Origin of the sequence: Tenacibaculum holothuriorum, assembly GCF_002120225.1 — a bacterium.
Lineage (GTDB): Bacteria > Bacteroidota > Bacteroidia > Flavobacteriales > Flavobacteriaceae > Polaribacter > Polaribacter holothuriorum.
In genome coordinates, this window is the sequence record NZ_LAPZ01000018.1 from 1 (window position 1) to 55,516 (window position 55,516).

Below are 55,516 nucleotides of genomic sequence, written 5' to 3' on the forward strand. Positions count from 1 at the left end.
TGTGATACAGTAACTTCTGTAGTAGAGGTAACGGGGGCGCCAATAATTGCAACGGATGACTTAACCCCAATTAATTTGTCAAATGTAAATGGATTTACAGGAGGGGTTGCAGGAGATTTAACAGTGAATGATACATTAAATGGAATATTAGTTAATGATAGTGATATTATTATAAATGTAGTTGATGATGGAGGCTTAATTGGTGTTACAATAGATGCAGAAGGTAATTTGATTGTTCCAGCAAATACACAGGAAGGGGTTTATGTTATTCAGTATCAAATATGTGAGGTCTTAAATCCTGGTAATTGTGATACTGCAGAAGCAATTGTAATTGTAGAACCAGATAACGACGGAGATGGAATTGTAGATGCCTTAGATTTAGATGATGATAACGATGGAATTTTAGATGTTGATGAAGGAGATGGATCTGTTGATACTGACGGAGACGGAATTCCAGATAGTTTAGATTCTGATAGTGATAATGATGGAGTACCAGACGTAATAGAAGGAAATGATGATAACGGAGATGGAATTCCAGATGTACTTCCTTCTGGAAATGATACCGATGGAGATGGAATAGACGATTCTTATGATCCAGACAATGGAGGAGATCCAGTTGATATTCCTGATTCTGATGGAGATGGAATTCCAGATTATCAAGATACCGATGATGATAATGACGGAATTGATACCATGGATGAAGGTCCAGGAGATGGAGATCCAACAACAAATGATGCTTTAGATACAAATGGAAATGGTATTCCAGATTATTTAGATTCAGATACCAACCCTTGTGGAACTCCGTACAATATTTTAACTCCAGATGGAGATGGAGATAATGATGTATTCTATATTTCTTGTATTGACAGTCTGGAATATCAAAACAATTCAGTTGAAATATTTAATAGATGGGGTAATACTGTTTACAAAGCATCAGGCTATAATAATGAAGACGTTGCTTTTAGAGGTATTTCAAACGGAAGAGCGAATATAAATGTTGATGAAAAATTACCTTCAGGAACTTATTATTATGTCATTGATCTCGGAGACGGGTCTAAACCTAAAGTAGGATGGTTATATATTAACAGATAAAAAAATAATATGAAATTAAGATATATATATACAATAGTAGCATTGATATTTAGCGGATTAAATATCAATGCACAACAAGATCCACAGTATACACAATACATGTATAATACAATGAGTGTTAACCCTGCATATGCTGGTTCTAGTGGACATACCATAATAAATTTATTAGGAAGAACACAATGGGTTGGGGTTGATGGAGCTCCTGATACGCAGACCCTAAGTTATGATGCTCCGCTTGGTTATAGCGGAGTTGGATTAGGAGTAAACCTTACCAATGATAGAATTGGACCAGCAAGAGAGATTTTTTTAGATATTAATGCTTCTTATAGAGTAAGAACTAGTGATGAAGGGAATTTATCATTTGGATTGAAATTAGGTGGAAGACATTTAAATGTAGACTGGAGTAGAGGATTGATTCAAGATAGGGAAGATAAAAGGTTACGAGGGAATATCAATCGATTTTTACCAACTATTGGAGCGGGAATTTATTACTACACTGATAATTGGTATTTAGGAGGAGCAGTTCCTAATATCATAAGAACGGAGCATTATGATGATGCGAATAGTGGCGGAGATGTAGCAGAAGAAAGAATGCACTTTTTCTTTATAGGTGGATATGTCTTTGATTTAAATGAGAGTATCAAGTTTAAGCCTGCTTTTTTAACAAAAATTGTAAGTGGTGCTCCTTTATCACTAGATGTGTCTGCCAATTTTTTATTCAACCAAAAATTTACAGCAGGAGCAGCTTGGAGATGGGATGACTCCATTAGTGCTTTACTTGGGTTACAGGCTACCGAAAATTTACATATTGGGTTTGCTTATGATTTGACCACTTCAAATTATAGTAACTACAACTCAGGTACCTATGAATTAATGATAAAATGGGAGATATTCCGAGAGTTAGCAACTAAATCTCCAAGATTCTTTTAAAAAAAGTAAAAATGAGAAGAACAATACCACTACAAATATTGATATGTATACTATTTACAACAATTACGTTTGGGCAACGTAAGTATGCTGCAGATAGATATTTTAATGAATTTGCGTATAAAAAGTCAACGGAGTTGTATAAAGTAATTTATGAAAAAGGAGATGATTCCTATTTAGTATTGAGCAGACTAGGCGATTCACATTACTTTAACTTTGAGTTTGATTTAGCAGAGAAATACTATAACAAGCTTATGAATTCTTATATGTCTGTTGCTTCACCAAAGCATATTTTTCGATATTCACAAGTTTTAAAGACTAATGGAAAAGTAAAAGAATCAGACAAATGGTTGTTTAAATTAAAAAATATTGGAAATGATAGTAGAGCAGAAGCTTTGGAAAAAAATGAAGATTACTTTGTTGAATATTCTAACAAGCCAAAGACATACATAAATATTCATAATATTTCATCCAATACTAAATATTCCGATTTTGGAGGATTTCTTTATAAGAATGGTTTTTACTTCGCTTCGGCAAAACCGAAGTCAGAAAAAGACAAGAAGTTATATAGGTGGAATAGACAGCCATTTTTAAATATCTATAAAACAGAAAAGAAAGAAGTTAAGGAAAATAAAGTTTTAGAGGTTGAGGATGCTAACATGATCAATGAGTTGAGTTCAAAATATCATGAATCTAATTTAATTATTACAAAAGATGGAAAAAAAGCATATTTCACAAGAGATAATTTTGATGGGAAACGATTGCAAGGAGATAAAGACCGAGTTTCTCATCTTAAGATTTATTCCGTAGAAAGAATAGGAGATGTTTGGGGGAATATACAAGAATTACCATTTAATAGTAAAGATTATTCCTGCGGACATCCTGCTTTAAGTCCAGATGAAAGAACATTATATTTTGTATCTGATATGGCAAATGGTTATGGAGGAACAGATATTTATAAGGCTGATATTTTAGGAAATAATACTTTCGGAGAACCAGTGAATTTAGGTAAATCAATAAATACAGAGGGAAGAGAAATGTTTCCATTTATGGGGAATAACGGAACCTTGTTTTTTGCTTCTGATGGACATTTAGGATTAGGAGCTTTAGATATTTTTGAGTCAAAGAAAGAAAATAACAGGTTTACATCACCGGTAAATTTAGGAAGTCCTGTTAATGGTCCCTTTGATGATTTTGCATTTGTAATTAATGATGAGCATACATATGGTTTTTTCTCATCTAATAGAAAAGGAGGAGAAGGAGATGATGATATTTATAGTTTTACAATCTACAATTGTAAAGAAGATATAAAAGGAATTGTTTCAGATTCGAGAACTGGAGAACCAATTTCGGAAGTGTTGGTTCAATTAATGAATTCAAAAGGAGAACCTATAGAAGAACAAAGAACGAGGGGAGCGGGAGAATATTTGTTTAAAAAGATAGATTGTGAGAAAAACTTTGTAGTAGTAGTTTCAAAAGAAAATTACAGGAATGCAAAAAAGGATACAAAAACGTTGGATATAAATAAAGAAACAGTGGTTGAGAACATTCAATTAGAATCCTTGATAGTAGAAAATCAAATAGTAATCAATCCAATTTATTTTGATTTCGATTTGCATAATATTAGAGAAGATGCAGAATATGAATTGGAACATATTGTTTCGGTTTTAAATAACAATCCAGATTTAATTATCAAAATAGAATCTCATACAGATAGTAGGGGTACCAAAGAATACAATAAAACCTTATCCAGTAACAGAGCAAAATCTACCAGAGATTATATAATTTCTAGAGGAATTAATGCTGATAGAATTGAAAGTGCTATTGGTTATGGTGAAGATAAACTACTGAATGATTGCGATGATGCAAATCAAAGTAAATGTACTGAAGAAGAACATCAAAAAAATAGAAGATCTTATTTTTATATCGTAAAAAGAGGAGACAATATTAAAGTAACTAATCAAAAAAAGGAATAATTTTTAAAAAGCTATACATATTGTATAGCTTTTTTGTAAGTTAGTGGCAAGAATTAAATATAAAATTACCGTAGTGCACTTTTTATTAAAAACCACAACAAAAGGGTTCGAATATTGGAACACTTAATTGATATGTTTTTATTACCAGTTAATTACGGCTTAACAAAATAACCTCTACTTTTAATTGTAAAGTAGAGGTTATTTTAGATTTAAAATTTTGTTGCTACAAAAATTATTTGTGGTAGTTATCCTGTATTTTCTGGTTTCTATTGTGCTATACAAGACACTTTTATACTACAATTGTTAAATTCTTGATTATTGTTCTTTTTTTTCTAGCAAGTTGTATTTGTTGCTTATAGAGGTCTTTATTTGGAGTTTTACCTTGAATGATTTCCATAGGAGTATATCCATACAATTCGGTTAGATATCTGTGATGATTATAATATTCTATAAAACGCTGTAAATCGAGCAAATGTATTTGTTGATTTAAAGAATGTTTTCCGTGGAGAAACTCGGTTTTATAAATGCTATGCGTACTTTCAGCCATTGAATTAGAAAATGGAAATTCTTTTGTCCTAGCAGTAATTTTAGTAACAAGTGGAGGGGCTTTTATGCTATTAATCCAAGTTAGAAGTTTTCCTTTATTTTCAGAGCCTCTATCAGACAAAATACTAATAGGTTTAGTAGTGTTGAGTAAATCATACTTTGTAAAAGTCTCTTGAAAAAGGTTTTTAATAAACCTGCTTCCTGCTTTTCCATCTGTAGAAGCTACATGCAAAATAGCTTTAGAAAAATTATCTTTTACAAAGGCAACTTTTTGTATGCCATCTTCAATAGTAGTAACTTTGAATCGTTTTATCTTTTGATATCCTAAAGCAGCAGTATATTTGAAAAAGGTAGATTTTCCGCAGGAAATAAGATTGTTTTTAAGAGCGTAATAGTATAAAGTGGTTTTAGTTTTTCCAAAATGGATAGAGTCTTTAATTAATTGTTCAATAGTAATTATTTCTTGTATCGTTAGTTGATTGGGGTATTGTTTATAACATTTTTTTAAGGGGTTTAGGCTACAAATAATTTTTCTTTTTTCTTGATAATACCAATCTTTAGAAATCCCATAATATTTACAAGCAGTAGCTACTGATATTTTTGATAAAGAAGCCAAATGTTGCACAGAAGCAACAATTTTTGAAGTATGTAGTTTTAATAGTTTTTATTTTGTGAAAATTCTCCTAGCATGTGTAAATACCCTTTTCTAGTTTCGATAAAAAACGCATAGCTTTAAATAAAAACTTAGAAGCAAAAACATCTTTGATAGTATCAAACTGATTTTCACAAGTATGAACCCAATCACTTCCATAGTAATGCTCATGTGCAAACTGATTTCAATTATGTTTAGTGGTCTTGGGGATTTGAGTAATTTGTTGATTGTCAGGTATTCAGACAGCGTATAATACTATCATCAATGGATGATAATTTCGCTTATACATTTTTCATAACATTTAAAGGCTGGCGAAAATAAAATAATTTTTATACTTTTTATTAAAAATAATGTATGGAAATTTCTATATTGGGATGCAGTTAATTGTTTAATTTACCGTAAACGGTTTCGTAAACAGTTTACAATTTTTTACATAGAAAAAGCGTGAAAAAAAGGTGATTCTTCGAACTCATAACCCGAAGGTCACAGGTTCGAGTCCTGTTCCCGCTACTAAAAAAGCAACCATTTATGGTTGCTTTTTTGTTTTACAATTATCCGATTCCGTTAGTTAAGTTTAGTAATTTCTCAGGAAAGTTGTGAGTTTGCAAAATTTCGATAGCTTTTTTGCTTCGTCCTCCAGATTTACAATAAACAATTAAAGGTTTGTCCTTAGGAATAATATGTAGTTCGTTTTCTAATTTATCTAGTGGAATGTGAATACCACCAATACTTTTTAATTCTCGTTCCCACAAATCACGCACATCCAATAAATTAAACTCATTTGGATTTGAATTATATTCCTCAATATTAATTTCTTTAAAAGTATTATTGGGTAGTATTCCGCAGAAAAAATCATAGTTATTTTCTAAAGAAGTGATTTTAATATTACTTTTAGGAAATTTTAGAACTAATTGTTGCATAGAAAGTGCATTGTAGGTTAAAAGTTTACTAGATAGAACTTCTCCTAAATCACAGATAACTTTTATAGTTTCATTTGCCTGTAAAGAACCTATAATTCCTGGGAGTACACCTAAAACACCTATTTCAGAACAATTTGGAACTTCATTGGGTTTTGGAGGTGTTGGGTATAAACAACGGTACGTTGGTCCGTTTTGATAATTGAATACACTTACTTGTCCTTCAAACTTAAAAATAGCTCCGAAAACTAGTGGTTTATTAGTTAAAAAAGCAGCGTCATTAGTTAAATATCGAGTAGGGAAGTTGTCACTTCCGTCTACAATAATATCATATTGCTGAAATAAGTCTATAGCATTATCTTTTGATAAGCGTGTTTTATGAACTTCAAAAGTTACAAACGGATTTAACCCTGCTAATCTTTTAGCTGCGGTTTCAGCTTTAGATACTCCAATGTCATTGTAAGTATATAGAATTTGACGTTGTAGATTACTTTTGTCTACTACATCATCGTCTACAATTCCAATAGTTCCAACTCCAGCAGCAGTTAAGTATTGTAAAATAGGACAGCCTAATCCGCCAGCTCCAATAACCAAAACTTTAGCTGTTTTTAATTTTTGTTGCCCTTTTATACCTATTTCATTTAAAATTAAATGACGATCGTAATGCTGTTTTTCTTCAAGACTTAGCATAGTGTTTTTACTTACATTGTTTACTGTTGGAAATGCTCCCAATCCTTCCAAACTACTTCTAATCCTTGTCCTTTTAACATCTCGGCAACTTCTTCGGTACTACGTTCGTCAGAAATTTCAAACTGTTCTAAAGATTGCGGTTCTACTGCATAGCCTCCTGGATTTGTTTTAGATTCGGCACTAATTGAGGTGATACCCAAATTAACAATATTATTTCTAAATATTTCACTTTCGCGAGTAGAAATAGAAAGTTCTACATCTTCATCTAACAACCTAAAAGCACATATTAATTGTACCAAATCCGGGTCTGTCATTTCTACTTTTGGTTCTAATCCACCTGAATGTGGTCGCAACCTAGGAAAAGAAATAGAATACTTCGTTTTCCAATAATTTTTCTGTAGATACTTTAAGTGCAATGCTGTAAAAAAACTATCAGCTCTCCAATCTTCCAATCCAAATAAAGCTCCTAAACCTATTTTATGAATTCCTGCTTTCCCTAATCTATCTGGAGTATCTAATCGGTAATCGAAATTTGACTTTCTTCCTTTAGGGTGATGTTTTTTATACTCATCTCTATGGTAGGTTTCTTGGTATACCAAAACAGCATATAAACCATTATCTATTAATAACTCATACTCTTCTTGATCTAAAGGCTGAACCTCTATCGTAATATTAGAAAAATGCTTCCTAATTAAGTTAATAGCATTACTAATATAATCTACACCAACTGTTCTATTAGCTTCTCCTGTAACTAATAAAATATGATCATAACCCTTAGACTTAATATACTCAACCTCTTTTAAGATCTCTGCATCTGTAAGGGTTCTACGCGGAATTTTATTGGTTAAACTAAATCCGCAATAGGTACAAATGTTTAGGCATTCGTTACTCAAGTACATAGGAGAATACATCTGTATTGTATTTCCAAAACGCTTCTTAGTAAGTTGCCTACTCAACTGAGCCATATCTTCTAAATAAGGTCTGGCGGCTGGTGATATTAAAGCTTTAAAATCTTCTAAAGTTCTTTTATTAGATCGCAAAGCATTTAATACATCATTCTCTGTTTTAGAAAGAATACTCACTAAGGTATCATCCCAATTATACGTATCGAATATGTCTTGAAAAGTTTTATTCATTTTAGCTTAAAAAACTAGTTAACGGGCTACTTGCCTCGGCTTTTTTATGTACCACTGGAGCTAGTTTAGCTTCGTAAGCCATTCTACCAGCCTTAACTGCCATTTTAAAAGCTTTAGCCATTTCTACCGGATTTTGAGATACCGCAATAGCCGTGTTTACCAAAACAGCATCGGCTCCAATTTCCATAGCATGTGCCGCATGACTCGGGCTACCAATTCCAGCATCTACTACCACAGGAACATTACTCTGATCTATGATAATTTCTAAAAACTCTAAGGTTTTTAAACCTTTATTACTCCCAATAGGAGCTCCTAAAGGCATCACGCATTGAGTTCCTACTTCTTCTAAACGCTTGCACAAAACTGGATCTGCATGGATATACGGCATCACTACAAAACCTAGTTTTACTAATTCTTCTGCAGCTTTTAAAGTTTCTATGGGATCTGGTAATAAATATTTAGGGTCTGGATGAATTTCTAACTTTATCCAGTTAGTTTCTAATGCTTCTCTAGATAACTGAGCAGCAAAAACTGCCTCTTTTGCATCTCTAACTCCAGAAGTATTAGGCAATAAATTAATTCTTGGGTGATCTAAATGAGTTAATATATCATCTTGATCATCTTCAACATCAACTCTTTTTAAGGCCACTGTTACTAACTCACTCTCTGAAGCTAACAAGGCTTCATTCATTAATTTAGAAGAACTGAATTTGCCAGTTCCTGTAAATAATCTTGAGTTAAACTCTTTATCTGCTAATTGTAACATGTTACTTTTTATTTTCTTCTGGTTGCCAACGTTGTTCTTAAGTTGGCCCACCATTTATAATTTCTTTAAACTTAGATATGCTATTAAAGTTACGTGTGATCTCTCCTGAAACAGCAATACCATACACGCCTGTTATTAATATATCTAATACATCATTCTGAGTAATACCTCCTATTGCTATAACAGGAACATCTGTATTCAACTCTTCTAATATAGTTAAGTATCCTTTTTCTCCTAAAACCGGACTTAAGTTATCTTTGGTTTTAGTAAATCTGAAAGGTCCTAAACCAATATAATCTACTTTCTTATCAATTAAAACCTTACAATCATCAAGTGTATTAGCTGTTCCACCTATTACTTGCCAAGAATACAAATCTTTCCTAACCTTAGCAGGACAAGCATCAGTTTTACCTAAATGAACGCCATCTGCTTTTACTTCAATAGCAACTTTATAATGATCGTTGATAATTAATCTCGTTTGAAAATGAGCAGTAATTTCTATAGCCTTTTTTGCGGTTTCAAGAATCGTTTTATCATCTAGATTCTTTAATCGCAACTGAACCCATTCAGCACCAGATGCGCAAGCTCTCTGTATGTTCTCTAAATGTTCTTGCGGAGTTGCTCCTTGTGATATGTATTGTAACTTACTTATCATATTACTTTTTTGAATGATAACCCAATAAACCTTTATTAGAACTTAAAAACTTCTCTGTATATCTTTTTCCTCTATAGCATGCTTTTAACAATGGAAAACTCAAAGCTAAATAACTAGCAATAGCAGATGACAGCACACAACCGCTACCGTGTTTTTCTGAACAGTTAGGTAATTTCGGATTCAATGAATATTTCTTTCCATTTTTAGTGTACAATTCATCTTTACCTAGTTTATCTAAACGATGTCCACCTTTTAAAAACAAGTTGGTTTTCTTAGTTATATGTGTGATCGTTTCTTCTATATTCTTATCCGGATATAGCAATTCAATTTCTTTGTAATTAGGAGTTAGCAACTCTATTTTTCCCAACACATCATCTAAATCTGAGTTCGAATGAAACTGAAAATTAGAGCTCGATTTTAAAACCGGATCTAAAACAATTTTCGCTTTAGAATTATGACTTAAAACCGAGTCAATAATTGCATTTAAAACCTCAAAATTTTCTACTATTCCTATTTTAACAATATCAATCTGAAAGCGATTAAACAACACTTTTATTTGAGCAGTTATTTGTTCTATTGGCAACCAATAACAGTCTTGAAATGATTGATCATCTTGTACTGTATTAGCTGTACAAACCGATAATCCATAACATTTTAACACCTCAAATGTTTTTACGTCAGCAGTTAAACCCGCTCCGTTAGAAGGATCGAATCCTGCAATGGTTAGTATGTTAGGTCTTGCTTTCAATTGTAGCGTATTCCTCTTTTAATTCTTTAAAACTTTCAACTGGATTATCTGTATTCCATACTCCTCCTAAAACTCCAACTCCTTTAAATCCTAGTTCAATTGTTTTAGCTAAGGTTTTAGAATTGATTCCACCCATACCAATAATTAACTTATCGATATGATTAACATCAAAACCTCTTCCTTCATATCCTTGTTTAGATATTGAAGAAAAGACTGGACTTAGTAAATGATAATCGAATTCAAAATAACAATCTTCTAATTCTTCTGGTTCATGAAAAGAAGAGCTAATAGTTTTACCAAACATATTCAGGTCCTTAAAATAATTACCCGAATTATCTATATGGTCTCTTCTTTTTTGTTCCTGAAAATGTATACCTTTTAAGTCATATTCATTAATTAACTCATGATGATAATGTGTTACAATTCTATTGTGGTATTTAGTGTCTATAGCATCTAAATAATCACAATGTTCTTGGTATGATTTATTAGGCTTTCTAAAATGATAATATTCTAATCCTACCTCAAAAAGCTGATTCAGGATTAGAATTTCATTATCAATATCATTTTCTGGAGCTATAAGAACAATCATATTTTATAAATAAATCTCAGAACCTTTTTCTTTAAACTCTTCTGACTTTTCTTCCATTCCTTTAGCAAAAATCTCGTTGTTTTCGTCAATTTCATTCTCAGCCGCAAAATCACGAACTTCTTGTGATATTTTCATTGAACAGAATTTAGGTCCGCACATAGAGCAGAAGTGAGCAATTTTTGCTCCTTGAGCTGGTAAAGTCTCATCATGGAATTCTCTTGCTTTTTCTGGGTCTAAACCAAGATTAAATTGATCTTCCCATCTAAACTCAAACCTAGCTTTACTTAATGCATTATCTCTGTGTTGCGCTCCTGGATGCCCTTTAGCTAAATCGGCAGCGTGAGCAGCTAACTTGTATGTAACAACTCCTTCTCGCACATCATCACGGTTAGGTAAGCCTAAATGCTCTTTTGGAGTTACATAACATAAAACTGCACAACCGTACCAAGCTATCATAGCCGCACCAATACCAGAAGTAATATGATCGTAACCTGGAGCTATATCTGTAGTTAATGGCCCTAAGGTGTAGAAAGGTGCTTCATCACAAGCTTCTAATTGCTTGTCCATATTTTCTTTAATCATATGCATTGGCACGTGACCTGGACCTTCTATAAAGCATTGTACATCATGCTTACGAGCTAACTTTGTTAATTCTCCTAAAGTTTCTAATTCTGCAAACTGTGCCTCATCATTAGCATCTGCAATAGAACCTGGACGTAAACCATCTCCTAAAGAAAAAGCTACATCATATTGTTTTAATATTTCACAAATCTCTTCAAAGTGTGTGTATAAGAAATTTTCTTTATGATGTGCTAAACACCACTTAGCCATAATTGATCCTCCACGAGAAACAATTCCTGTTACACGTTTAGCCGTCATAGGCACATAGCGTAATAATACACCAGCATGAATAGTAAAGTAATCTACTCCTTGTTCAGCTTGTTCTATTAAAGTATCACGGAAAATCTCCCAAGTTAAATCTTCGGCAACTCCATTTACCTTTTCTAAAGCTTGGTAAATTGGAACGGTACCAATTGGAACCGGCGAATTACGGATAATCCACTCACGAGTTTCGTGGATATTTTTACCCGTAGATAAATCCATAATAGTATCTGCTCCCCAACGGCAAGCCCATACCGATTTTTCCACCTCTTCTTCTATAGATGAAGTAGTTGCTGAGTTACCAATATTAGCATTAATTTTCACCAAAAAGTTTCTACCTAAAATCATTGGTTCAGATTCTGGGTGATTTATATTATTAGGTATTACTGCACGTCCTCTAGCTACTTCTGACCTAACAAATTCTGGAGTGATTTTTTGAGGAATTGACGCTCCAAAATCTTCTCCTTTATGTTGTTTTACAATCTCAGTCATTTCATCTATTCGTTGATTTTCACGAATAGCAATGTATTCCATTTCTGGAGTAATAATTCCTTGTTTAGCATAATGTAACTGTGTTACATTTTTTCCTTCTTTAGCTCTTTTAGGTTTGTGCTTTAAATTGAAACGTAAATGATCTAGACTTTCATCATTTAAACGCTCATTACAATATTCTGAAGAAAACTCATTTAATTCTTCTACGTCATTTCTATCCTTAATCCATTGTTCACGAAGACGCTCAATACCATTATGAATATTTATTTCTTTATTTGGGTCTGTATATGGTCCAGAAGTATCATAAACAGTTACAGGCTCATTAGGAGTTAATTTACCTGTCATAGTATCTTTAGTATCACTTAGCGTGATTTCTCTCATAGCTACTTTTATCTCAGGATGAATTTCTCCCGATACATAAATCTTTTTCGAATTAGGAAAAGGATTTCTTGTAATTCCTTGTTTTGGTGCCGTGTCTTTTTTCTTCATAATTAACCTCCTTGAGTTGCTTTAATTATTAATATTGAATCTCCGTTTTGAAGTTTTTGTTTATTCCAGTTTGCTTTAGAAATAATTTGCTGATTTATGGCAATTGCAATTCCGTTAGAAGAAACTTGTATGTGATTAATAAAATCTTGTACAGAAGATTCGTTATTAAGTTGATATTGCTCTTGGTTTAGATTTACCGTAATCATTATTCAAATTATTATATAGTTTAGGTAAACCTTAAAAAGGTAAGAAATGAAAGTACACAGTAAGTTACTGAAACTTTTCCCTCCGTTGGTGTTAACCAAATCAGGTTCTAAGGATATTTCTCAAACTAATTTATAATTAGCTACTCCTAAAGTTTACGATGCGAATATACAATTTTTATGAGTTAATAGAGTTTTGAAATATTAAGATGTTAATTTTAATATTAATGAGGAATATTCAATACATGTTGTATATCTTTGTGGGTCTATTATAAATTTTATGAAAAATATTGCTAAACTACTTTTTGTGCTTTTTGTTTTTAATAAATCAATAGCACAGGAGACTTTACCGATTTATGCAGATTATTTATCTGATAATGTATATTTATTACATCCAGCTGCTGCTGGTATTGGTGAATGTGGTAAAATAAGATTAACAGCTCGTCAACAATGGTTTGGAGTTAAAGATGCTCCAAGTTTGCAAACAGCAAGTTTTCATGCTAAAGCAGGAGAGTATTCTAATGCAGGTTACGGGGTTGTTTTATATAATGATAAGAATGGTTATCATTCTCAAAAAGGAATTCAAGGTACATATGCTTACCATTTAAATATGGGGAATGAAAATTTATTCAATCAATTATCTTTTGGATTATCAATGTCAGTAGTGCAAAATGAAGTTGATCAAAGAAGATTTGTAAATGACCCAGCTGTATCACAAATTATTCAAAGTAATTTTTATTTTAATGCCGATTTTGGTATGGCTTATCATTATAAAGGTTTTTCGTCATACGCAACTGTTAAGAACTTATTCTTGTCTGCAAAGAATAATTTAGACTCTAATTTTGAATCATTGAACTTACGAAACTATATTATTGGAGCAGGGTACTTCTTTGGAGAAGAAAGAGTATTGCAGTTTGAACCTTCGTTTATGTTTCAGTTTAAAGAACAAACAGGAGAGAAGGTTGCAGATATTAATTTTAAGGTTTATAAGAAGATTAGAAACACTCAGTTTTGGGCGGCATTATCTTACAGAACTAGTTTTGATGGAAGTGTTTTTGGAGAAGCACAATATATAACTCCTATTGTAGGAGTTAACTTCAATAAGTTTATGGTTTCTTATACATATACAAAACAGACAGGTGATATTGTCTTCTCGAATGGAGATTTTCATCAGATATCATTAGGAATGGATATTCTTTGTAGAAAAAGAAGAGCTTCAGCTTGTCCTAATATTAACGGAAGTTTTTAAAAATCCTTTTCAATAATAGTAGCGGAAGGATAATCTGTTAAAAAAGAAGCAAGTATTTGTTTGTTTGTATTAGTATAAAACGAATAAGTACTTGTTTTTTTTACGTCTTTATTTATTGTATTGTTAGTAAGTAAAATGTTTTTTGTTTGTCTAGCAACAGCTTCTCCAGAATCAATAATAGTTATTTTATTGTCTGTAATTTTCTTTATTGAATTAGCTAAATAAGGATAATGTGTACAGCCTAAAACAATACAGTCTACATTAGCTTGCAGCATAGGGTTAATATACTTTTTTAGAAGCTGATTCATTTCGGTTGAATCTATTTTTCCTTGTTCAATTAGTTCAACCAGCCCTTCACCAACTTGTTCTAGAATTGTAATTTTATTATCTAAAGTTGAAGATGTTTTTTCAAATAATTCACTGTTAAGAGTTCCTTTGGTAGCAAGAATGCCGATAGTATTTGTTTGGGTTTTTAAAGCGGCAGGTTTTATTGCAGGCTCTATACCAATAAAAGGTATATTGTAATTTTCTCTTAAATATTTAATAGCGTTTGTAGTTGCGGTGTTACAAGCTACCACAATAATTTTACAACCTTTTTCTATAAGAAACTCTGTATTTTTTATTGACAAGTTGATTATGTCTTGTTTACTTTTTTGGCCATAAGGAGCATTCTTACTATCAGCTAGATAAATAGTGTCTTCATTTGGAAGTAATGAAACTATTTCTTTCCAAATAGATGTTCCGCCGATACCAGAATCAAAAATACCTATGGGTTGTTGTATGTGTAGCATGTAAGGCAAAAATAAAAAGTCCTGCTGATATCAGCAGGACTTTTTATAAATTTTATATTTCTAAGATTAGAATCCTAATTTAGCTTTTACAGCATTAAAGATATCTTCTCCTTTATCGTAAACGATTAAACCTTTTCCTGGAGATGCATCTAATACGTAGATAAATCCTTTTTCAGCAGCTACAGCCTTAATAGCATCTTCAGCTTTCTTTAAGATTGGTAACGTTTTTTCTTGATACTTCTTTTGCATGTCTTGTGCAGCAGTTTGTCTCGCTTGCTCTATTCTTTGTCTATCTTGTTGTACTTCGATAGCTCTCTTTTGATTAACTTCTTGAGTTTGAGTTTTTCCTTCTGCTTCGTATTTTTTTACTTTAGCTTCAAACTTTTTAAACATAGCTTCAATTTCATCTTGATATGTTTTGTTTAGCTTTTCTAAGTCTGTTTTCATAGCTTTAGTTGCAGGCATAGCAGCTAATAATTTATCAGTATTAATATGTGCTATTTTTTGTGCATTGGCAACACCACCTAATCCTATCGTAAAAATTGCAACTAATAATAACGTTTTAAACTGTTTCATCTTTGTTGTTTTAATTTTAATTTATTTTTTATTCTTGATTTTTCTGTTCTTGTTCTTTCTTTTTTTCTTCTTCTTTAGCTTTTTTTAAAGCTTCTTTTTTCTCTTTTAAAAGTCTTCTTTTTTCAGCAATAGCTTTAGCTTTAGCTTGTCTTTTTTCTTCGATAGCTTTAATTTTTGCAGCTCTATCATCAGCTTTTTTCTTCTTTAAAGCTTCTCTTTTAGCAATTCTTTCTTTCTCTTTGTTACTTAAACCACTGTTTTTTAGTAATTCTTTCTTAGCAGCAATTTTATCCTTTTTTGCTTGTCTTTTTTGATCGATATTAATCATTTTGACAATAAGGTCGCTAATATCGTGTTTTTTATTTGAATATAGCATAACTAATTCGCTTGATTTGTCGAAAACGAAATCATACTTTTTTCGAGATGCTATAGATTGTACAGCACTATATACTTGGTCTTGTACGGGCTTAATTAATTGCTTTCTTAATTGGTACATGTCTCCGTTTGGACCAAAGTATAAAGATTCTAATCTGCGTAAAGATTCTTGTTTAATTTGAATGTCTTCTTCACGTTCGTCGATTAAATCTTTAGTAAGAATAGCTTTTTCATTAGCTAAATCGGTTTTTAAAACTTCAATTTTACGAGCCTCAGTATCGAGATTTTTTTTCCATTTTTGAACCTTAGCGTCTAAAGCATTTTGAGCTTGAATATATTCTGGAATGTTTTGTAGAATATATTCCATATCAATGTATGCAATACGTTGGCTTTTTTGAGCCTTACTAATAGTAACAGTAAGTAAAAGAACGACTAGTAAAATGTTTTTTTTCATCTTGTATAATGTGTTTAGAAAAAACCGTGCCAAAAAACCAGACACATTACAAATGTATGGTTTTAAAACTGTCTTCCAATTATAAAATGTGTTTGCCAACCAGATTTTGTTGGGTTAAGAGATTGATCTCCTGGTAATGGGTCAAACCCATGAGCAAAATCAATACCTAATAAACCAAATGCAGGCATAAATATACGAATACCTAATCCAGCTGAACGCTTTAAGTTAAACGGGTTATATTCACTAAAATTGTCATAAGAATTACCTGCTTCTAAAAATCCTAAAGTATAAATAGATGCTGAAGGCTTATCAGTAATAGAATAACGTAATTCTAATTGGAATTTGTTGTAAATAGATCCACCATCAATAGATGATAAACGGTTGTTTTCATACCCTCTTAAACCTATTACTTCACGACCGTCTAACTGTCCTTGAGCAATTCCATCACCACCAACGAAGAATCTTTCTACAGGGGTTAATCCTAATTCGTTATTATATGATCCTAAATATCCAACTTCAAAATTAGACATTAAGACAAGTTTATTTGCCAATTGAGTATACCATTTACCTTTAGCCGATAGTTTATAGTATTCTAACCATTTATATTTATCTGCTAAATAATCATTTCTTTGCTCATTTGTAGGATTATCTGGTTCGTCAAAACTTTTACCGTTTAATAAAGAATATGGTAAGGTAGCTTTAGCTCTAATAGTAAACTCTGAACCATAAGTTGGGAATATTAAACTAGGTCCTGCTGAGTTTCTACTCAAAGCAACTGTATAAGCTAGATTATTTAGATTTCCTTTACTTAATATGTCGTTAGAAGATCCAACTCTATATTGGTAATCTTGTAATTCGATTCTTTGATAACTAATGTTTTGGGATAACGTGAAATAATCATCAGGCCATTTTAAACGCTTTCCTAAACCTATAGATGCTCCAATAATACTTAAGCTTTGATCTCTATCTACAGTATTTGTCTGGAAGTTAAAACGATATTGATTTGAAAAATATAGTGAAGCCGATAAAGATTGTGGAGTTTTACCACCTAACCATGGTTCTGTAAACGAAAAACTATAGGTGCTATAAGTTCTTGCAGATTGTAAACGTAAAGATAGTTTTTGACCATCTCCCATTGGTAAAGGCTTGTAAGCTTCTTTGTTAAAAATGTTTCTAATAGAGAAGTTGTTAAAAGAAAGTCCTAATGTACCAATGAATGATCCACCACCGTAACCACCTTGTAATTCTATTTGACTACCTCCTTTTTCTACAACAGAAAAATCAATATCAGCTGTTTTGTCTTGGTAGTTTGGTTTTACATCTGGAGTTACATTAGCATCAAAAAAACCTAATTGACCAATTTCACGAATAGAACGAATAATGTTTTGACGACTAAATAAATCTCCTGGTTTTACACGTAATTCTCTATATATTACATGATCGTTTGTTTTGTCATTACCAGTTACAGTAACTTTTTTAATAGTAGCTGGTTCGTCTTCTCTAATTCTAATTTCAACAGTAATAGAGTCGTTTTTAACTCTAGTTTCTACTGCATTAATTTGAGAAAATAAATAGCCATTATTGTGGTATAAAGTCTGAATATCTTGAGAAGTTGGTGTTCCATCTCCAGAAACACGTTCTTTTAAAACTTTGCCATTGTATATATCCCCTTTATCTATTTTTAAAAAACTGTGTAGAAATTCATCAGTATATTTTTTATTTCCAACAAATTTTATTTCTGCAAAACGATACTGATTACCTTCTTCTAATTCGATTTCAAGATTAATTGTATTGTCATCATTCCAAGTTAATTTATCTGAAATTATTCGAGCATCTCTATACCCTAATTCGCTATATCTCTCTAAAATACTTTCTAAATCTTCTTTATAATCGTCTTGAATATATTTAGATGATTTCCAAAAACGACCAAAGAACTTTCTTTTAGTATTAGACATTAATCCTCTTAACTTTCCGTTAGATAAGGCTTTGTTTCCTTTGAAGTTGATGTTTTTAATTTTAATACGCTTACCTTTATCAATAAAGATATTCATATTAACGGTATTAATATCTGAAGTGTCTTTTTGAGTATTTAAAGTAACTTTAGCTTTTAAGAAACCTTTGTCAGTATATTTTTTCTTAATAAAGTTACGAGTGGTAACAATTAAATTGTCTGTTACCATTTTACCTTTCTTAAGTTCAGTTTCTTTCTTTAAGTCTTTAGCTTTAGATTTACTAACACCTTTTATAGTTACATCGGTAAGTTGTGGTAATTCTATAACATCAAACAATAGGTAAACAGTGTTGCCGTCTATTTTAGATAAATAAACATCTACTTGACTAAATTGTTTGCTTTCGTATAGTTTCTTTATTGCACTAGTCAGTTTGTCTCCAGGTAATTTAATTAATTGCCCGTTGACCAAACCCGTATAAACTCTTACAGTTTGTTCGCTAAACTTACGTAAACCAGTTACAGTAATTCCTCCTAAAATGTATTCTTTCCCCTTTTCGTACGAAATTTTACCATTAACTGCCGTACTATCTTTTGGAGTTGTGCTTTGTGCTTGTGTATTAATTGCGAATATAAATGCAGTAATTAATACGATTAAATATGAAAACTTATTCATTTTCTGTAACCTGTTCACTTGTTTTTCCAAATCTTCTTTCCCTATTTTGGTAATTAATAATTGCTTCAAAAAGATGTTCTCTTCTAAAGTCTGGCCATAATACTTCTGTAAAGTATAATTCGGCATATGCCATTTGCCAAAGCAAGAAATTACTAATTCTTTGTTCGCCGCTTGTACGTATCATTAAATCAACGTCGGGCAAATTAAACGTATATAAATGATTATTTATAATTTTCTCGTTAATTTTTTCAATATCTAATTCATTATTAACAACTTTTTTAGATATGTTTTTAATAGCATTAACAATTTCTTCACGTGCTCCATAGCTTAAAGCAAAGGTTAATGTTATTGTTGTGTTGTCTTTAGTAGCATCGATTACTTCAGCTAAAACTTTTTGTGCTTTTTTTGGAAGCTGTTCAGTATTACCAATGCTGTTGATTTTGATTCCGTTTTCTTGAAACCCAGGAAGTTCTTTTTTTAAAGAAGATACTAAAAGACTCATTAAAGCATCTACTTCTAACTTTGGACGATTCCAATTTTCAGTAGAAAAAGCATAAAGTGTTATGAATTTTGCTCCTATATCAGACGCTCCTGCAACTGCTTCTCTTACTGCGGTTAATGCGTTTTTATGACCAAATACACGCTGCATTCCTTTACCTTTTGCCCAACGACCATTACCATCCATAATAATAGCTATGTGGTTAGGTACGTTTTGTAAATTAATGCCTTGTAATAATTCTCCCATTTATTTTTAATCTGTTAATCCATTATAACATGGCGGTCTTCCAAAGGTATAAACAATTGATAAACCTGTGAAAAAATACCAGTCATTTCCATTTCCTACATTATTTATAATAGGGATTTTTGTAGTTGTATAATCTAAATCGTCTACAAAAGTAATTCGAGCAGATGATTCTAAAGCAAAAGCTAAATTATCATCTAAACGCCCCTTAATACCGATTCCTAAAGGAATAGCAAACGAAAACCTATTTGCTAGCTCTATAGAATTAGGCGATATGAAACGAACAGGACTTTTGTAATTTATAGCAGCAAATTGCGCTAGTATATATGGTGTAAAAGTCGTCCTGTAATCACTTATATTATATTCGTAAAAATTGAATTCTACTCCAGCAGCAAATTCATGAATTGTATTAGTAAAACGTCTAACTATATTGTTAGGAGTTTGTCTAAAAGGATTTTCTGCATTTCTATTGTCACCTGAAATAGGTAGGTAATTATAATTTCCTCTAAGAGCAATTCTTGGATTTAGGTTGTATTTATAAACAATTCCTCCAGCAAATTTGTTAGGGTATATGTAATTGGTTCGACCAATGTCACCGACATAATTAGAGCCGCCTAAAAAAACTCCAATCTCGTGAGATTGAGCCTTAGCTAGCGTTAAACTACCAATTAGTGATATGAATACAAAAAATGCTCTCATTGTTAAAATAGCGTGCAAATATAGGGATTTGAATTTGCTTTAAAAAGTTAATAATCTGTCTTTTTGATTAACTGATTTTTTAAAGAAATATTGTAGTGTTATGCTACATAGATTCATTCCTAGTATCTTCTCCCCATAATAGTTTTCCGCGTAGTGTTTTTAGGTAAGATTGATTTTTTAATAAAACACTTTTAATGGTAAATGACGCTTTTTCTATTTTAATTTTAGTCTTTTGAGTAGCTGTAGTAATTCTTGAATCTAACGAAATTAAATAATCTTTTTCTCTTGCACTTACTTCAAGTTCTATGGTAGTTTCGTCAGGAATAACCATAGGTCTTGCATTTAAATTGTGAGGAGCTATCGGAGTAATTACAAAACTTTTTGAATTTGGTAAAACTACAGGTCCTTCACAACTTAAAGAATATCCTGTAGATCCTGTTGGAGTTGCAATAATTAATCCGTCTGCCCAGTAATTGGTAAGGTATTCACCATTTAAATACGTTTTAACACCAATCATAGAAGTAGTGTTTCTTCTAGCAATGGTAATTTCATTTAAAGCAAAATTGAGTTCAGAAAATTCTTCGGTAGAAGGAGTTGTTGTAATTTGTAGTAAAGATCGTTCTTGAATTGTATATTCTTTATTTAAAACAGCGTTTACAGCTTCTTTAATTTGATCTTTTTGTACAGTAGCTAAAAAACCTAAACGTCCAGTGTTAATTCCTATTACAGGAATGTCTAAATTTCTAATAAAAGTAACAGCACGTAAAATAGTACCATCTCCACCTATAGTAAACATTACATCAATTTCAGAAGAAAGATCGTTAAAATGAGAAAATGTATCATAAGTCTTAGAAAGCGAATTGTTTTCAAGTAAAAGGTTGTAAAATTCCTTTTCAAATAAAACTTCAATAGTGTTTTCTTCTAAAATTTCGAGTAAGATATTTATTTCTTTCTCAGCGGTAATTGTATAGGATTGACCGTAAATGGCTACTTTTTTCACGTTTAATTGTTTTTGTTGGTAAAGGTAGGTTACATGTCTAAATACTTACGTAAGTATTCGGCTCTTTCTTTTAACTCTTCTAAATAAGAATCGTCTTCGTGTTGTGTAATTACATTGTAGTTGTACCTTCTAAAAGTTTGGATAATCTCGTTGGCTTCTTCAGTAGTAACTTTTAATGTAAGTTGAACAGTATCCATACTTTCAGAAGAAATGTAAGCACCTAATAAACGAGCGTTGTTAGCTTCTACAATTTGAGAAACTTCACTCATAGAATATTCTGTTTTATTCTTTTCAACGATAAACGTTTCACTTTCGTTATGTAAAAAAGGACTATCGGCAAAAGCATCTAAAATATCTCCCAATTCATAATAACCAATATAATTCATCTCTTTGTTTAAAACAGGAATTAGGTTACAGTCATTATCAGCAAATAAGGTGATTAAATCTAGTAATGTGGCTTTTTCGTTGGTGTAAAAATGATCTAGTAAATAAGAATATTCTCTAAGTTCTCTATTTTTATTTTCAATAGTTTGAATATCACTTTCTGGTAAACATCCAATTAGTTTTCCGTTTTCAACAACAGGAATGTGTGTAATTGGTAAATCTTTACATACTTTTTGAGCACACTTTACAGTGTGGTCTAAAGTAAGTTCTTTAATTTCATTAAGTATATAATCGTTGATATTCATTACTACGAATATAGTTTAAAATGTTGGAATGCGTTACCTTTGCAGTCTAATTTTACATAGATGACAAAATTAAGTGTAAATATTAATAAAATAGCCACATTACGAAATTCAAGAGGAGGTAATGTGCCAAATTTATTGCAAGTAGCGCAAGATATACAGGAGTTTGGAGCTGAAGGAATAACGATTCATCCAAGACCCGATGAGCGTCATATTCGTTACCAAGATGCATATGATTTAAAACCAATTGTTACTACGGAATATAATATTGAAGGAAACCCGATTGATAAATTTATGCAATTGGTGTTAGATGTAAAACCAACTCAGGTAACCTTGGTTCCAGATAGTGTAGATCAGTTAACGTCTAATGCAGGTTGGGATACTATTAAACACCAATCGTATTTACAAGAAGTAATTGCTGAGTTTAAAAATGCAGGAATTAGAACGTCAATTTTTATTGATACCGATTTAAAGTTGATTGAAGCTGCTGCAAAAACAGGAGCAGATAGAATTGAATTATATACTGAAGAATTTGCTACACAATTTGAAAAAGGAAATAAAGAAGCTGTAAAAGTGTATGCAGATGCTGCGGTATTGGCACATGAATTAGGGTTAGGAATTAATGCTGGACATGATTTAAGTTTAGATAATATCAAGTTTTTTAAGCAAAGCATTCCGAATTTAGCAGAGGTGTCTATTGGGCATGCATTAATTTCTGAAAGTATTTATCTAGGACTTCAGAATGTTGTAAATATGTATTTAGATAGATTGAAATAATCATGCAAATTTTACATTCAAGAATTATAGGAGAAGGGCAGCCTTTGTTAATCCTTCACGGATATTTTGGTATGGGAGATAATTGGAAAACTCATGCTAATAAATTTGCTGAAGACGGGTTTGAAGTACATTTAATAGATCAACGAAACCATGGTCGTAGTTTTCATTCCGATGAGTTTGATTATGAGTTAATGGTTGAAGATTTGCATAATTATATAGAGCATCATAATCTTGAAAAAGTAATTCTTCTAGGACATTCTATGGGTGGTAAAACCGTAATGCTTTTTGCTACAGAGTATGAAGATTTAGTAGAAAAGTTAATAGTTGCCGATATTTCTCCGAGAATGTATCCGCCACATCATAACGAAATTTTAGCAGCGTTAAATTCTGTAGATTTTTCAGTGCAAAACTCAAGAAAGTTAGTTGATGAAAAATTAGCTGAATTAATTCCAGAAATAGGAGTGAGAGGTTTCTTGACTAAAAGTTTATACTGGAAAGAAAAAGGAATGTTAGCCTATCGATTTAACTTAAAATCATTAACTGAAAATAATAACGAAGTAGGTGTAGCATTGCCATCATTTACAATTTACGAAGGAGAGACGTTGTTTTTAAGAGGAGCAAATTCTGGATATATAACTAAAGAAGATGACTCGTTAATTTTAGCGCATTTTCCAAAAGCAGAAATAAAAACAATAACCAACGCAGGGCATTGGCTACATGCAGAAAATCCTAAAGATTTTTATAGAGAAGTTGTTGAGTTTTTAAAGAGATAGTTGTTTTTTAATCTCATTAAAAAGCCTTTTAGTTTCTTTTGCATTTTCTAGATTTAATATAACCTTTTTTGCATTTTTTGCAGAGATTATTAAGTAAGGAGGGTTTCCTGAATTGATTAAAAGATGAGATTCTCCAAAGTACTTAAGGTCAAAATATCCTTTTTTAACATTTCCAGAATTGAATCCGTTGGTTTTTGTTATGATTTCTGGAATTGTATCTGATAGTTGAATGTTTTCAATGTTAGAAATAGGTAACTCTAAACCATACATTCCAAAGATTATCACTTTGTTATCAGAAATTTTTACTTTCGATTGAGAGTTTCCATACATAAGTATACCAGCAACCAGAAGCATAACTATTATAAAAATAATAAATCTTAATCTTTTATTCATTTTTTTGCTTAAATTACTGTTTTTATCTTGTAAGATAAGAATAAAATCTGCCAAAATTTCCTGTTTTTCAATTTGGTATGGTTATCGCTCTTTCAAAATAAAATTATTTCAAAATGAAAATATTCTTAAAACTCTTATTAACGGCAGTTGCAGTAGTTATTTTGGCAAACATTTTACCAGGTATTGTAGTTAATAATTATGTAACAGCAGTAATAGTTGCAGTTGTAATCTCGTTACTAAATATGTTTGTTCGTCCGTTGTTGGTGTTTTTTACACTACCAGCAACTATAGTAACTCTAGGGTTGTTTCTATTTGTAATAAATGCGATTATAATTTTATTGGCTGGTAAACTGGTTGCAGGTTTTGTAGTTAGCGGATTTTTCTCAGCACTACTTTTCAGTGTGTTACTGTCAATATTTAGATCGTTATTATTCAGTTTGTTAAAAGAAGAAAAGTCAAAATAATTTATTACGGTGTTAAAAAAAGCTCAATATCTGAAAACGAATTAGTTAAACCTTTTGTCGGATAAATAAAAAATAGTAATTTTGCACCCGATTTTTTAAGCATATAATTAAAGATGAATATTACTAAAGAAAGTATAGATGCATTAAATGCAGTTGTAAAAGTTGATATAGTTGCAGACGATTATAAAGACAAAGTAACTAAAGTATTAAACGACTACCGTAAAACAGCTAACATTCCTGGTTTTAGAAAAGGTAATGTACCGATGGGAATGGTAAAAAAGCAATACGGTAAAGCAGTAATGATTGATGAAGTTAATAAACTTTTACAAGAATCATTAAACAAGTTTTTAGTAGAAGAAAAGTTAGATATCTTAGGAAATCCATTACCTAAAGCGCAAGACGATTTTAATTGGGATGCTGAAACTTTTTCTTTTGAATTCGAATTAGGATTAGCTCCTGAGTTCGACGTAAACTTAAAATCTAAGAAAAAAGTAAAGCAATACAACATCGTTGCTACAGATGAATTGATCGAAAAAGAAGTAGAAAACATTCAAACTCGTTACGGTAAAATGAGTTCTTTAGAAGAAGCTACAGAGCATTCTAATGTAACTGGTACTTTCGTAAACGAAGAAAAGGGAATTAATAAAAAATCTACTTTCTTAGTAAACGATTTAAAAGGAAAGAAAAACGAAAAGAAAGTAATCGGAGCTAAAGCTGGAGATGTTATCGAATTAGATACTAAAAAATTATTCGAAGACGATCATAAATTACAAACTGTTTTAGGTGTTTCTCACGATGAGGCACACGATTTAGATGTTAAAGTAACTTTAACTGTAGAGGAAATTACTAAAACAGAACCAGCAGAATTAGATCAAGAATTATTCGATAAGTTATTTGCTGATGGAAGTGTAAAAACTGTTACTGATTTAAAAGGAAAAATTAAAGAAGACGCAGAAAAGCAATTCCAACAACAAGCAGATCAACAATTATTAAACGCTGTAACTGAGCATTTAGTTGAAGAAACTAAATTTGACTTACCAAAAGAGTTTTTACAAAAGTGGTTACAAACTGCAGGAGAAAAACAATTAACAGAAGAAGAAGCAGTTGCTGAGTACGAAAAGTCTGAAAAAGGATTACGTTATCAATTAATCGAAGGAAAGATTATGAAAGATAACGATATCAAAATCGATTATGCTGAGTTAGTAGACTATGCAAAAGGATTTATCCGTTCGCAAATGGCTCAATTTGGTAATATGAATCCAGAAGAAAAAGAATTAGAAGATATCGCTGGTAGAGTATTATCTAATCAAGACGAAGCACGTCGTTTACAAGAACAATTAGTAGCTCAAAAATTATTAGCTTTCTATAAAGAAAACTTAAAGTTTGATGCTAAAGAAGTTTCTTACGAAGACTTTATCAAAGAAGTTTACAACGTAGAAAAATAATCGTTTACGATTTAACAAATATTTAAAACCTGAGTGTAAAGCTCAGGTTTTTTTAGCCCTTTACATCAACAAAATAGTTCTTATATTTACATCTTTATAAACTTAAAACATTTTTTAAATGGATTACGGGAAAGAATTTGAAAAGTACGCTACTAAACATCACGGAATTAGCAGTACTTACTATAATAAAATCACAAGTAGTTTAACACCATATATCATGGAAGAGCGTCAGTTAAACATCACGCAAATGGATGTTTTCTCACGTTTAATGATGGATCGTATTATTTTCTTAGGAACAGGAATTAACGATCAGGTAGCAAATGTAATTCAAGCGCAATTATTGTTCTTAGAAAGTGTAGATGCTACAAAAGATATTTCAATCTACATCAATTCTCCAGGTGGTGGCGTATATGCAGGTTTAGGTATTTATGATACTATGCAGTTTATTAAACCAGATGTAGCAACAATTTGTACAGGTATGGCGGCTTCTATGGGAGCAGTATTAATGTGTGCTGGTGAAAAAGGAAAGCGTTCTGCATTGCCTCACTCACGTATTATGATTCACCAACCATTAGGTGGAGCTCAAGGACAAGCATCAGATATGGAAATTACTGTTAAAGAAATAGGAAAGTTAAAGAAAGAACTTTACAATATTATTTCTCATCATTCTGGGCAACCATTCGATAAAGTTCACAATGATTCAGACCGTGATTATTGGATGAAAGCTGAAGAAGCTAAAGAATACGGAATGATTGATGAAATTTTAACTAGAAAATAAAAACACTTGTCATTGCGAGCATAGCGAAGCAATCTCTTGATAAAAAATCGCTCCTCTTTTAAGCAATGACTTTAGCAAAAAGCAAACATAATGTCGAAAGAAGAAAACTTACAGTGTTCGTTTTGTGGGCGTAAAAAACCTGAGACTGATTTATTAATCGCTGGTTTAGATGCACATATTTGCGATAAATGTATCGAACAAGCTCACGGAATTGTAGAAGAAGAAATAGCTGAAGCTAAAACAAGTAGTTTGTCTAACGACTTAACATTAAAAAAGCCAACAGAAATCAAAGCTTTTTTAGATGAATACATTATTGGGCAAAATCAAACCAAAAAAGCAATGTCTGTTGCGGTATACAATCACTATAAAAGATTGTTGCAAACTACAAATGATGATGAAGTAGAGATTGAAAAATCGAACATTGTATTGGTAGGAGAAACAGGTACAGGTAAAACATTAGTGGCTCGTACCATTGCTAAAATGTTAAATGTACCATTCTCTATTGTAGATGCTACTGTATTAACACAAGCAGGGTACGTTGGTGAAGATGTAGAAAGCATCTTAAGTAGATTATTACAAGCTGCTGATTACGATGTAGAGAAAGCAGAAAGAGGTATAGTTTTTATTGATGAAATAGATAAAATTGCTCGTAAAGGAGATAATCCTTCTATTACAAGGGATGTTTCTGGGGAAGGAGTTCAACAAGCTTTATTAAAATTATTAGAAGGAGCTGTAGTAAATGTAGCGCCTAAAGGAGGAAGAAAACACCCTGAGCAAAAGTTTATCGAAGTAAATACAAAAGATATTTTATTCATTGCCGGAGGAGCTTTTTCTGGAATTGATAGAATTATTAGTAAGCGTTTAAACATGCAAGCAGTAGGGTATAGTGCATCGATAGATGAAGATAAGATTGATGAAGATAACTTGCTACAGTATATTATTCCATCTGATTTAAAATCGTTTGGATTAATTCCTGAAATTATTGGTCGTTTACCAGTGTTGAGTTATATGAATCCGTTAGATGCTAAAACATTAAGAGCTATTTTAACTGAGCCTAAAAACTCAATCATTAAACAATATACAAAGTTGTTTGGAATGGACGGAGTTGAGTTTACAATGACTGAAGAAGCTTTAGAGTATGTTGTAGACAAAGCAGTAGAGTATAAGTTAGGTGCTCGTGGATTACGTTCGTTATGTGAAGCAATTTTAACAGATGCAATGTTTGAGTTGCCAAGTTCTGATGTAAAAGAGTTTGTAGTAACAAAAGAATATGCAGAAGCTAAACTTACCAAAACAGCGTTAAACAAGTTAAAAGCTGCATCTTAAGTAAGGATTAATAGATAATAAAAAAGCTCAACTGAATAAGTTGAGCTTTTTTATTTGAAAAAGAAACCTCTTATAAAAGAGATTTAACTTTACTGTTTTTACGAATCCAATCGCTAAGTTGCGTAGATGTAATATTATATTTTTTCTGTAGTTGCGTTTTTATATCGCTTAAATGGTTTGCGTTTAAAACTAAATTCTCATATTCTTTAACTACAGATTGCTTAAACTTATCATAATAACTAGCAGCGTCTTCACTAGTTTGTGTCCTAGCTTTAAGGGTAGGAGTTCCTAGTTCAGAAATCCATTGTGTAAACTCGGTAGGTTTAATATTGTATTTTTTTATAATCTCTTGCTTTTTACTTTGCAGATAAGCTGAATTTAATACTGCTTTTTCATATTCGTCGACAGCTAATTTTTTAAACTTATTATAAAAAATAACTGAGTTTTTCTGAGGTGACCCGAAATTATTCGAAGTATTGCTAGCTCTTTTAAAGCTTGCGTATTTGTTAATCCACTCATTTAAGTCATTCGGATTCAACTTGTATTTTTGTTGAATAATATCTTTCTTGTTTTTTAAATGATTTGGAGCTAACACTAATTTATCATACTCGTTTGCTACCGAAAGTTGAAACTTTTCAAAATAGTTAGAAGTAGATTCTTGAGGCTGTGTATTGTTTACCACCGAAGTAGTCGTTGTAGGTTGAGGTGTGTTCTTAACTACTGTAGTAGTTATAGTTTTTGTTTCCTCAACAACAGGTACTAAATTTTCATTATCAGTATATACCGTAGCAGCATCTTTATACCAAGCATCTTTATTTTTAGTGTAAGATTGCGGGTTTACAATAATTTTAGCTAAACGATTACCACTTGCATCTAAATTTTCAAGAACAGAACATCCTTTAAGATTTAATGAAGTAAGTTGATTGTTGTTACAATACAAATCTCTTAAAGCAGTTTTTTCTCCTAATTTTAAGGAAGTTAGTTTGTTGTAATCGCAATTTAAAGCTCTTAAATCGGGGCTGTTACTAACATCAATACTTTCTAGTTTATTGTCGCTACAGTTTAAAAAAGTAAGTTTAAAACTACGAGAAAGATTCATCTTACTAATCTCATTACCACTACAATCTAATCTTGTTAGGTTAGGAAAGTATTCAATACCCGATAAATCTTTAATTTTTGAATGTACGTTAGGTAATTTTTTGTTAGTTAATGGTTCACTAATATTAAGGTTTACAACATATTCTGCATCTGTTACCAAAATATTTCCATTCAATCCATTAGTGTCTATTTTTAAATCGATAAGAGCTTCTTCAAGCCCAATATCTGGAATTCTAATTGTACCTTGTGCATAAGAATTTAAACTCAAACCAACAGCAATTCCAAAATATATAAGTGTTCTCATTTATAAGGGATAATTTGTGTCAAATTTATATATTTATATCTTCTTATCAAATTATTTAAAATAAGGACGTCAAATAACTAAAATTATACGCTTAATAGTATATTTGCGCCCAATTTTTTACCATAAATGATTACACAACAAACCATAGATAAAGTTTTTGAAACCGCTAGAGTAGAGGAGGTAATTGGTGAGTTTGTTCAGTTAAAAAAAGCAGGAAGTAATTTTAAAGGATTAAGTCCGTTTGTAGATGAAAAATCACCTTCATTTATGGTATCTCCTGTAAAACAAATTTGGAAAGATTTTAGTACAGGAAAAGGAGGGAATGCTATTTCATTTTTAATGGAACATGAGCATTATTCATATCCAGAAGCAATTCGTTGGTTGGCAAAAAAATACAATATTGAAATAGAGGAAACTAAACAGACTGACGAACAAAAAAAGCAAATGAATGAAAGAGAAAGTATGTTTTTGGTGTCTAAGTTTGCCAAAGAATATTTTCACGATGTTTTATTAAATACACAGCAAGGTAGAGCTATTGGGTTGTCATATTTTAAAGAAAGAGGTTTTCGGGAAGATATTATTGAAAAGTTCGATTTAGGATATTGTAAAGATGAATGGGATAATTTTACCAAGGCTGCTTTGGCTAAAGGGTACGACTTAAAATACTTAAAATCTACAGGATTAACAATTGTAAAAGAAGGAGGGGCTACAGTAAAAAAGTTCGATCGTTTTAAAGGTAGAGTAATGTTTCCAATCCATTCTATGTCGGGTAGAATCTTAGGGTTTGGAGGACGAATTTTAACCAACGATAAAAAAGCTGCAAAATATTTAAACTCACCTGAAAGTGATATCTATCACAAAAGTAAAATCTTATATGGTTTATATCAAGCTAAAAAGGAAATAGCAAAACAAGATAATTGTTATTTGGTAGAAGGATATACAGACGTTATTTCGTTTCATCAATCTGGAATTGAAAATGTTGTAGCCTCATCAGGTACAGCCTTAACGCCAGATCAAATTCGTTTGGTAAACCGTTTAACAAAAAATATAACTGTACTTTTTGATGGAGATGCAGCTGGTGTAAGAGCTTCTCTTAGAGGTATTGATTTAATTCTTGAGCAAGGAATGAATGTAAAGGTGGTAGCTTTCCCAGAAGGTGAAGACCCTGATAGTTTTGCAAAAGCACATTCAACTGCCGAATTAAAGGAATACTTGTCTGAAAAGTCTCAAGACTTTATAGAGTTTAAGGTGTCGCTATTAATGCAAGAAGCGAGCAATGATCCTGTAAAAAAAGCAGGGTTAATTCGTGATATTGTTACTAGTATTTCTAAAATTCCAGATGGCATTCAACGAGAAGTTTATGTACAAGAGTGTGCAAGAATTATGGATATTTCTGAGCAAGTTCTTTTTAGTGAATTGGCTCAGTTATTAAGTAAAAGTGCTAGAAATACTTCGATAAGTACTCGCAAATCTTCAGAAGTAAAAGAGCAGCAAGATCAAAGAGGAATGGCGTTGATTAAAAATGAACGTCAAACTACTCCAAAAATTGATACATTATTTATTCTAGAAAAAGAGATAATTAGAATTCTATTGCTCTATGGAAACAAAGAGATTGATTTTGTAGATTGGATTGAAGTTGAAGATGAAAAAGGTAGACCAAAGTTAGAAAAAGAAGAATACACGAGCTTGATAGCCAATGAAATGTATTTGAATCTTCAAGAAGATGAAATTGAGTTTACCAATGAAGTTTTTAAGAAAATTTATTTTCAATTAATTCATCAGTTAAATCAATTAGAAAAAATTTCAATAGATCAATTAATTAATAATACCGATCCAGAAATTTCAAGTATGGTAACTACCATTTTAATGGACGAAGAGAAATATACGTTAAGTGATTGGGGACGTAAAGAGGTTACAGTTACAGAGACCGTTAAGATTTTACCTAAGTTAGTTACCGATGCAATTTTAAACCTACGTAGAGTTTTAATTGAGCTAAAAATTAAAGGGATTTTAGAAGGGATTAAAACCGAAAATGTAGTTCCAGATTTAGAGGAAATAAACAACTACACAGCGCTTAAAAAACGCATTTTTGAAAAACTAAATAGAGTCGTTTAATGTTAGGAAATGGTAAATTTTACCATATTTTAAGATATAATTAAGATTTTTTTGTAAATTCGGTATCGAAAAGAACAAAGAAATAAATAATAAAATGGCTAAATTACTCAACATATTAGAGTTGGTAAAACTATTGATTCTACTACCATTTCAAATATCTAATGGACAAAAAAAACGCGCTTACCAAAAGATTAAACGCGTTATGATTTCTGCAAATTTACTTTAAGTTTTTAGGTATTTCACATACAGGAATAGGAACCATTTTGTGCTGATTAATTCGGTTTAATCTGCTATATATTTTAAATACTTCTTGTTGACGATCTTTAAAATCATCAACAGTTTTTCCTGCGTCTTGCATTTTCATAGCCCATTCTAATTCATCATAAGAAGCACCTATTTGATCTTCATCGGTTCTGCTATCACCAAATAAACCATCTGTAGGTTGTGCTTTTTGAATAGATTCAGGAACTTCTAAATACTCACCTAAAGCATATACTTCTGATTTTACTAAGTCTGCAATAGGACTTAAATCAACACCGCCATCACCGTATTTTGTAAAGAACCCCACACCAAAATCTTCTACTTTATTACCAGTTCCAGCAACTAATAAACCTTTTAGCCCTGCAAAATAGTATAAAGTTGTCATGCGCAAACGAGCTCTTGTGTTAGCCAAAGCTAAATCAACTTTAGGAGAAGACCCAACTTCAGGTACAACAGTTTTAAAATCTTCAAACGTGCTAGTAAGATTTACTTCAGCTTCACTCACATTGTCAAAACGTTCTCTTAATTGTTTAATATGCTCGTTAGCTCTGTTAACTTGACTTTGAGCTTGATGAATTGGTAATTCTACACATAAAGTTGGTAAACCAGTTTTTGCACATAAAGTTGAAGTAACTGCTGAGTCTATTCCTCCAGAAATTCCTACAACAAAACCATTAACTTTTGCATTTTCGGCATACTCTTTCAACCATTTAATAATATGTTCTGCAACTTTTGGTGTATTCATTTTAAACTATTTTAATAATTTTGACGTTCTTAATTTTTCATGCTAATATACTAAAGAATATGCGAAGTCTTTTATGTGGAGTTTTGGTGTTACTTACATTGTTTTCTTGTAAAAAGAAGGAAAAAAACAAGGTTGATGTTTCTAATATTTCAATAGAAACTAAAGTAGCTCGTTTTGAAGTTGATTTTTATTCTGGTACAGAAAAAACGCTTCCATCTATCAAGAAGAAATATCCTATAATGTTTCCTCATAATATTGATAGTGTTTGGGTGCGAAAAATGAAGGATAAAGATGAGCAACAATTATTTGCAGAAACTCAGAAAATCTATAAAGATTTTACAGATGTTGAAAAGCAACTAGAAGAACTTTTTCAACATGTTACATATTATAATCCGAATTTTAAAACTCCAGTTGTTATTACCACATTATCGAACGTAGATTATAATAATAGATTGATTTACAATGGTGAATATATGGTGATTTCGTTAGATGTTTATTTGGGTGAAGATCATGAGTTTTATGGAACCTTTCCAAAATATATAAAAATCAATAATACTAAAGATCATATTATTGTTGATGCTGCGAATGCTATTATATCAAAACAAATTACTCCTTCGGTAGGAAGAACTTTTTTATCAAAAATGGTTGAAGCGGGAAAGAAAATGTATTTACTAGATGTGTATTTACCAAATATATCTGACAAAGAAAAAATGGGTTACTCAACTGAAAAATATAATTGGGTTTTAAATAATGAAGATGGAGTTTGGCGTTATTTTATAGAAAATAATTTATTGTATAGTACCGATTCTAAATTGAACAAGCGCTTTTTAGATTTGGCACCATTTTCTAAGTTTTATTTAGAAAGTGATAATGAAACTCCAGGGCAAGTTGGTGTGTATATTGGTTGGCAAATTGTACGTGCTTATATGCAAAATAATGATGTATCTTTGCAGCAATTAATGAAGGCTAATGCCGAAGAAATATTTAAAAAATCTAAATACAAACCTAAAAGATAATGGCTGTAGTACATACATCAGAAATAAAATTTAAAGTTGGATTAGACGAAAATAGAGTGCCTGAGCAAATTTCATGGAATGCAGAGGATGGAGGGATAAGTAATGAGCCTTCTAAAGCAATTATGTTATCTGTTTGGGATCATAAGCAAAAAGATACATTACGTATGGATTTATGGACGAAAGACATGCCTGTAGATGAAATGAAGCAATTTTTTCATCAAACTTTAGTATCTATGGCGAATACTTTTGAACGTGCTACTGATGATCAAAAAATGAGTGCCACAATGCGCGATTTTTGCGATTATTTTGCTGAAAAATTAGAGCTAGTAAAAAAGTAATTATCAACTTGATAATAGAATTAAAAAGCCTGCTTTTAGCAGGCTTTTTTTATAGGGTAGTTGTATGATTATTTATCTTATTAATAATATACTTGTAATCTTCTGGTTTGTTTACAAAATCTAATTCAGAAACATCAATAATTAAAATGTTGAGGTTTTGCTGAGTTTTTATAAAGTTGCTATAACCATCGTGTATTTTCTGTAAGTAACTCGCTTCAATATTTTGTTCGTACTCACGACCTCGTTTTTTGATGTTTTGTAATAATCTATCGGTATTTTGGTATAGATATACATACAAATCGGGTTTTGTGATTTCTTTGTACATTAAATCAAACATCTTACGATATAATTTATACTCGTCGTTTTGTAAAGTGACTTGAGCAAAAATTAATGATTTAAAAATATAATAATCAGAAACGATAAAGTTTTTAAATAAGTCGAATTGAGCTAAATCGTCAGATAATTGCTGATAACGGTCTGCTAAAAAACTCATTTCAAGAGGAAAGGCATAACGTTCGTTGTCGTTGTAAAATTTTGGTAAAAACGGATTGTCAGCAAAACGTTCTAATACGATTTTTGCATTAAAATCGTCAGACATCATATTGGCTAATGATGTTTTACCAGCACCAATATTTCCTTCAATAGCGATGTAATTATATTTTTCAGAAATAGGGATTGGTCTTTTTAAAGGCTCTTCAATTTTTATTATTACTGAAGTATCACTACAGTTTTCTAAACAAATAAATAGATGCTTTTTTTCTATTGGATGAATCGTGTTACGAGCAATATCTACCAAAGGAACTAAAGCAAACTTACGTTCTAACATTCGAGGATGCGGAACAATAAGGTTTTTAGAAAATATGATTTCATCATCAAATAACAGAATGTCAATATCTATAATTCTATCTGAATAACCTTCTTGATTTTTTCTTTCCCTACCTAATTCTTTTTCAATAGAAAGTAAAGTTTTAATTAAAGTTTCTGGATTTAAGTATGTAGAAACTTTAATACATGTGTTGTAAAAATCTTCACTGTTAAATCCCCAAGAAGCAGTTTTGTAGATAGGGGCAATTTTTTGAACAGCCCCAACTTGTTGAGCAATTAAATTAATAGCGTCTTGTAAGTTTTGTTGCTTGTTACCTTGATTGGTACCTAAAGAAAGATATGTAATGCGTTGAATTTTCATATTTCGAGAATGCAAAGAAAAGTAAATATCAAAGACATTTTAAGTGAAACCGAAAATTATTTTCAACATTTTTAAAATTTTAGGTAGGGTAAATTAAAAATAAGCTGTTTTATAAGTAGAGATTTTTCATAAATAAGGTTTGTAAGTCGTTTCGTGGGGAATTAGACTTACAATTAGGAAGGAAAAAAGGCAACCAATTTGGTTGCCTTTTTAATGAATATTATGTAAGAAATAGAATTAAGACTCTTTCTTTTCGTGTCTTGGTTTTCTATTTTCTCTTCCTTTATTATTGTCATTGTTTCTTGGTTTAGAAACATAACCTTCTGGTTTTGGTAATAATGCTTTTCTAGAAACTTTTTCTTTACGAGTTCTAGGGTCTACTCCAAAGTATTTTACATCAATAATATCGCCTAAGTTTACAACATCAGTAACGTTATTTGTGCGTTCCCAAGCTAATTCACTAACGTGTAATAATACTTCGTTACCAGGAGCTTCAGTATATTCTACAACAGCACCAAAATCTAAGATTTTAATTACTTTCGTTTCGTAAACACTTCCTTTTTCTGGTTTAAAAGTAAGTGCTTGTATTCTTGCTAAAACTTTATCGATTCCTTCTTGACTCGTACCTAAAATTTCAACAATACCTTCTTCAGTAGCTTCATCTTCATTAATTACAATAGTAGTTTCTGTTTCTTTTTGTAATTCTTGAATATGCTTACCGCCTGGTCCAATCATAGCTCCAATATATTCTCCTGCAATACGTACAGTAACCATTTTAGGTGCGTGTGCTTTCACGTCAGTATTTGGAGTTTCAATTGTGTCTGTTAATTTTTCTAAGATGTGTAAACGACCGTCACGAGCTTGCTTTAATGCATTTACTAAGATTTCATAAGATAATCCTTTAATTTTAATATCCATTTGACAAGCTGTAATTCCATCTGCTGTACCAGTAACCTTAAAGTCCATATCACCTAAGTGATCTTCATCTCCTAAGATGTCTGATAATACTGCGTAACGCTCACCGTCAGAAATTAATCCCATAGCGATACCAGATACTGGTTTTTTCATTTGAACTCCAGCATCCATTAATGCCATAGTACCAGAACATACAGTTGCCATAGAAGAAGAACCGTTAGATTCTAATACCTCAGAAACTACACGAACAGTATATGGACAATCGTCAGGAATCATTCCTTTTAATGCTCTTTGAGCTAAGTTTCCGTGACCAATCTCACGACGAGAAGTACCTCTTAATGGGCGAGCTTCACCAGTTGAGAATGGAGGGAAGTTATAGTGTAAGTAAAAACGTTCTTCGTCTTGAATTGTTGGAGAGTCAATCATGTTAGCATCTCTAGAAGTACCTAAAGTAACTGTAGCTAATGCTTGAGTTTCCCCTCTTGTAAAGATAGAAGAACCGTGAGTACGTGGTAAATAGTCTACCTCACACCAAATAGGTCTAATATCTGTAGTTTTACGTCCGTCTAAGCGTAAACCTTCGTTCAATGTTAAATCTCTTACTGCAGCTTTGTGAGTTTTTCCGAAGTATTTTCCTACTAAATCTCCATATTCTTCTAACTCTTCTTCAGTAAACATTGCAATAACTTCCTCTTTTACTTCAGAAAAAGCTAAACCTCTTTCTTGTTTAGAAGTTCCTTTTTTAGCAATGTCATAACATTTTTGATATGCTGCATCGTGAATTTTTTGAGATAACTCTTCGTTAGTTTCTGCTACTTCATATTCACGAGTTTCTTTCTTACCGAAAGCTTCAGCTAAAGCAACTTGTGCATCACACTGAGCTTTAATAGCTTCATGAGCAACTTTAATTGCATCTGCCATTTCTTCTTCAGAAACTTCATCCATTTCACCTTCTACCATAGCTACGAAATCATTAGAAGCTCCAACCATAAGGTCCATATCTGCTTCTGCTAATTGCTTGTAACTTGGGTTTACGATGAATTCACCATTTACTCTTGCTACTCTTACTTCTGATATTGGTGCTTCAAAAGGAATGTCTGATAATTGAATTGCTGCTGATGCTGCTAAACCTGCTAAGGCATCTGGCATAACTTCTGGGTCGTGAGACATTAATTGAATCATAACCTGAGTTTCTGCGTGATAGTCTTTTGGGAATAATGGACGCAATACACGGTCTACTAAACGCATGGTTAAGATTTCTTCGTTAGAAGGACGTGCTTCACGCTTCATAAATCCGCCTGGGTAACGACCCGCAGCAGCGAATTTTTCTCTATAATCTACCGTTAAAGGTAAAAAGTCAATACCTGGGTTTGCTGTTCTTGCCGATACTACTGTAGCAAGTAACATAGTGTCTCCCATTTTTACAACAACTGAACCGTCTGCTTGTTTCGCTAATTTTCCAGTTTCTAATGTGATGGTTCTTCCATCTCCCAAATCAATAGTTTGGGTAAATACTTGTGGAATCATACAATGTTTTTTCTAAAATTTTTAATTCGTTTTTTGAGTTGTTGTTGTTTGTTGTTGTTCCAATGGAATGCCAAAATATGACGGATGTTACTTTTGACTATTCACTTAGTGAATTTTTCGGAGTCTAAACTACGAAATTTTTATAAAAAAAAAGAGGCAAGTTAATACCTGCCTCTAATTTGTAAGGATTATTTTCTAATTCCTAATTCTTTAATAATCGCACGATATCTTGTAATATCTTTTTTCTTTAAGTAATCTAATAAGCTTCTACGCTTACCTACCATCTTTACTAATGAACGCTCAGTGTTATAATCTTTACGATTGTTTTTTAAGTGCTCAGTTAAGTGGTTAATTCTAAAAGTGAATAACGCGATTTGTCCTTCTGCAGTACCAGTATCGTTTGTTCCTTTACCGTGTTTTGCAAAAATTTCTTCTTTAATTGCTTTAGTTAAATACATGCCAATATTATTTAAATGATTATTATGTATATCAATGATTTTTTCATTGAAGTTGCAAATGTACGATTATTTTTTTGAATAACTGATTGCTAGTTGATGTTCTTTTTATAAAGAAAAAGCCTGCAAAAATGCAGGCTTTCAATATTATGCTCTTACAGGCTGATTTTGGATTAAATCGATATATAAATTAACCTGTTTTTTTAAATCTTTTCTTTCGTAGATTCCATCTAAGAAACCGTGTTCTAATAAGAATTCTGAACGTTGGAAACCATCTGGTAAATCTTTACCTGTGGTGTCTTTTACAACACGAGGACCAGCAAAAGCAATTAATGCATTAGGCTCTGCAATGTTAATGTCTCCTAACATAGCAAAAGACGCTGTTGTACCACCCGTAGTAGGATCGGTACATAACGAAATGTAAGGTATTTTAGCATCTGCTAATTGTGCTAATTTAGCAGACGTTTTTGCTAACTGCATTAAAGATAATGATGCTTCCATCATACGAGCTCCTCCTGATTTAGAGATCATTAAGAAAGGAATCTTGTTTTTAATTGAATAGTCAATTGCACGTGCAATTTTTTCTCCAACTACACTTCCCATTGATCCTCCAATGAAAGCAAAATCCATAGAAGCAATCACTAAATCTTTTCCGTTAGATTTTCCTACAGCAGTTCTAACAGCATCTTTTAATCCTGTTTTTTTCTGAACCGCTTTTAATCTATCTGGGTATTTCTTAGTGTCCTCAAATTTTAAAGGGTCTTTAGATTGCATTTTAGCATTTAACTCTTCAAATTTATTGTCATCAAAGAATAACTCAAAGTATTCGTTACTTCCTATACGAACGTGATAACCATCTTCTGGACTTACGTATAAATTCTTCTTTAATTCGTCGGTATCAATTATTTTTCCGCTTGGAGTTTTATACCACAAGCCTTTTGGAGTGTCTTTCTTTTCTTCTGTAGGGGTTTGAATCCCTTTGTCTTTACGTTTAAACCAAGCCATAGTTTAGTTTATATTTTGTTGTTTGTATTTATAGGGCTCTAATACTTTAACAAGTAGAGAGAATACAAATGTAAAAGTTTTTTGGGAACTTTACTTTTTTGTAACATAAAAAAGCATCTAGAATTTTCTAGATGCTTTTAAAATAGTATAAAACTTAGAGTTATAATGTGTTTACATTGTTTAAGTCTTCGAAAGCTTTCTTTAAACGAGTTTTAAATGTTGTTTCTCCTTCGCGTAACCATTTACGTGGGTCGTAATGTTTTTTGTTAGGAACATCGTCTCCTTCTGGATTACCAATTTGACTCGCTAAATACTCTTTTTTTGCAGCCATATAATCACGAATTCCTTCTGTAAAAGCGTATTGTAAGTCAGTGTCAATATTCATTTTAATAACTCCGTAATCAATAGCTTCACGAATTTCTTCTAAAGTAGAACCTGAACCTCCGTGGAATACAAAATCAATTGTATTGTGAGGTACATTATATTTTTCAGAAATAAATTCTTGAGAGTTCTTTAAAATTTTTGGAGTTAACTTAACGTTTCCTGGTTTGTATACACCATGAACATTACCAAAAGCAGCCGCAATAGTAAATTGAGGTGAAACTTTCATTAATTCTTCATATGCATAAGCAACTTCTTCTGGTTGTGTGTATAGTTTAGAAACATCTACATCAGAATTATCTACACCATCTTCTTCACCTCCAGTAATACCTAATTCAATTTCTAAAGTCATACCCATTTTACTCATACGAGCTAAATATTCTTTACAAATTTCGATGTTTTCTTCAAGTGGCTCTTCACTTAAATCAATCATGTGTGAACTGTAAAGAGGTTTACCAGTTTCAGCAAAGTGCTTTTCACTTGCATCTAACAATCCGTCAATCCAAGGTAATAATTTTTTAGCAGCGTGATCTGTGTGTAAAATTACAGGAACTCCGTAAGCTTCTGCCATTAAATGAATATGTTTAGCTCCTGCTACAGCACCAGCAATTGCTGATTTTTGATCTTCGTTAGAAAGCCCTTTACCAGCATTAAACTGAGCTCCACCGTTTGAAAATTGAATAATTACAGGTGAATTTAATTCTTTAGCAGTTTCTAATACTGTATTTATAGTGTTTGATCCAACAACATTTACTGCTGGTAAAGCAAATTTCTTTTCTTTAGCCAGCTTAAAAATTTGTTGTACTTCTTTTCCTGTTGCAACACCAGCCTTAATATTATGAGCCATTTTATTAGTTTTTAGTTGTATTATACGGACTCAAAAATAAGTAATTTTCTATTGATAGAAATAAAAAATAGCGATAACGTTTTAGCTGAAGTAAATCTTAAAACGGATAGTTAATACCAATATTAAAGACTGCATTATTGAATCCGAAATTTTGAAACCATTTGTTGCCCGTTAAGTAAGGTTCGTGTACTTTAAACCCAACATCTAATCTTGCGATTAAAAAAGTAAAGTCGTATCGAATTCCAAAACCGGTACCAACTGCCATGTTTAATAGGGATTTGAAGTCTTTTAGCTTAGCAGAGTCATTTAATATTCTCGAATTGGAAATATCCCAAATATTACCAGCATCCATAAAAATAGCACTCTTTAAATTTCCGATTACATTGAAACGATACTCAAAGCTAGTTAAGAATTTAAAACTTCCGATATTATATTCTAAACCAGGAGGTGTAGCACCTGGACCTAAATCGTAAGTTCTCCATGCTCTAATGTCGTTTGAACCTCCTGCGAAGTAACTTCTTGAGAAAGGAATTTCTGAATTATCGTAAGGAAAAATAGCACCAACAAAAGTTCTATGTGCTAATACATTGTTATCGCCTAAATCCCAATACTTTTTATATTCAATGTCTGTTTTAAAATATTGAGCAATAGGGATTTTAAAAACTGTTTTCTCTCCAACACTATTAACTTGATTTGAAAGAAGTCCCATAATATTACCAGAATTTGCAACTCGAATTCTGAAATATGAAAAGCTAGCATCTTTAGTGTTTTCTTGATTGTTATAAGTAAACATGTATGCGATTTCTGGAATTAAGAAATCGGATGTTATAATTTGATATCTATTAGTAATGTTTAATAATTCAGCAACCTCGTCTCTATTTAAAGCCGTAGAGTTATTAAAAATTTGACCAGCATAATTTGTTATTGCATCGAAATTACCAATAGTATTTTGAGGAGGAGTAACGTTTGGTATTGCTTTTTCTCCTAAATTAACTAGTTTGGTGTATTCAGAGTTGTATACATTAAAATAATTATCAATATTTAAATTTCTAACATATTGAGTGTTGAAAATATCTAACTGTATTGTTTTTTTCTTATTGAATTGCCATTTATAATTTAAACCAGCTGTAATGTTTTGTTTATCTAAACCAATATTTCGTTGAATGTTAATACCAGTGAAAAATTTTGTTTTTGGAAACATACTTTTAGGAACCAGTTTGCTAAGTCCGAAAGGAGCAACAAAGCGGGGTATTTCTAAAGACATGTCTGTTCCAATTTCCCAACCAGGTCCGTTATTAGAGTTAAAATAAGAACCAGATGCCGATATTTTGAAAAGTTCAGCTCCTTTAAAAGCATTTCTGTTTGTTAGCGAGAACTTTGCAGATACATCAAAATTACGAATGTTAGAACGAGATAGTTCAGTTTCAAAACCTAAGGTGTATTTTTCTGTAGGCGTTAAAAAAATATTTGCTTCTAGTTCATCATTACCTAATTCATTAAATCTAATAGAGGTAGATTTAAAGTTCTTTAAGCTTCTAAAATGAATTCTTGTTAATGCTCTTAACGAGTCACTATAAATAGTATTTGGTTTTATAAATACAGATTGGTTTAAATACTTAGGATTGTATTTTAGCTTTTTATGAGCATAAAAGTTAACACCATTATAAGCTTGATGTGCATTATAAGGTTCGTCTTTTTTTGAATAACTATAGTCTGTGTATACATTTATTTTCTTTATTTTTTGAATCTTGTAGGGAATGTTAATGTATTCACCATTATTCTCAACTAATCTGTCAGATATTATAAAATCTACATTAGATTTATAAACAGCTGTATCTATTTCATCGAAAACGATACTACTGTTTTTATCAAAATGGTAAATTCCATTATTTCTAAAAAGCTTGGTAATTCTTTCAGCTTCATTAATAAAATTAATGTCTTTGTATTGATCTCCGTTTTTTAAGAAGCTTTTTTGTTTGTTAGCATTATATATAGAATCTAAAACAGGAGACTGTATTTTCAAGAAAATAGAGTCTAGAAACAAAGGTTTCCCTTTTTCAATATAATAAGAAACAGATCCTTTTTTAGTGCCAACAGTATCTCTTTTAGATGTTATTTTAGCTTTAAAATAGCCTTCGTTTTGAAAGTAAGTTTTTAGATTCCTTTCTGTTTTTTTAATCTTTTTATCGTCAATAATAACTGGAGCTTGTCCGCTAGTTAAATACCAATTATTTAATCCAATAAAAGAATTTGCAACCGAAATACTTTGTTTTTCTGAAAAAGTGTTCTTGAAAAAACGATATAAACCTGGGTGGTTTTTATCCCATTCTGCTGGAGTTTTTGATCCATTTGGGTTACCGAGATTGTAAAAGTAAAGAGATAAAGGTAAGCCTAAGGCTCTTGCATTTGGGCGTTGCATCATTAACTCAGAAATATCTTTGTTAGAAGATTTAGCGCTATCTACATAAATATTATTCTTTGTAAGTAACTGCTGATTTTTCTTTACGTGTTTTATTGTGCTACATGCACTAATCAACAGTAATAATAAGAAATAGATAGAAAGTTTTTTCATTAACTTTACGCCTGCTTTAAAAATCAAAAATACTATTTTTTAGCTTTTTTGAATTGTTAAATATATTTTAATGAGTTTATCTAAAAATACTATAAAACTAATAACAAGTTTACGTCAAAAAAAGTATAGACAAAAACATAACTTATTTGTGGCTGAAGGAGTAAAAGTGGTTAACGAATTACTTTCTTCATCGCTTAAGATATTCAAAATTTATACCACAAGTATTGATGTTTTACAAAAAAGTAATAATGTTGAATTAATTACTGAAGATGAACTTAAAAAAGTAAGCAATTTAAAAGCACCAAATAAAGTGCTAGGAATTTTTGAAATTCCATCTGAAAAAGAAATTGACACAAACAATTTTATTGTTGCTTTAGATGAAGTAAATGATCCTGGTAATTTAGGAACCATTATTAGATTATGTGATTGGTTTGGTGTAAAACAATTAGTTTGCTCTAAAAATACTGTTGATTGTTACAACCCGAAAGTAATACAATCTACAATGGGTTCGTTAACGAGAGTTAATATTGTTTATACAGATTTGATTTCTTTTTTAGGAAAAAATAATTTACCAACCTATACAGCTGATATGGACGGTGAAAATGTATATAGTTCTAAGCTACCTGAAAAAGCGGTTTTAGTAATGGGTAACGAAGCCAACGGAATATCTGAAGAGGTTAATAATGTTGTACAACAAAAATTAACTATTCCTCGTTTTGGAAATATTCAGCAAACTGAAAGTTTAAATGTAGCTACCGCTACCGCTATTTTATTAAGTGAATTTAAGAGAGGATTAAAATAATCCGTTGATTTGAGAGTCTATACGATCAATAATATATCCTAAATCTTCTTGGTTTTCAACAAAATCTAAATTATCAACATCAATAATTAATAATTTTCCTTTGGTGTATTTGCTAATCCACGCTTCGTAACGTTCGTTTAATCTGCTTAAATAATCGATACTAATAGAGTTTTCGTAATCTCTTCCTCTTTTGTGAATTTGACCCACTAAAGTAGAAATATCTGCACGTAAATAAATTAATAAATCTGGTGGAGTAACCAAGTTTTCCATTAATTCAAATAAAGAAGCGTAGTTGCTATAATCTCTATTGGTCATTAATCCCATTGCATGAAGGTTTGGAGCAAAAATATGAGCATCTTCATAAATGGTTCTGTCTTGAATAATTTTCTTTCCAGATTTACGTAACTCTAATACTTGACGGAAACGACTGTTTAAGAAATACACCTGTAAATTAAAAGACCAGCGTTCCATTTCTCCATAGAAATCATCTAAGTATGGGTTTTCATCTACCGATTCGAAATGAGGTTCCCAATTATAATGTTTTGCTAATAATTTAGTTAAGGTTGTCTTTCCAGCTCCAATGTTTCCAGCAATAGCTACGTGCATAGTTCTTCTTGTAAAATTGATTTTTTGTTTTCGAAGGTCTCTTTTTAAGAGTTGGTAAAATTACATAAAAAATAGAACTAGAAAAGATTTTAACAAATCAATTTATAACCATAACCACGAACGTTTATAATTTGTACGTTTTCATCTTTTTTTAGTTTTTTTCTGAGTTTAGAGATAAAAACATCCATACTACGCGCGTTAAAAAAATCGTCATGTCCCCACAATTTCTTTAAAATAAAGGTTCTGTCTAAGATTTCGTTTTTCTTTTGAGTTAAATGTAAAAGTAATTCAGCTTCTTTATGAGTTAGTAAAGCTGAATCTTCATTAATAGACAAAGTTTGTTTGGTATGATTAAAAGTATAGTTTCCTATTGATATATTTTCTACGTCGGTTTTTAATTCAACTCTGTTTAAAAGTGCATGAATTCTAACGATTAATTCTTCCATAGAAAAAGGTTTTTTTAAATAATCGTTTCCGCCATGTTCAAAACCCTCAACAACATCTTTGGTTTGAGATTTTGCTGTTAAAAATATGATAGGGATATGTTTGTTTTCTTGCCTAATTTCTTTTGCTAATGTAAATCCGTCTTTTTTAGGCATCATTACATCAAGTACTAAAACTGTTGGATTCTTATCTTGATAAAACTCATAAGCTTGCTCGCCATCAATAGCATGAAATACTTCAAAGTTTCGTGTTTCTAAACTTTCTTTTACAATTTGCCCTAAGCTAGGTTCATCTTCGGCTAATAAAATTTTTATCGATTTACTCATTACTTAAAACAATTTTAAAAACAGTATTGTTAGGTTTTGAGGTTAGGTGTATACTTCCGTTATGTTTTTCTATAATTTTTTTGGTGTAGTACAATCCAATACCAAAACCTTTTACATCGTGAGTGTTTCCTTTTGGAACTCTGTAAAACTTATCAAATATTTTTTCTTGCTGATTTTTGTCAATTCCCATACCATTATCAGCAATACTAATTTCTATGGAATTTAAAACTTTACTTATGTGAATTTCAATAGAATCTCCACCATATTTTATAGCGTTGTCTATTAAGTTTGAAATTGCATTTTCAAAATGGAAAACATCAATTTCTGAAATAATTTCTGTTACGTTTGAAGTAAATTTCAATTCTTTTTCTGTTGTTGTGAACTGATGTTTTTGAGTTAAGGTTTTTATCAATTCAACAATGTTAGATTTCTCTTTTTTTAAGAGGAGCTTTTCACTGTCTAACGTTGCAGTTTCTAAGAGTTTTTCAACCATTAAATGTAGTTTTTCTATTTGCATAGAAGAAATAGAAATATATTTTTTGGTTTTAATTTTATCGTCAATTGCATTAAAACTATTAATGGCTTCTAAAGCTGTAGAAACAGTAGTGATTGGAGTTTTAAATTCATGAGTAATATTACTGATTAAATCATTTTTAATTTCAGCCAATTCTTTTTGTTGATTAATGATTTTTAGTAAATAAAATAAACTAGAAATTACCGCAAGCGCTAAAATAAATGACAATAAAATACCAGTAGAACTACGCTTTAAAGCTTCAATAGTAGGGTTTGTATATTGTATTTGTATACGTTCATCTTTTTTTAAGAATGTAGAAACTGCATCGTTTTCTAATAATAAAATATTAGAACTAACATTTGTTGCTGTATTGAATAAAGTATCTGCTTTAAAATGATTGATATTAAAATCAGAAAAGATTTTTTTATCTACAAATTCATCTCTTAAAATAGAATCTAAAGATTTTAAATCAATAGAATCTGTTTGTATAGATATAATAAAGGTTTGTAAATCTTTTTGACGTTTTAAACTATCTGATTTTTTTTTGCCAAAAAATACTTCAGGGAATTTATGTTTTTTCTTAGAAGGAAGCTTTTCGTTACTATATCTAATTTCTTGTTGAAACGAAATATGAGGTTTTTTAGAATGAGAATCTTTAATTCTTTTAATGTTTCCTTTAAGAGAGTTAAAAACTGTGGAGTCCATTTTTTTAAACTCAGAAGAATCATTAGTGTTTATATTAATTGATTCTATCTTAAACTCCAAAGTGTCTTTTTTAGAAATTTTCTTATCAGAAGTGTTTTTATCTAATCGAAAGATGTTTTTTAAAATATTGGCATTGTTTTTTTTACTAGGATTTACAATTGTGTAGAAATTACTTTTTGATAAGTCTGAAAAATAAATCTCAATAGCATCATCTAAACTCTGGTTTATTTCGTTAATAACTCGAAGTCTATTTTCTTCATAATTTTTATAATTCCAATAGAATTGTATACCAATAGTGGTGAGTATTGTAATACTAATTAGGTATAAAATCCATCGTTGTTTTTTCGCGTTCATGTTTCAAAAGTAAGGAGTTAAGCCGACAATTAAAAAGCGGTTAACACTCGTTAACACTGGTTAACTATAAAGAAGAAAAATCAAGATCATATTTGTAGTGTTCAATAAAAACTATAAAAATGAAAAACTTAATTATCACAGCGTTACTTCTTTTAACTGTAACAACTTATGCTCAAAAAGAAACTACTACAGTTAAAGTAAATGATTCAAAAATTACATCTTTAATTTTTACAGTAGATAACTTAAATGAGTTAAAGACCATTAATTGGAAAGATATTAAAGATATGGTGAAAGAAAATAAACCTACTGATAGTATTGCATTAGGATTTAGGGTTAGAAGTAAAGATAAATCTAAAAGGGTGGCTTACGATAATAGTATAGTGGTAAAAGGAAAGTCAGAAGATATAGACGATTTTATAAAGATTAACAAACGATTTATAAAAGTATTTGAAAACCTATAAAAATATAAACGATATGATACGAATAGTTACATCTATAGTGTTGTTTTTAACTGCAACAATTGCTTTTGCGCAAAACTTTACAGGAAAAGCAACTTATAAAACCCATAGAAAACTCGATATTAAAATAAGTGAAGGTGAAAACGCACCAAATTCTGCCATTCAAAAACAATTACACGAACAGTTAAAAAGACAATTTCAAAGAACATTCACTTTAGAGTTTAATAATTACGAATCTACATATAAACAAGAAGCGAAGTTGTCTGCTCCTCAACCAACCAATGGAGTAACGATTCAAGTCTTTGGAAATGGTGGTGGTACCGATGTATTATATAAGAATGTAAAAGAAGGGCGCTATGTTAATAAAACTGAGATTAGTGGGAAACGATTTTTAATAAAAGATAAATTACCAAATTATGATTGGGAAATGACAGGAGAAACTAAAACAATAGGAAGATATACATGTTATAAAGCTGAAAGAAGTAGAGAAGAAGAGCGTAGATCATTTTCTGTAAATGAAGAAGGAAAAGAAGAAGATAAGACAGAAAAAGTAACTGTTAAAACTGTGGCGTGGTATACTCCAGAAATTCCAATAAATAATGGGCCTGGGATGCATTGGGGATTACCTGGTTTGATTTTAGAAATTCAAGAAGGAAAACAAACTATTGTCTGTTCAGAGATTGTAATAAATCCGTCAGATAAAATCGTAATAGAAGAACCTACAAAAGGGAAAAAAGTTACGCAAGAAAAGTTCGATAAAATTATGGATGAAAAATCTAAAGAGATGATGGAGCGCTTTAAAAATAAACGAAGAAGTAAAGATGGAAGATCTATGAGTATAGAAATTCAGGGATAAATTAAACCTTTGGTGTTTTCTTTAGTCTAAGAACAATAACATGTTAATAAAGAAAACACCATATTATGAAAAAAATACTCTTATGGCTTTTATGTATTAGTTCACTTACGATTTCTGCACAAAAAGATTTCCAAGGTAAAGCCATCTATCAATCGAAAACCAAAATGAATATGGATTTTGGAAATAGGCAAATGTCAGAAGAACAAAAAAAGCGCATTGAACAACGTATGAAGAGTTTTTCTGAAAGAATTTATATACTGAGTTTTAATACAACCGAATCTTTATATAAGGAAGAAGAACGATTGGGAGCCCCAACAGGACAAAGAGAAGGAAGATTTCAAAGCATGATGAGTAGCTTTTCTAATGGAGTTCAGTATAAAAACGTAAAGGAGAAAGAACTTTTAGAAAGTAAAGAATTTTTTGGTAAAAAGTTTCTGATAGAAGAAAAGCTCGAAACTCCAAAATGGGAAATGACAGGAGAAACCAAACAAATTGGTCAATACACTTGCTTAAAGGCTACTATAGTGAAAAGTATTGATGATGTAGCTTTTCGAAGGTTTAGACCAAGAAGGAAAGGAAACAATGAAGAGAAAAAAGAACAATCATCAGAAACAAAAAAGGAAGTAACTGTTACAGCTTGGTACACACCACAAATTCCTGTTAGTAATGGCCCAGGTGAATATGGTGGATTACCTGGATTGATTTTAGAAGTAAATGCAGGAAGAACTACAATTTTATGTTCAGAAATTGTTTTAAATCCTTCAGAAAAACAAGAAATAAAAAAGCCAACAAAAGGAAAGAAAGTAACTAGAGAAGAATACGATAAGATAGCTAAGAAAAAGATGGAGGAAATGAGAGAAATGTTTCAACGAAGAAGAGGAGGGAACGGAAGAGGAAGAGGACGTTTTTAATTAGGTACACGTTTAAGCAAACTACAAGATGAAAACAAAATTATTTATAGTCATGTTTATGGCTGTATGGGGAATTAATGCACAAATTTCGGTAACAGGAATTGTAAAAGACAGCATAGGTTCTCCTTTAGAAATGGCAAATGTAATCGCCATTAATACACAAACAAAGAAATTAGATTCTTACGGATTTACAGATGCTAAAGGTAGGTATAAATTGAATTTGAAAAAGAATGCTAATTACAATGTGAAGGTAAGTTATATTGGTATGAAAACTGCTAATATAACTCTTCAAACTCAAGAAATAAACTTAAAAAAAGATATTCAGCTTTCTGCAGATGAATCTTTAGATGAGGTAAATATTACTTACAAAATGCCTGTACAGGTTAAAGGAGATACTATTGTGTACGATGCTGATAGTTTTAAAAGTGGAACAGAGAAAAAATTAGGAGATGTTTTAAAGAAGTTACCTGGTGTTGAGGTGAACGATGATGGAGAAATTGAAGTAGAAGGAAAAACTGTAAAAAAGGTAATGATTGAAGGAAAAGATTTTTTTGATGGAGACTCTAAACTGGCAACAAAAAATATTCCTGCAAACGCTATTGATAAAGTTGAAGTTTTAAAAAATCACAGTGAAGTTCAGCAATTGAGTAGGGTTACCGATAATGAAGATAATGTAGTTATCAACTTAAAATTAAAAGAAGGAAAAAAGCGCTTTTGGTTTGGAGAGGTTTCAGCAGGTGTTGGTCCAGATGAAAGATATATAACACACCCTAAATTATTCTACTATAGTCCAAAATTTAGTTTAAACGTAATTTCAGATTTTAATAATATTGGCGAAATACCATTTACATGGAGGGATTATTTTAAGTTTACTGGAGGATTTAGAAATATTGGTTCTGGTGGTACTTCGTTAAATTTATCAAACGATTTAGGGTTTTTAATCACTAGAAATAATAGGGCTAAAGAAATAGAAAATAAATTTGGTGCTTTAAACTTTAGTTACTCCCCTAAAAAAACACTTGATTTTAGTGGGTTTGCAATTTATTCTGGTTCAAAAACTACAATAGAAGAAAATAGTATTCGAAATTATATAAATCAAGATTTAGTTGAAACGACAAATAATAATACGTTCCAAAAAAATGATTTAGGTTTAGTGAAGTTGAGCACGAGTTATAAACCAAATACCAATAATCAGTTAGATTATGATGCTTTTATTAAAGTCTCTAAGCTATCTCAAGACCAAAATGTGATATCAAATAGAGTAACAAATACTTCGAATGAAAGTGTGCCGATTTCAGAATTAAGTGAGCAAACACCTTTTTCATTAAATCAAAATTTGAATTATTATTATACTCTCAACGAGAATCATATTTTTTCGTTTGAAGGTCAACATTTATGGCAAGATGAAGATCCGTTTTATAATACACAATTAAATCAATTGTCAGGAGCAATAACAAATCCACTTTCTTTAGGGACTGGTCCATTTAATTTGAATCAAAATCAAAGAATCAAAACAAATAAATTAGATGCAAAGGCTGATTATTTTTATGTATTAAACTCAAAAAGTAATTTAAATGCAACTTTTGGAACTACATTAAGCTCTCAACAATTTAATTCGAATATTTATCAAATTTTATCGGGAACACAACAAGATTTAAATGATATAGCTACAAAAAATGATGTAGAATATTCTTTTAGCGATTTTTATACCGGATTACATTATAAGTTTGTCACTGGTATTTTTACCTTTAATCAAGGGGCAACATTACATACGTATTCTGCAAAGAACACTCAATTAGGTTCGGTAGTTGATAATAGTTTTACCAAATTATTACCCGATGCTTATATAAAAGTAAACTTAAAAAAGTCTGAAACATTACGATTAGGTTATCGAATGCAAGTTAGTTTTACTGATGTAACTAAGTTTGCAGAAGGCTATGTATTGAATAATTACAATAGTTTGTATTCTGGTAATCGTGACTTAGAGAATGCGCTTTCTCATAACTTTAGTCTTACCTATTCTAATTTCAATATGTTTAACTATACTAATATTTTTGCAAACATATCTTACAATAAAAGAATAGATGCCATAAAAGGAATTACAAGACAAAATGGAATTGATAGAGTTTCGTCATCAGTAAATTCTGCTTTCCCAGATGAAACTATTTCTGCTAATGGTAGATTTGAAAAAAGTTTTAGGAAATTTAAAGTAAGTTTTGGAGGTAATGTATCTTATTCAAAACTGAATAATTTATTTGTGAATTCTCAAACACAGGTTACAGAAAATAGAGTGTCTAAAAGTTTTAATCAATCTTACCGAGCTAAGTTTAGTACTAATTTTAGAGATGCTCCTAATTTTGATGTTGGTTATAACTTCTCAGTAAATAATTATGATCAAGGAAATGTTAACAATACATTCACAACGCACAGTCCTTATGTGAATTTTGATGCGTACTTTTTAAAGAGTTTTGTATTTAACACAAAGTACACGTATAATAATTATAGAAATCAGGAAAGAACGATTAATAATTATAGCTTTTGGGATGCAGATCTAACATATCAGAAAAAAGATAGTTCTTGGGAATATAAAGTTGGAGTTAGTAATATCTTAAATACAACATCATTGAACCAAGATAATACACTAGAGAATGTTTATAACAGTACTTCCTCTTATTTTGTACAACCACGATATGTTGTTTTTACTGTGAAGTATAATTTGTAATTAATCATAAATAAAAAAGCGAGCATATTAGCTCGCTTTTTTATTGAAAGTAATAATATTATTATTTAATGACTAATTTCTTAGTAGTTTGCTTACCTCCATTTTGAATTTGAAGTAAGTATAAGCCAGGAATAGTTCTGTTAAATTGAATTTCTTCGTTAAAAACACTTTGAATATTTGTAAAGTTTTTAGATTCAATTACTCGACCTCTTAAATCAAATAATTTAATAGATACTTTTTCTGTATTCTGAACTTCAAATTTTAAATTAATCCTTCCATTTGAAGGGTTAGGAGATAAATTGAAATTACTAAATGAAAAGTCTTCAGTAGATGTGGTTGCCTCTTGAATCTCTATAGTGTAATCTTCGGTTTCTCCCCATTCGGTTTTATGGTCAGAATCACAAGCTCCTTCTCCAAAATTGTTGTTAGGGTCGTCATATTCAATTAAAACCCTCATCCGAGTGTTTCCTAAAGCAGCATTTGAGGGTACTTCAATTTCAAAAGTAGCAGTAGCAAGATCCTCTAACTTAGTCCCTAAATCATATCTTTCGGTATTGTTGTCAAATTTAAAATCTTGGTTCCAATCAATAAAAACATAACAGTGATCTTGGAAACCACCAGTATCAAAAGTTACACTTATTTGATGCTTTTCATCTCTTTTTATAGTAGTTGAGATACTGGTAAAATCTTGATACCCATCTGTGGTGTCGTTACCGGAACTATTATTAATTGTGTTAAATGTAACATTGGTTATATGCTCCGATCCTCCAGCTTCATCTGTGAAAGTTGAAGAACAGTAAGAAGGATTTTCTGTTGTAAACTCACCTATGCTTGAATTTGAACCTTCTCCACAATCATTTTTTGGTTTTACAAACCAAAAATATTTAGTATTTCCAGTTAATGCTGAAGTATGCGTATAACTATTTGTATTAGTAGTGGCTTCAATAATAGGATTGCTAAAGCTATTGTTGGTAGCAACTTTGATGTCATATGCTGTAGCATTAGAATCTGCTCCCCATTTAAACTCTGGACGTATGCTAACATTTGTAGCAGAATTAGCTGGAGATGCTAAAGTTATATTTCCAAAACTAGAGCCTAATATTTTTAATAGAGCATCGGCATTTTGTGAGACAGAGCTAGCTTCAGCTTTTACAACTATTGTGTAATCTTGTTGATTGGCTCCATTTAAGTTGCTAACTGTCATTGTAACATCTCCATTTGAGTTTATAGTAGAAGGTGAAAAGGTTATATTAGAGTTATTAGGAGCTCCAGTGGTAGATAGGTTGACGGTTTCAGAAAACCCGTTTACAAAATCAAAATTAAGAGTGTAGGATACAGAATTGTTTCCTGTATTACAAGCTTTTTGTTGGTTTGTTTTATTTGTTAAAATGAATGTTGGGGTGGTAGAATTAATTGTGAAATTTGTAGAATTAACATTATAGAAAATGTTATCTGATGCTTCTATCATAATTCTAGCCTTAGAGGTAGCATTATCAGGTATTATTATATCTTCAGAACCATCATTAGGTGTGTTTTCTTTAATTAAGATAGGAAATGTAATCCCTCCATCTGTAGAAAGTCTAATATTAACATTAGAGCAATTTATTGGAGCGGTGTCGGTATTTCCTTTACTCCATGTAATTGTTTGTGAACTTCCTGTATTCCAGGTTACAGAACTGCTTGGAGCAGTTACTGTAAAAGGGGGTGAGTCTGTTATAGTAATTTTGATATCGTCTCTAGCACTAGCACCTCCGCCAGAATGATTATCTCTTACTACAACAGAGAAGTTCATTTCTCTTGCTACTGAAGGTAAGACTTCCCACTGATTAATCGTTCCACCAGTAACATTTTTTAATTGGGGGAAATATCTTGTAGGAGATTGCTTAGATGGGAGTGATCTAAAAAGAGGCCCTCCTGTACTAGAGGAATTAGGAGGCATAGTTGCTACTTCGTTATCAGTTTGTTCCCAATTATAAGTTAAACTACTATTGTTATCTGGGTCGTTAGCGTTTGCAGTCAATTTAAAAGGTGTTGATTTTGGTATAGATACATCTTGACCAGCATTAATTGTTGGTGAAGCATTGTTTGTGTTCGAAATAATTGCACAATTAGCAGAAATTCCTATTGTAGCCCACATTTGATCTATGCTGACTGCATGGAAATAATCATCACTATTAGGTTGTACATCAGGAGAACAAATACCAGCATATCCCATAATTGTAGATCCACTACCAGGTTCAACTGCTGTTGCAGACGTTCTATTACAATTATTGTTTTGAGTATGCGTAGCACCGAATTGATGCCCAATTTCATGAGATACAAAATCAATATCATATGGATCACCAATAGGTTGTGATCTACCAGTGACACCTCTTGCTTTTTGACCAGTAACACAGACTACTCCTAGTCCAGCTAAACCATCACCTCCAATACTAAAAATATGCCCTATATCATATTTGTCATTACCAATTACATTATCACAAATGCTTTGCACTTCATTAATCATTGTACTAGGAGCTCCATCAGTGATATTATCTGTATCCTTATTTAAAAAAATAACCTTATCATTTTCAGAAACTATAACCATTTTAACAGCTAGGTCTTTTTCGTAAACACCATTAATTCTTGTCATTGAAGTGTTCATTGCTGATAAAACAGCGGCTTTTTTTTCTGCATCTGTTGCTGAAGTTGGTATATTTTGCCTATTCAAATGAAAGTCCGAATATTCTCCGCTACATACTATTGCTATTCTGTATGTTCTTAACTTTCCGTCATTTGCATTTTTATTAGCTTCCTTTTTGTTAAGCTTGTTGTTTGTTTGTTCTTGAACTTGACATTCAAATTCATCTTTGTTTTCTAAACTTTTTCTTTGGTATGATATATAAGTGTCTTTAGATTTTGTATATGGATCAATATACAAAGTGCTATGATTTCCTGAAAAAATAGTCACATGAACACCATCTGTACCAATGCTTATTTTAGCAGTTGCAGTTGGATCATCAATTCCTTGTGCAGAATAAGATTTAATGCTAGGGAATTTTTTTTGCAACTCATTTTCGAAATTAGAATCCTCCTTAATATAGAAGTTATTCAGATTGCCTTTCGTACTGGGTAAGGTAATAACCTTTTTTACTCCTCGTGACTTATCGTTTAAATGAGAGGCGAAATCTACTGGGTCTAAAGAAAATAAATTAAAAGAACTAGGTGTACTTTTTCTTTCTAATACTTCTTTCTTAGCTAAAAGATTCTCAGATTCTATTTTTTTCCAGTAATTTTGCGCTTGCATTGATGAAAAAACTATAGAAAATACAAGTAGTAATATTTTTTTCATTATTCGATGTTTTTATTGACGGTGTTTTTTTTGTTAAAAAAACAACTTTAAAGGGTTTAGCTTACAAATTTATGAATAAAAAGGTCTGTTTAAAAGATTTACGTAAAAAAGATTATAAAGAAGTGTGGGATTATCAAGCTTCTTTGTTAAGTGGTATAGTTTCTTTAAAGAAATTAAATAGAAGTAGTGCTGTAGTTAAAGAAACTCCTAATTATTTAATTTTTGTAGAACATCCTCATGTATATACTCTTGGTAAGTCTGGAGATATTAGTAATTTACTATTAAGCGAAGATCAATTAAAACAAAAGGGAGCAACTTTTTATAAAATCAATAGGGGAGGAGATATTACTTATCATGGTCCTGGACAAATAGTTGGATATCCAATTTTAGATTTAGAAAATTTCTTTACAGATATTCATAAATATCTTAGGCTACTAGAAGAAGCAATTATATTAACAATTGCTGAATATGGTTTAAAAGGTGAGAGAAGCGAAGGTGAAACTGGTGTTTGGTTAGGAGTAGGAACTCCATTTACTAGAAAAATTTGTGCAATGGGTATTCGTGCGAGTAGATGGGTTACCATGCATGGGTTTGCATTAAATGTAAATGCAGATTTAGGTTATTTCGATAATATTATTCCTTGTGGAATTAGAGGTAAAGCCGTTACTTCTATGGAAGTGGAATTAGGAAAAAAGATAGATGAAGAAGTAGTAAAGAAAAAAATATTAAAACACTTTAAAGATCTTTTCGAAGTAGAAGAATATATAATTGACTAAAACAAAAAAAGCATCGATAATTATCGATGCTTTT

49 protein-coding genes and 1 riboswitch are annotated in these 55,516 nt (G+C 31.2%); of the genes, 19 read left to right on the forward strand and 30 right to left on the reverse strand.

What is annotated here, in order from left to right; all coding sequences use genetic code 11:
* The 3 genes from WH52_RS14290 to WH52_RS14300 all read left to right on the forward strand — a co-directional run.
* Positions 1-1,092 (forward strand): gliding motility-associated C-terminal domain-containing protein (locus WH52_RS14290; RefSeq protein ID WP_143592195.1); only part of this gene is annotated, 1,092 nt, incomplete at its 5' end.
* Between the two features lie 9 nt (positions 1,093-1,101).
* Positions 1,102-2,022: a PorP/SprF family type IX secretion system membrane protein gene (locus tag WH52_RS14295; protein ID WP_086031651.1), complete on the forward strand. Its 921-nt coding sequence runs from the start codon at positions 1,102-1,104 to the stop codon at positions 2,020-2,022.
* A gap of 11 nt (positions 2,023-2,033) precedes the next feature.
* Positions 2,034-3,995, forward strand: a complete 1,962-nt coding sequence (locus tag WH52_RS14300; RefSeq protein WP_086031652.1) for an OmpA family protein — start codon at positions 2,034-2,036, stop codon at positions 3,993-3,995.
* Positions 3,996-4,284: 289 nt separating this feature from the next.
* Here WH52_RS14300 and WH52_RS14305 read toward each other — a convergent pair whose 3' ends face one another.
* The 9 genes from WH52_RS14305 to thiS form a co-directional block, all read right to left on the reverse strand.
* Complete coding sequence (locus tag WH52_RS14305) at positions 4,285-5,157, reverse strand: IS3 family transposase (RefSeq protein ID WP_086031653.1); 873 nt, start codon at positions 5,155-5,157, stop codon at positions 4,285-4,287.
* A 587-nt stretch (positions 5,158-5,744) separates the two neighbouring features.
* Positions 5,745-6,800 carry a molybdopterin-synthase adenylyltransferase MoeB gene (gene moeB, locus WH52_RS14310; RefSeq protein ID WP_086031696.1) on the reverse strand — a complete coding sequence of 352 codons (1,056 nt, stop codon included), beginning with the start codon at positions 6,798-6,800 and terminating at the stop codon, positions 5,745-5,747.
* 20 nt (positions 6,801-6,820) lie between these two features.
* Positions 6,821-7,936 carry a 2-iminoacetate synthase ThiH gene (thiH, locus tag WH52_RS14315; RefSeq protein WP_086031654.1) on the reverse strand — a complete coding sequence of 372 codons (1,116 nt, stop codon included), beginning with the start codon at positions 7,934-7,936 and terminating at the stop codon, positions 6,821-6,823.
* A 1-nt stretch (position 7,937) separates the two neighbouring features.
* The gene (locus tag WH52_RS14320) at positions 7,938-8,702 is read right to left on the reverse strand and encodes a thiazole synthase (protein ID WP_086031655.1); all 765 of its coding nucleotides are present in this window, start codon (positions 8,700-8,702) and stop codon (positions 7,938-7,940) included.
* 37 nt (positions 8,703-8,739) lie between these two features.
* Positions 8,740-9,357 carry a thiamine phosphate synthase gene (thiE, locus tag WH52_RS14325; RefSeq protein ID WP_086031656.1) on the reverse strand — a complete coding sequence of 206 codons (618 nt, stop codon included), beginning with the start codon at positions 9,355-9,357 and terminating at the stop codon, positions 8,740-8,742.
* Position 9,358: 1 nt separating this feature from the next.
* Complete coding sequence (locus WH52_RS14330; protein WP_086031657.1) at positions 9,359-10,105, reverse strand: hydroxymethylpyrimidine/phosphomethylpyrimidine kinase; 747 nt, start codon at positions 10,103-10,105, stop codon at positions 9,359-9,361.
* Positions 10,089-10,694, reverse strand: a complete 606-nt coding sequence (locus tag WH52_RS14335; protein ID WP_086031658.1) for a thiamine phosphate synthase — start codon at positions 10,692-10,694, stop codon at positions 10,089-10,091. Before WH52_RS14335 ends, WH52_RS14330 begins: the two co-directional genes overlap by 17 nt.
* 3 nt (positions 10,695-10,697) lie before the next feature.
* Positions 10,698-12,557: a phosphomethylpyrimidine synthase ThiC gene (gene thiC, locus WH52_RS14340; protein ID WP_086031659.1), complete on the reverse strand. Its 1,860-nt coding sequence runs from the start codon at positions 12,555-12,557 to the stop codon at positions 10,698-10,700.
* Positions 12,558-12,559: 2 nt separating this feature from the next.
* On the reverse strand, positions 12,560-12,763 hold the full coding sequence (gene thiS, locus WH52_RS14345) for a sulfur carrier protein ThiS (RefSeq protein WP_086031660.1): 204 nt from the start codon (positions 12,761-12,763) through the stop codon (positions 12,560-12,562).
* 60 nt (positions 12,764-12,823) lie between these two features.
* A riboswitch (TPP riboswitch) is annotated at positions 12,824-12,921 on the reverse strand.
* 119 nt (positions 12,922-13,040) lie between these two features.
* On the opposite strand from thiS, the gene WH52_RS14350 reads away from it, so the two are divergent.
* Positions 13,041-14,009: a PorP/SprF family type IX secretion system membrane protein gene (locus tag WH52_RS14350; protein ID WP_086031661.1), complete on the forward strand. Its 969-nt coding sequence runs from the start codon at positions 13,041-13,043 to the stop codon at positions 14,007-14,009.
* Here the strand turns inward: WH52_RS14350 and murI are convergent.
* From murI to WH52_RS14390, 8 genes are all read right to left on the reverse strand, one after another.
* Entirely contained in the window at positions 14,006-14,800 is a 795-nt protein-coding gene (gene murI / locus WH52_RS14355; protein ID WP_086031662.1) for a glutamate racemase, read from the reverse strand. The two genes, WH52_RS14350 and murI, sit on opposite strands and share 4 nt — an antisense overlap.
* Before the next feature lie 66 nt (positions 14,801-14,866).
* On the reverse strand, positions 14,867-15,376 hold the full coding sequence (locus WH52_RS14360; protein WP_086031663.1) for an OmpH family outer membrane protein: 510 nt from the start codon (positions 15,374-15,376) through the stop codon (positions 14,867-14,869).
* A 28-nt stretch (positions 15,377-15,404) separates the two neighbouring features.
* Positions 15,405-16,205 (reverse strand): OmpH family outer membrane protein, encoded by an 801-nt coding sequence (locus WH52_RS14365; RefSeq protein WP_086031664.1) that lies wholly within the window; start codon positions 16,203-16,205, stop codon positions 15,405-15,407.
* Positions 16,206-16,267: 62 nt separating this feature from the next.
* On the reverse strand, positions 16,268-18,829 hold the full coding sequence (gene bamA / locus WH52_RS14370) for an outer membrane protein assembly factor BamA (RefSeq protein WP_086031665.1): 2,562 nt from the start codon (positions 18,827-18,829) through the stop codon (positions 16,268-16,270).
* Positions 18,822-19,574, reverse strand: a complete 753-nt coding sequence (locus tag WH52_RS14375; RefSeq protein ID WP_086031666.1) for an isoprenyl transferase — start codon at positions 19,572-19,574, stop codon at positions 18,822-18,824. The genes bamA and WH52_RS14375 overlap by 8 nt, the downstream gene beginning before the upstream one ends.
* Positions 19,575-19,580: 6 nt before the next feature.
* On the reverse strand, positions 19,581-20,270 hold the full coding sequence (porG, locus tag WH52_RS14380; RefSeq protein WP_086031667.1) for a type IX secretion system protein PorG: 690 nt from the start codon (positions 20,268-20,270) through the stop codon (positions 19,581-19,583).
* A 103-nt stretch (positions 20,271-20,373) separates the two neighbouring features.
* On the reverse strand, positions 20,374-21,270 hold the full coding sequence (locus tag WH52_RS14385) for an NAD kinase (protein ID WP_086031668.1): 897 nt from the start codon (positions 21,268-21,270) through the stop codon (positions 20,374-20,376).
* A 29-nt stretch (positions 21,271-21,299) separates the two neighbouring features.
* Complete coding sequence (locus WH52_RS14390) at positions 21,300-21,959, reverse strand: CBS domain-containing protein (RefSeq protein ID WP_086031669.1); 660 nt, start codon at positions 21,957-21,959, stop codon at positions 21,300-21,302.
* Between the two features lie 60 nt (positions 21,960-22,019).
* On the opposite strand from WH52_RS14390, the gene WH52_RS14395 reads away from it, so the two are divergent.
* Both WH52_RS14395 and WH52_RS14400 read left to right on the forward strand, forming a co-directional pair.
* Entirely contained in the window at positions 22,020-22,733 is a 714-nt protein-coding gene (locus WH52_RS14395) for a pyridoxine 5'-phosphate synthase (RefSeq protein ID WP_086031670.1), read from the forward strand.
* Between the two features lie 2 nt (positions 22,734-22,735).
* Positions 22,736-23,506, forward strand: coding sequence for an alpha/beta fold hydrolase (locus tag WH52_RS14400; protein WP_086031671.1), 771 nt, complete (start codon positions 22,736-22,738; stop codon positions 23,504-23,506).
* Here WH52_RS14400 and WH52_RS14405 read toward each other — a convergent pair.
* Positions 23,495-23,899 (reverse strand): hypothetical protein, encoded by a 405-nt coding sequence (locus WH52_RS14405; RefSeq protein WP_143592199.1) that lies wholly within the window; start codon positions 23,897-23,899, stop codon positions 23,495-23,497. The genes WH52_RS14400 and WH52_RS14405 overlap by 12 nt on opposite strands.
* Positions 23,900-24,012: 113 nt before the next feature.
* Between WH52_RS14405 and WH52_RS14410 the strand changes: the two genes are divergently transcribed.
* From WH52_RS14410 to clpX, 4 genes are all read left to right on the forward strand, one after another.
* A complete protein-coding gene (locus tag WH52_RS14410) occupies positions 24,013-24,363 on the forward strand; it encodes a phage holin family protein (protein ID WP_086031673.1) in 351 nt (116 codons plus the stop codon).
* Positions 24,364-24,476: 113 nt separating this feature from the next.
* Positions 24,477-25,808, forward strand: a complete 1,332-nt coding sequence (tig, locus tag WH52_RS14415; RefSeq protein WP_086031674.1) for a trigger factor — start codon at positions 24,477-24,479, stop codon at positions 25,806-25,808.
* 118 nt (positions 25,809-25,926) lie between these two features.
* Complete coding sequence (gene clpP / locus WH52_RS14420) at positions 25,927-26,586, forward strand: ATP-dependent Clp endopeptidase proteolytic subunit ClpP (protein WP_086031675.1); 660 nt, start codon at positions 25,927-25,929, stop codon at positions 26,584-26,586.
* A gap of 90 nt (positions 26,587-26,676) precedes the next feature.
* Positions 26,677-27,912: an ATP-dependent Clp protease ATP-binding subunit ClpX gene (gene clpX, locus WH52_RS14425; protein WP_086031676.1), complete on the forward strand. Its 1,236-nt coding sequence runs from the start codon at positions 26,677-26,679 to the stop codon at positions 27,910-27,912.
* Between the two features lie 70 nt (positions 27,913-27,982).
* Here clpX and WH52_RS14430 read toward each other — a convergent pair whose 3' ends face one another.
* Positions 27,983-29,314, reverse strand: a complete 1,332-nt coding sequence (locus WH52_RS14430; RefSeq protein WP_086031677.1) for a leucine-rich repeat domain-containing protein — start codon at positions 29,312-29,314, stop codon at positions 27,983-27,985.
* Between the two features lie 126 nt (positions 29,315-29,440).
* On the opposite strand from WH52_RS14430, the gene dnaG reads away from it, so the two are divergent.
* Positions 29,441-31,429 carry a DNA primase gene (gene dnaG, locus WH52_RS14435; protein ID WP_086031678.1) on the forward strand — a complete coding sequence of 663 codons (1,989 nt, stop codon included), beginning with the start codon at positions 29,441-29,443 and terminating at the stop codon, positions 31,427-31,429.
* A 217-nt stretch (positions 31,430-31,646) separates the two neighbouring features.
* Here the strand turns inward: dnaG and nadE are convergent, their stop codons facing one another.
* Positions 31,647-32,435: an NAD(+) synthase gene (gene nadE / locus WH52_RS14440; RefSeq protein WP_086031679.1), complete on the reverse strand. Its 789-nt coding sequence runs from the start codon at positions 32,433-32,435 to the stop codon at positions 31,647-31,649.
* A 59-nt stretch (positions 32,436-32,494) separates the two neighbouring features.
* Between nadE and gldB the strand changes: the two genes are divergently transcribed.
* A complete protein-coding gene (gldB, locus tag WH52_RS14445; protein ID WP_086031680.1) occupies positions 32,495-33,451 on the forward strand; it encodes a gliding motility lipoprotein GldB in 957 nt (318 codons plus the stop codon).
* Positions 33,451-33,789, forward strand: coding sequence for a gliding motility protein GldC (gldC, locus tag WH52_RS14450; RefSeq protein ID WP_086031681.1), 339 nt, complete (start codon positions 33,451-33,453; stop codon positions 33,787-33,789). The genes gldB and gldC overlap by 1 nt, the downstream gene beginning before the upstream one ends.
* A gap of 49 nt (positions 33,790-33,838) precedes the next feature.
* Here gldC and folK read toward each other — a convergent pair whose 3' ends face one another.
* The 6 genes from folK to tamL all read right to left on the reverse strand — a co-directional run bounded on the left by folK (position 33,839) and on the right by tamL (position 42,704).
* Entirely contained in the window at positions 33,839-34,975 is a 1,137-nt protein-coding gene (folK, locus tag WH52_RS14455; RefSeq protein WP_086031682.1) for a 2-amino-4-hydroxy-6-hydroxymethyldihydropteridine diphosphokinase, read from the reverse strand.
* A gap of 237 nt (positions 34,976-35,212) precedes the next feature.
* Positions 35,213-37,417, reverse strand: coding sequence for a polyribonucleotide nucleotidyltransferase (locus WH52_RS14460; RefSeq protein WP_086031683.1), 2,205 nt, complete (start codon positions 37,415-37,417; stop codon positions 35,213-35,215).
* A gap of 188 nt (positions 37,418-37,605) precedes the next feature.
* Positions 37,606-37,875 (reverse strand): 30S ribosomal protein S15, encoded by a 270-nt coding sequence (gene rpsO, locus WH52_RS14465; protein WP_086031684.1) that lies wholly within the window; start codon positions 37,873-37,875, stop codon positions 37,606-37,608.
* A 144-nt stretch (positions 37,876-38,019) separates the two neighbouring features.
* Positions 38,020-38,877 (reverse strand): acetyl-CoA carboxylase, carboxyltransferase subunit beta, encoded by an 858-nt coding sequence (gene accD, locus WH52_RS14470; protein WP_086031685.1) that lies wholly within the window; start codon positions 38,875-38,877, stop codon positions 38,020-38,022.
* Positions 38,878-39,037: 160 nt separating this feature from the next.
* The gene (fbaA, locus tag WH52_RS14475) at positions 39,038-40,105 is read right to left on the reverse strand and encodes a class II fructose-bisphosphate aldolase (RefSeq protein WP_086031686.1); all 1,068 of its coding nucleotides are present in this window, start codon (positions 40,103-40,105) and stop codon (positions 39,038-39,040) included.
* 97 nt (positions 40,106-40,202) lie between these two features.
* Complete coding sequence (gene tamL / locus WH52_RS14480) at positions 40,203-42,704, reverse strand: translocation and assembly module lipoprotein TamL (RefSeq protein ID WP_233131578.1); 2,502 nt, start codon at positions 42,702-42,704, stop codon at positions 40,203-40,205.
* Between the two features lie 43 nt (positions 42,705-42,747).
* On the opposite strand from tamL, the gene WH52_RS14485 reads away from it, so the two are divergent.
* Positions 42,748-43,479 carry a TrmH family RNA methyltransferase gene (locus WH52_RS14485; RefSeq protein ID WP_086031688.1) on the forward strand — a complete coding sequence of 244 codons (732 nt, stop codon included), beginning with the start codon at positions 42,748-42,750 and terminating at the stop codon, positions 43,477-43,479.
* Here the strand turns inward: WH52_RS14485 and WH52_RS14490 are convergent.
* The 3 genes from WH52_RS14490 to WH52_RS14500 all read right to left on the reverse strand — a co-directional run bounded on the left by WH52_RS14490 (position 43,471) and on the right by WH52_RS14500 (position 46,428).
* Positions 43,471-44,085 carry a deoxynucleoside kinase gene (locus WH52_RS14490; protein WP_086031689.1) on the reverse strand — a complete coding sequence of 205 codons (615 nt, stop codon included), beginning with the start codon at positions 44,083-44,085 and terminating at the stop codon, positions 43,471-43,473. The two genes, WH52_RS14485 and WH52_RS14490, sit on opposite strands and share 9 nt — an antisense overlap.
* An 89-nt stretch (positions 44,086-44,174) precedes the next feature.
* A complete protein-coding gene (locus WH52_RS14495) occupies positions 44,175-44,855 on the reverse strand; it encodes a response regulator transcription factor (protein ID WP_086031690.1) in 681 nt (226 codons plus the stop codon).
* Positions 44,848-46,428 (reverse strand): sensor histidine kinase, encoded by a 1,581-nt coding sequence (locus WH52_RS14500; RefSeq protein ID WP_086031691.1) that lies wholly within the window; start codon positions 46,426-46,428, stop codon positions 44,848-44,850. Before WH52_RS14500 ends, WH52_RS14495 begins: the two co-directional genes overlap by 8 nt.
* 119 nt (positions 46,429-46,547) lie before the next feature.
* Here WH52_RS14500 and WH52_RS14505 point away from each other — a divergent pair, with 119 nt between their 5' ends.
* The 4 genes from WH52_RS14505 (at position 46,548) to WH52_RS14520 (ending at position 51,375) form a co-directional block, all read left to right on the forward strand.
* The gene (locus WH52_RS14505) at positions 46,548-46,889 is read left to right on the forward strand and encodes a hypothetical protein (protein WP_086031692.1); all 342 of its coding nucleotides are present in this window, start codon (positions 46,548-46,550) and stop codon (positions 46,887-46,889) included.
* Positions 46,890-46,902: 13 nt separating this feature from the next.
* Positions 46,903-47,742 carry a GLPGLI family protein gene (locus WH52_RS14510; protein ID WP_086031697.1) on the forward strand — a complete coding sequence of 280 codons (840 nt, stop codon included), beginning with the start codon at positions 46,903-46,905 and terminating at the stop codon, positions 47,740-47,742.
* A 65-nt stretch (positions 47,743-47,807) separates the two neighbouring features.
* The gene (locus WH52_RS14515) at positions 47,808-48,653 is read left to right on the forward strand and encodes a GLPGLI family protein (RefSeq protein WP_086031693.1); all 846 of its coding nucleotides are present in this window, start codon (positions 47,808-47,810) and stop codon (positions 48,651-48,653) included.
* Positions 48,654-48,681: 28 nt separating this feature from the next.
* Positions 48,682-51,375 carry a TonB-dependent receptor gene (locus tag WH52_RS14520; protein ID WP_086031694.1) on the forward strand — a complete coding sequence of 898 codons (2,694 nt, stop codon included), beginning with the start codon at positions 48,682-48,684 and terminating at the stop codon, positions 51,373-51,375.
* Positions 51,376-51,436: 61 nt separating this feature from the next.
* Here WH52_RS14520 and WH52_RS14525 read toward each other — a convergent pair whose 3' ends face one another.
* Positions 51,437-54,706, reverse strand: coding sequence for a zinc-dependent metalloprotease (locus WH52_RS14525; RefSeq protein WP_233131579.1), 3,270 nt, complete (start codon positions 54,704-54,706; stop codon positions 51,437-51,439).
* Positions 54,707-54,777: 71 nt separating this feature from the next.
* Between WH52_RS14525 and lipB the strand changes: the two genes are divergently transcribed.
* Entirely contained in the window at positions 54,778-55,482 is a 705-nt protein-coding gene (gene lipB, locus WH52_RS14530; RefSeq protein WP_086031695.1) for a lipoyl(octanoyl) transferase LipB, read from the forward strand.
* Positions 55,483-55,516: the final 34 nt, after the last annotated feature.

What these genes read in the sequence shown, in the direction of transcription:
- WH52_RS14295 (WP_086031651.1), top strand. Translation starts at nt 1,102, where the DNA reads ATGAAATTAAGATATATATATACAATAGTAGCATTGATATTTAGCGGA.
- WH52_RS14300 (WP_086031652.1), top strand. Translation starts at nt 2,034, where the DNA reads ATGAGAAGAACAATACCACTACAAATATTGATATGTATACTATTTACA.
- moeB (WP_086031696.1), bottom strand. Translation starts at nt 6,800, where the DNA reads ATGCTAAGTCTTGAAGAAAAACAGCATTACGATCGTCATTTAATTTTA.
- thiH (WP_086031654.1), bottom strand. Translation starts at nt 7,936, where the DNA reads ATGAATAAAACTTTTCAAGACATATTCGATACGTATAATTGGGATGAT.
- WH52_RS14320 (WP_086031655.1), bottom strand. Translation starts at nt 8,702, where the DNA reads ATGTTACAATTAGCAGATAAAGAGTTTAACTCAAGATTATTTACAGGA.
- thiE (WP_086031656.1), bottom strand. Translation starts at nt 9,357, where the DNA reads ATGATAAGTAAGTTACAATACATATCACAAGGAGCAACTCCGCAAGAA.
- WH52_RS14335 (WP_086031658.1), bottom strand. Translation starts at nt 10,694, where the DNA reads ATGATTGTTCTTATAGCTCCAGAAAATGATATTGATAATGAAATTCTA.
- thiC (WP_086031659.1), bottom strand. Translation starts at nt 12,557, where the DNA reads ATGAAGAAAAAAGACACGGCACCAAAACAAGGAATTACAAGAAATCCT.
- thiS (WP_086031660.1), bottom strand. Translation starts at nt 12,763, where the DNA reads ATGATTACGGTAAATCTAAACCAAGAGCAATATCAACTTAATAACGAA.
- WH52_RS14350 (WP_086031661.1), top strand. Translation starts at nt 13,041, where the DNA reads ATGAAAAATATTGCTAAACTACTTTTTGTGCTTTTTGTTTTTAATAAA.
- murI (WP_086031662.1), bottom strand. Translation starts at nt 14,800, where the DNA reads ATGCTACACATACAACAACCCATAGGTATTTTTGATTCTGGTATCGGC.
- WH52_RS14360 (WP_086031663.1), bottom strand. Translation starts at nt 15,376, where the DNA reads ATGAAACAGTTTAAAACGTTATTATTAGTTGCAATTTTTACGATAGGA.
- WH52_RS14365 (WP_086031664.1), bottom strand. Translation starts at nt 16,205, where the DNA reads ATGAAAAAAAACATTTTACTAGTCGTTCTTTTACTTACTGTTACTATT.
- bamA (WP_086031665.1), bottom strand. Translation starts at nt 18,829, where the DNA reads ATGAATAAGTTTTCATATTTAATCGTATTAATTACTGCATTTATATTC.
- WH52_RS14375 (WP_086031666.1), bottom strand. Translation starts at nt 19,574, where the DNA reads ATGGGAGAATTATTACAAGGCATTAATTTACAAAACGTACCTAACCAC.
- porG (WP_086031667.1), bottom strand. Translation starts at nt 20,270, where the DNA reads ATGAGAGCATTTTTTGTATTCATATCACTAATTGGTAGTTTAACGCTA.
- WH52_RS14390 (WP_086031669.1), bottom strand. Translation starts at nt 21,959, where the DNA reads ATGAATATCAACGATTATATACTTAATGAAATTAAAGAACTTACTTTA.
- WH52_RS14395 (WP_086031670.1), top strand. Translation starts at nt 22,020, where the DNA reads ATGACAAAATTAAGTGTAAATATTAATAAAATAGCCACATTACGAAAT.
- WH52_RS14400 (WP_086031671.1), top strand. Translation starts at nt 22,736, where the DNA reads ATGCAAATTTTACATTCAAGAATTATAGGAGAAGGGCAGCCTTTGTTA.
- WH52_RS14405 (WP_143592199.1), bottom strand. Translation starts at nt 23,899, where the DNA reads ATGAATAAAAGATTAAGATTTATTATTTTTATAATAGTTATGCTTCTG.
- WH52_RS14410 (WP_086031673.1), top strand. Translation starts at nt 24,013, where the DNA reads ATGAAAATATTCTTAAAACTCTTATTAACGGCAGTTGCAGTAGTTATT.
- tig (WP_086031674.1), top strand. Translation starts at nt 24,477, where the DNA reads ATGAATATTACTAAAGAAAGTATAGATGCATTAAATGCAGTTGTAAAA.
- clpP (WP_086031675.1), top strand. Translation starts at nt 25,927, where the DNA reads ATGGATTACGGGAAAGAATTTGAAAAGTACGCTACTAAACATCACGGA.
- clpX (WP_086031676.1), top strand. Translation starts at nt 26,677, where the DNA reads ATGTCGAAAGAAGAAAACTTACAGTGTTCGTTTTGTGGGCGTAAAAAA.
- WH52_RS14430 (WP_086031677.1), bottom strand. Translation starts at nt 29,314, where the DNA reads ATGAGAACACTTATATATTTTGGAATTGCTGTTGGTTTGAGTTTAAAT.
- dnaG (WP_086031678.1), top strand. Translation starts at nt 29,441, where the DNA reads ATGATTACACAACAAACCATAGATAAAGTTTTTGAAACCGCTAGAGTA.
- nadE (WP_086031679.1), bottom strand. Translation starts at nt 32,435, where the DNA reads ATGAATACACCAAAAGTTGCAGAACATATTATTAAATGGTTGAAAGAG.
- gldB (WP_086031680.1), top strand. Translation starts at nt 32,495, where the DNA reads ATGCGAAGTCTTTTATGTGGAGTTTTGGTGTTACTTACATTGTTTTCT.
- gldC (WP_086031681.1), top strand. Translation starts at nt 33,451, where the DNA reads ATGGCTGTAGTACATACATCAGAAATAAAATTTAAAGTTGGATTAGAC.
- folK (WP_086031682.1), bottom strand. Translation starts at nt 34,975, where the DNA reads ATGAAAATTCAACGCATTACATATCTTTCTTTAGGTACCAATCAAGGT.
- WH52_RS14460 (WP_086031683.1), bottom strand. Translation starts at nt 37,417, where the DNA reads ATGATTCCACAAGTATTTACCCAAACTATTGATTTGGGAGATGGAAGA.
- rpsO (WP_086031684.1), bottom strand. Translation starts at nt 37,875, where the DNA reads ATGTATTTAACTAAAGCAATTAAAGAAGAAATTTTTGCAAAACACGGT.
- accD (WP_086031685.1), bottom strand. Translation starts at nt 38,877, where the DNA reads ATGGCTTGGTTTAAACGTAAAGACAAAGGGATTCAAACCCCTACAGAA.
- fbaA (WP_086031686.1), bottom strand. Translation starts at nt 40,105, where the DNA reads ATGGCTCATAATATTAAGGCTGGTGTTGCAACAGGAAAAGAAGTACAA.
- WH52_RS14485 (WP_086031688.1), top strand. Translation starts at nt 42,748, where the DNA reads ATGAGTTTATCTAAAAATACTATAAAACTAATAACAAGTTTACGTCAA.
- WH52_RS14490 (WP_086031689.1), bottom strand. Translation starts at nt 44,085, where the DNA reads ATGCACGTAGCTATTGCTGGAAACATTGGAGCTGGAAAGACAACCTTA.
- WH52_RS14495 (WP_086031690.1), bottom strand. Translation starts at nt 44,855, where the DNA reads ATGAGTAAATCGATAAAAATTTTATTAGCCGAAGATGAACCTAGCTTA.
- WH52_RS14500 (WP_086031691.1), bottom strand. Translation starts at nt 46,428, where the DNA reads ATGAACGCGAAAAAACAACGATGGATTTTATACCTAATTAGTATTACA.
- WH52_RS14505 (WP_086031692.1), top strand. Translation starts at nt 46,548, where the DNA reads ATGAAAAACTTAATTATCACAGCGTTACTTCTTTTAACTGTAACAACT.
- WH52_RS14510 (WP_086031697.1), top strand. Translation starts at nt 46,903, where the DNA reads ATGATACGAATAGTTACATCTATAGTGTTGTTTTTAACTGCAACAATT.
- WH52_RS14515 (WP_086031693.1), top strand. Translation starts at nt 47,808, where the DNA reads ATGAAAAAAATACTCTTATGGCTTTTATGTATTAGTTCACTTACGATT.
- WH52_RS14520 (WP_086031694.1), top strand. Translation starts at nt 48,682, where the DNA reads ATGAAAACAAAATTATTTATAGTCATGTTTATGGCTGTATGGGGAATT.
- WH52_RS14525 (WP_233131579.1), bottom strand. Translation starts at nt 54,706, where the DNA reads ATGAAAAAAATATTACTACTTGTATTTTCTATAGTTTTTTCATCAATG.
- lipB (WP_086031695.1), top strand. Translation starts at nt 54,778, where the DNA reads ATGAATAAAAAGGTCTGTTTAAAAGATTTACGTAAAAAAGATTATAAA.